The organism is Citreicoccus inhibens (assembly GCF_019039035.1).
Classification (GTDB): domain Bacteria; phylum Myxococcota; class Myxococcia; order Myxococcales; family Myxococcaceae; genus Citreicoccus; species Citreicoccus inhibens.
Genome location: NZ_JAHNZT010000022.1, coordinates 1 through 57,671, shown reverse-complemented (window position 1 = coordinate 57,671; position 57,671 = coordinate 1). Strand labels below are relative to the sequence as shown.

49 protein-coding genes and 1 riboswitch (1 of these 50 running past the window's edge) are annotated in these 57,671 nt (G+C 71.0%); of the genes, 26 read left to right on the top strand and 23 right to left on the bottom strand.

The annotated features are described in order from the left end of the window. Positions 1–426 carry the 5' end (the start) of a hypothetical protein gene (locus KRR26_RS23435; protein WP_236069093.1) on the bottom strand. The gene continues 480 nt to the left of window position 1, outside the view, so the window shows 426 of its 906 coding nt (coding positions 1–426); it begins with the start codon at positions 424–426; its stop codon lies beyond the left edge, outside the window. A gap of 181 nt (positions 427–607) precedes the next feature. Continuing rightward, positions 608–2,005, bottom strand: a complete 1,398-nt coding sequence (lpdA, locus tag KRR26_RS23430) for a dihydrolipoyl dehydrogenase (RefSeq protein WP_120204142.1) — start codon at positions 2,003–2,005, stop codon at positions 608–610. Positions 2,006–2,085: 80 nt separating this feature from the next. Between lpdA and KRR26_RS23425 the strand changes: the two genes are divergently transcribed. Further along, positions 2,086–3,207 carry a hypothetical protein gene (locus KRR26_RS23425; RefSeq protein ID WP_328707196.1) on the top strand — a complete coding sequence of 374 codons (1,122 nt, stop codon included), beginning with the start codon at positions 2,086–2,088 and terminating at the stop codon, positions 3,205–3,207. A gap of 61 nt (positions 3,208–3,268) precedes the next feature. Here KRR26_RS23425 and KRR26_RS23420 read toward each other — a convergent pair whose 3' ends face one another. From KRR26_RS23420 to hisG, 10 genes are all read right to left on the bottom strand, one after another. Further along, the gene (locus tag KRR26_RS23420; RefSeq protein ID WP_233576713.1) at positions 3,269–3,712 is read right to left on the bottom strand and encodes a DofB protein; all 444 of its coding nucleotides are present in this window, start codon (positions 3,710–3,712) and stop codon (positions 3,269–3,271) included. A 224-nt stretch (positions 3,713–3,936) separates the two neighbouring features. Then, a complete protein-coding gene (gene hisI / locus KRR26_RS23415; protein ID WP_217080877.1) occupies positions 3,937–4,542 on the bottom strand; it encodes a phosphoribosyl-AMP cyclohydrolase in 606 nt (201 codons plus the stop codon). Next, a complete protein-coding gene (gene hisN, locus KRR26_RS23410) occupies positions 4,542–5,321 on the bottom strand; it encodes a histidinol-phosphatase (protein WP_217080876.1) in 780 nt (259 codons plus the stop codon). The genes hisI and hisN overlap by 1 nt, the downstream gene beginning before the upstream one ends. Next, positions 5,318–6,079, bottom strand: a complete 762-nt coding sequence (gene hisF / locus KRR26_RS23405; RefSeq protein ID WP_120203572.1) for an imidazole glycerol phosphate synthase subunit HisF — start codon at positions 6,077–6,079, stop codon at positions 5,318–5,320. Before hisF ends, hisN begins: the two co-directional genes overlap by 4 nt. Then, positions 6,061–6,615 carry an imidazoleglycerol-phosphate dehydratase gene (locus KRR26_RS23400; protein WP_217080875.1) on the bottom strand — a complete coding sequence of 185 codons (555 nt, stop codon included), beginning with the start codon at positions 6,613–6,615 and terminating at the stop codon, positions 6,061–6,063. Before KRR26_RS23400 ends, hisF begins: the two co-directional genes overlap by 19 nt. Beyond that, the gene (locus KRR26_RS23395) at positions 6,612–7,328 is read right to left on the bottom strand and encodes a 1-(5-phosphoribosyl)-5-[(5-phosphoribosylamino)methylideneamino]imidazole-4-carboxamide isomerase (RefSeq protein WP_217080874.1); all 717 of its coding nucleotides are present in this window, start codon (positions 7,326–7,328) and stop codon (positions 6,612–6,614) included. Before KRR26_RS23395 ends, KRR26_RS23400 begins: the two co-directional genes overlap by 4 nt. Continuing rightward, positions 7,325–7,918 (bottom strand): imidazole glycerol phosphate synthase subunit HisH, encoded by a 594-nt coding sequence (gene hisH, locus KRR26_RS23390; RefSeq protein ID WP_120203568.1) that lies wholly within the window; start codon positions 7,916–7,918, stop codon positions 7,325–7,327. Before hisH ends, KRR26_RS23395 begins: the two co-directional genes overlap by 4 nt. Then, positions 7,909–8,955, bottom strand: a complete 1,047-nt coding sequence (locus KRR26_RS23385) for a pyridoxal phosphate-dependent aminotransferase (protein ID WP_217080873.1) — start codon at positions 8,953–8,955, stop codon at positions 7,909–7,911. The genes hisH and KRR26_RS23385 overlap by 10 nt, the downstream gene beginning before the upstream one ends. Further along, entirely contained in the window at positions 8,952–10,253 is a 1,302-nt protein-coding gene (gene hisD, locus KRR26_RS23380; RefSeq protein WP_120203564.1) for a histidinol dehydrogenase, read from the bottom strand. The genes KRR26_RS23385 and hisD overlap by 4 nt, the downstream gene beginning before the upstream one ends. Beyond that, positions 10,250–11,107 (bottom strand): ATP phosphoribosyltransferase, encoded by an 858-nt coding sequence (gene hisG / locus KRR26_RS23375; RefSeq protein WP_120203563.1) that lies wholly within the window; start codon positions 11,105–11,107, stop codon positions 10,250–10,252. The genes hisD and hisG overlap by 4 nt, the downstream gene beginning before the upstream one ends. A gap of 295 nt (positions 11,108–11,402) precedes the next feature. Between hisG and thiO the strand changes: the two genes are divergently transcribed. The 3 genes from thiO (at position 11,403) to moaA (ending at position 14,863) form a co-directional block, all read left to right on the top strand. After that, positions 11,403–12,521 (top strand): glycine oxidase ThiO, encoded by a 1,119-nt coding sequence (gene thiO, locus KRR26_RS23370; RefSeq protein ID WP_217080872.1) that lies wholly within the window; start codon positions 11,403–11,405, stop codon positions 12,519–12,521. Positions 12,522–12,582: 61 nt separating this feature from the next. Beyond that, positions 12,583–13,827: an HD-GYP domain-containing protein gene (locus KRR26_RS23365; protein ID WP_120203560.1), complete on the top strand. Its 1,245-nt coding sequence runs from the start codon at positions 12,583–12,585 to the stop codon at positions 13,825–13,827. Positions 13,828–13,864: 37 nt separating this feature from the next. Beyond that, entirely contained in the window at positions 13,865–14,863 is a 999-nt protein-coding gene (moaA, locus tag KRR26_RS23360) for a GTP 3',8-cyclase MoaA (protein WP_217080914.1), read from the top strand. Positions 14,864–14,932: 69 nt separating this feature from the next. On the opposite strand, the gene KRR26_RS23355 is transcribed toward moaA, so the two are convergent. Continuing rightward, positions 14,933–15,325 carry a DUF4870 domain-containing protein gene (locus KRR26_RS23355; protein WP_120203557.1) on the bottom strand — a complete coding sequence of 131 codons (393 nt, stop codon included), beginning with the start codon at positions 15,323–15,325 and terminating at the stop codon, positions 14,933–14,935. A gap of 127 nt (positions 15,326–15,452) precedes the next feature. Then, positions 15,453–17,327: a phosphomethylpyrimidine synthase ThiC gene (gene thiC, locus KRR26_RS23350; protein ID WP_120203555.1), complete on the bottom strand. Its 1,875-nt coding sequence runs from the start codon at positions 17,325–17,327 to the stop codon at positions 15,453–15,455. 38 nt (positions 17,328–17,365) lie between these two features. Further along, positions 17,366–17,477: riboswitch (TPP riboswitch) on the bottom strand. 197 nt (positions 17,478–17,674) lie between these two features. Between thiC and KRR26_RS23345 the strand changes: the two genes are divergently transcribed. The 5 genes from KRR26_RS23345 to KRR26_RS23325 all read left to right on the top strand — a co-directional run bounded on the left by KRR26_RS23345 (position 17,675) and on the right by KRR26_RS23325 (position 24,030). Then, positions 17,675–18,103 (top strand): CBS domain-containing protein, encoded by a 429-nt coding sequence (locus KRR26_RS23345; protein WP_217080871.1) that lies wholly within the window; start codon positions 17,675–17,677, stop codon positions 18,101–18,103. A gap of 46 nt (positions 18,104–18,149) precedes the next feature. Then, entirely contained in the window at positions 18,150–19,496 is a 1,347-nt protein-coding gene (locus tag KRR26_RS23340) for a universal stress protein (protein ID WP_217080870.1), read from the top strand. Positions 19,497–19,607: 111 nt separating this feature from the next. Next, positions 19,608–20,144, top strand: coding sequence for a hypothetical protein (locus tag KRR26_RS23335; protein ID WP_233576712.1), 537 nt, complete (start codon positions 19,608–19,610; stop codon positions 20,142–20,144). Between the two features lie 101 nt (positions 20,145–20,245). After that, complete coding sequence (locus tag KRR26_RS23330; RefSeq protein ID WP_217080869.1) at positions 20,246–23,590, top strand: DUF4082 domain-containing protein; 3,345 nt, start codon at positions 20,246–20,248, stop codon at positions 23,588–23,590. A 176-nt stretch (positions 23,591–23,766) separates the two neighbouring features. Then, a complete protein-coding gene (locus KRR26_RS23325) occupies positions 23,767–24,030 on the top strand; it encodes a FruA-associating protein, FapA (RefSeq protein ID WP_199723695.1) in 264 nt (87 codons plus the stop codon). Here the strand turns inward: KRR26_RS23325 and KRR26_RS23320 are convergent. Together KRR26_RS23320 and KRR26_RS23315 are read right to left on the bottom strand one after the other, a co-directional pair. After that, positions 24,027–25,115, bottom strand: coding sequence for a sensor histidine kinase (locus KRR26_RS23320; protein WP_217080868.1), 1,089 nt, complete (start codon positions 25,113–25,115; stop codon positions 24,027–24,029). The genes KRR26_RS23325 and KRR26_RS23320 overlap by 4 nt on opposite strands. 66 nt (positions 25,116–25,181) lie before the next feature. Continuing rightward, entirely contained in the window at positions 25,182–26,357 is a 1,176-nt protein-coding gene (locus KRR26_RS23315) for an SRPBCC family protein (RefSeq protein WP_217080867.1), read from the bottom strand. 206 nt (positions 26,358–26,563) lie between these two features. On the opposite strand from KRR26_RS23315, the gene KRR26_RS23310 reads away from it, so the two are divergent. The 10 genes from KRR26_RS23310 to KRR26_RS23265 all read left to right on the top strand — a co-directional run bounded on the left by KRR26_RS23310 (position 26,564) and on the right by KRR26_RS23265 (position 38,724). After that, the gene (locus KRR26_RS23310; RefSeq protein WP_217080866.1) at positions 26,564–28,684 is read left to right on the top strand and encodes a PAS domain-containing sensor histidine kinase; all 2,121 of its coding nucleotides are present in this window, start codon (positions 26,564–26,566) and stop codon (positions 28,682–28,684) included. Next, positions 28,681–30,045, top strand: coding sequence for a sigma-54-dependent transcriptional regulator (locus KRR26_RS23305; protein WP_217080865.1), 1,365 nt, complete (start codon positions 28,681–28,683; stop codon positions 30,043–30,045). Before KRR26_RS23310 ends, KRR26_RS23305 begins: the two co-directional genes overlap by 4 nt. A 110-nt stretch (positions 30,046–30,155) precedes the next feature. Then, positions 30,156–30,530 carry a response regulator gene (locus KRR26_RS23300; protein WP_120203544.1) on the top strand — a complete coding sequence of 125 codons (375 nt, stop codon included), beginning with the start codon at positions 30,156–30,158 and terminating at the stop codon, positions 30,528–30,530. 129 nt (positions 30,531–30,659) lie between these two features. Next, positions 30,660–32,393 carry an OmpA family protein gene (locus KRR26_RS23295; protein WP_328707201.1) on the top strand — a complete coding sequence of 578 codons (1,734 nt, stop codon included), beginning with the start codon at positions 30,660–30,662 and terminating at the stop codon, positions 32,391–32,393. Next, complete coding sequence (locus KRR26_RS23290) at positions 32,390–33,565, top strand: FecR family protein (protein ID WP_233576711.1); 1,176 nt, start codon at positions 32,390–32,392, stop codon at positions 33,563–33,565. The genes KRR26_RS23295 and KRR26_RS23290 overlap by 4 nt, the downstream gene beginning before the upstream one ends. Further along, a complete protein-coding gene (locus KRR26_RS23285; protein ID WP_120203542.1) occupies positions 33,562–34,983 on the top strand; it encodes a CHASE2 domain-containing protein in 1,422 nt (473 codons plus the stop codon). The genes KRR26_RS23290 and KRR26_RS23285 overlap by 4 nt, the downstream gene beginning before the upstream one ends. A gap of 79 nt (positions 34,984–35,062) precedes the next feature. Further along, positions 35,063–36,856: a diguanylate cyclase domain-containing protein gene (locus tag KRR26_RS23280; protein WP_217080863.1), complete on the top strand. Its 1,794-nt coding sequence runs from the start codon at positions 35,063–35,065 to the stop codon at positions 36,854–36,856. 80 nt (positions 36,857–36,936) lie between these two features. Further along, positions 36,937–37,536, top strand: coding sequence for an aspartyl/asparaginyl beta-hydroxylase domain-containing protein (locus KRR26_RS23275; RefSeq protein ID WP_236069085.1), 600 nt, complete (start codon positions 36,937–36,939; stop codon positions 37,534–37,536). Beyond that, a complete protein-coding gene (locus KRR26_RS23270; RefSeq protein ID WP_120203540.1) occupies positions 37,526–37,732 on the top strand; it encodes a Nif11-like leader peptide family natural product precursor in 207 nt (68 codons plus the stop codon). Before KRR26_RS23275 ends, KRR26_RS23270 begins: the two co-directional genes overlap by 11 nt. Beyond that, complete coding sequence (locus tag KRR26_RS23265; protein ID WP_217080862.1) at positions 37,729–38,724, top strand: sulfotransferase family protein; 996 nt, start codon at positions 37,729–37,731, stop codon at positions 38,722–38,724. The genes KRR26_RS23270 and KRR26_RS23265 overlap by 4 nt, the downstream gene beginning before the upstream one ends. Positions 38,725–38,734: 10 nt before the next feature. Here KRR26_RS23265 and KRR26_RS23260 read toward each other — a convergent pair whose 3' ends face one another. From KRR26_RS23260 to KRR26_RS23240, 5 genes are all read right to left on the bottom strand, one after another. After that, complete coding sequence (locus KRR26_RS23260; protein WP_217080861.1) at positions 38,735–39,229, bottom strand: DUF6232 family protein; 495 nt, start codon at positions 39,227–39,229, stop codon at positions 38,735–38,737. Beyond that, complete coding sequence (locus KRR26_RS23255; RefSeq protein WP_236069083.1) at positions 39,226–39,543, bottom strand: DNA-binding response regulator; 318 nt, start codon at positions 39,541–39,543, stop codon at positions 39,226–39,228. The genes KRR26_RS23260 and KRR26_RS23255 overlap by 4 nt, the downstream gene beginning before the upstream one ends. Positions 39,544–39,720: 177 nt before the next feature. Continuing rightward, positions 39,721–40,290, bottom strand: coding sequence for a hypothetical protein (locus KRR26_RS23250; RefSeq protein ID WP_217080860.1), 570 nt, complete (start codon positions 40,288–40,290; stop codon positions 39,721–39,723). Between the two features lie 84 nt (positions 40,291–40,374). Further along, positions 40,375–41,751, bottom strand: coding sequence for a sigma-54-dependent transcriptional regulator (locus KRR26_RS23245; protein ID WP_120203533.1), 1,377 nt, complete (start codon positions 41,749–41,751; stop codon positions 40,375–40,377). Then, positions 41,741–43,855: a two-component system sensor histidine kinase NtrB gene (locus KRR26_RS23240; RefSeq protein ID WP_217080859.1), complete on the bottom strand. Its 2,115-nt coding sequence runs from the start codon at positions 43,853–43,855 to the stop codon at positions 41,741–41,743. The genes KRR26_RS23245 and KRR26_RS23240 overlap by 11 nt, the downstream gene beginning before the upstream one ends. 176 nt (positions 43,856–44,031) lie before the next feature. On the opposite strand from KRR26_RS23240, the gene KRR26_RS23235 reads away from it, so the two are divergent. The 6 genes from KRR26_RS23235 (at position 44,032) to KRR26_RS23210 (ending at position 49,465) form a co-directional block, all read left to right on the top strand. Beyond that, a complete protein-coding gene (locus KRR26_RS23235) occupies positions 44,032–44,706 on the top strand; it encodes a TetR/AcrR family transcriptional regulator (RefSeq protein WP_120203529.1) in 675 nt (224 codons plus the stop codon). Continuing rightward, on the top strand, positions 44,703–45,503 hold the full coding sequence (locus KRR26_RS23230; RefSeq protein ID WP_120203528.1) for a CoA transferase subunit A: 801 nt from the start codon (positions 44,703–44,705) through the stop codon (positions 45,501–45,503). Before KRR26_RS23235 ends, KRR26_RS23230 begins: the two co-directional genes overlap by 4 nt. Then, positions 45,500–46,243: a CoA-transferase subunit beta gene (locus KRR26_RS23225; RefSeq protein WP_120203526.1), complete on the top strand. Its 744-nt coding sequence runs from the start codon at positions 45,500–45,502 to the stop codon at positions 46,241–46,243. The genes KRR26_RS23230 and KRR26_RS23225 overlap by 4 nt, the downstream gene beginning before the upstream one ends. A 39-nt stretch (positions 46,244–46,282) precedes the next feature. Continuing rightward, on the top strand, positions 46,283–47,320 hold the full coding sequence (locus KRR26_RS23220) for an alcohol dehydrogenase catalytic domain-containing protein (protein ID WP_217080858.1): 1,038 nt from the start codon (positions 46,283–46,285) through the stop codon (positions 47,318–47,320). 31 nt (positions 47,321–47,351) lie between these two features. Continuing rightward, the gene (locus KRR26_RS23215) at positions 47,352–48,614 is read left to right on the top strand and encodes a hydroxymethylglutaryl-CoA synthase family protein (protein WP_217080857.1); all 1,263 of its coding nucleotides are present in this window, start codon (positions 47,352–47,354) and stop codon (positions 48,612–48,614) included. Between the two features lie 158 nt (positions 48,615–48,772). Further along, the gene (locus KRR26_RS23210) at positions 48,773–49,465 is read left to right on the top strand and encodes a GNAT family N-acetyltransferase (protein ID WP_120203521.1); all 693 of its coding nucleotides are present in this window, start codon (positions 48,773–48,775) and stop codon (positions 49,463–49,465) included. Here the strand turns inward: KRR26_RS23210 and KRR26_RS23205 are convergent. Then, entirely contained in the window at positions 49,360–51,186 is a 1,827-nt protein-coding gene (locus KRR26_RS23205) for a DUF885 domain-containing protein (RefSeq protein WP_217080856.1), read from the bottom strand. The genes KRR26_RS23210 and KRR26_RS23205 overlap by 106 nt on opposite strands. Positions 51,187–51,259: 73 nt before the next feature. Continuing rightward, a complete protein-coding gene (locus KRR26_RS23200) occupies positions 51,260–53,458 on the bottom strand; it encodes a sensor histidine kinase (protein WP_233576752.1) in 2,199 nt (732 codons plus the stop codon). Positions 53,459–53,782: 324 nt separating this feature from the next. Here KRR26_RS23200 and KRR26_RS23195 point away from each other — a divergent pair. Beyond that, on the top strand, positions 53,783–57,671 hold a 3,889-nt coding region (locus KRR26_RS23195), incomplete at its 3' end, for an amino acid adenylation domain-containing protein (protein WP_236069081.1).

Below are 57,671 nucleotides of genomic sequence, written 5' to 3'. Positions count from 1 at the left end.
GAGCAGCGCCGAGTGGGTCGCGAACATCGTCCGGAACGCGGGCTCGTCTTCGCCCGGAGCGCCCCCGGGACCTTGCAGCGGCGACAGCACGGGCGCGCCCGCGTTCCGACTCGGGCCGGGCAGTCCCACCTCCAGCGGCGCCATGCGTGTGACGGGAACAGGCGTGCTCCCGCGCGTGCCCCCCGCCACCGGAGGACGAGGCGGTGCGCGCAGGGGCGAAGGCGGCGGTGGCGCGCGCGGTGGTGGCGGAGCAGCCGACGCGCGCATCGGCGAGGGCGGCGGTGGCGCGCGCATCGGCGAGGGCGGCGGTGGCGCGGCTGGCGCGCCAGACTTCGGCCGCACCTCGGTGGGAATCAGGAGCTGGAGCTCCTCGGTCCGCATGTCGGGCCCGTCCTCCGGAATCTCATCCGGGGCCGGTGGCGCCATCCGAGTCTCCTCCGGGCGACTCGATGCTCCCGCTTTCCTGTATCCACTCGACATGCGCGCATCCTCGTGAAGACCGGCGAGGATAGCGCCTGTTGCTCCAAACGTGGAAAAGCCGCCCACGACAAGGCGAATGGCCTTGTCGGGACGGCTTGTCCGAAAGCCGCGCGAGCGCGGGGCGCGACTAGAAGTGCAGCGGGTGGCCCAGGGTGGCCTCGGCGCCCTCGTGCATGATCTCGGAGAGCGTCGGGTGGGCGTGGATGGTGTGCGCCAGCTCCTCGGTGGTGATCTCCAGCTTCATCGCCACGCAGGCCTCGGCGAGCAGCTCCGTGGCGTGCGGCCCGATGATGTGGATGCCGAGGACCTCGTCGTACTTCTTGTCCGCGACGATCTTGATGAGGCCGATGGACTCATTGGAGATGGCCGACTTGGTGACGGCGCCGAACGGGGCGGTGGACGCCTTGACGTCGTAGCCGCGCTCCTTGGCCTTCTTCTCCGTGAGGCCCACGGACGCCACCTCGGGGTAGCAGTACGTGGCGGACGGGGTGAGGTCGTAGTTGATGGGCGCCGGGTTCTTGCCCGCGATGTGCTCCACGGCCAGGACGCACTCGGCGCTGGCCATGTGCGCCAGCATCGGCGTGGGGATGACGTCGCCGATGGCGTAGACGTTGGGCTCGCTGGTGCGGTTCATCGAGTCGACCTTGATGAAGCCGCGGTCGGTCTGGATGTTCGTCTTGTTGAGCCCGATGTCCTCGGTCACCGGCGCGCGGCCCACGGCCGACAGGAGCAGCTCGGCCTCGAGCGTCTTCGTCTCGGAGCCCACCGACATGGTGACGCGCACGCCGTCCGCGGTGTGCTCGACCTTCTCCACCTTGGCGCCCGTGTGCACGTCGATGCCGCGGCGCTTGTAGATCTTCTCCAGCTCCTTGGAGACGTCCACGTCCTCGATGGGCAGCAGGTTGGGCAGGTACTCCACGATGGCCGTCTTGCTGCCGACGTGGTTGAACACGGAGGCGAACTCGCAGCCCACCGCGCCCGCGCCCAGGACGATGATGCTCTTGGGGATGCGGTCGATGCCCAGGATGGAGTCACTGTTCATCACGCGCTTGTGGTCCACCGTCACGTTCGGCAGCGACTTGGGAACCGAGCCCGTGGCGATGATGATGTTCTTGGCGTCCAGCGTCTGCTTGGAGCCGTCCTCGGCCGTGACCTCGACCTTGCCCTTCCCGGAGATCCGGCCATGGCCCTTGATGACCGTGACCTTGTTCTTCTTCATCAGGAAGTCGATGCCGTTGGCACCCTTGGTGACGACCTTGTCCTTGTGCTTCTGGGCGTTGGCCCAGTTGACGGTCGGGTTCGCCACATCGATACCGAAGTCCGAGGACTCCTTGATGTGGTGGAACAGCTCGGCCGTCCACAGGAGGGACTTGGTGGGAATGCAGCCTCGGTGGAGGCACGTGCCACCCAGGCGCTTGTCCTTCTCGATGATGGCCGTCTTCAGCCCGAGCTGCGCCGCGCGGATGGCCCCCACGTAGCCGCCAGGCCCCGAGCCGATGATCACCACGTCGAAAGTCTCAGCCACACACGCCTCCGTCATTTTTGCGGATGGAACTCGCGGGCGCTGATAACCCCCGCTACCGGTCGGAATCAAGGAGTTTGCTCGTGCGCCGCTTCCCTCTTCACCGCATCGCCCTGATGCTCGCAGCGCTGCTTGCCTTCGCGCGCTTCTGGTACGTGTCCCATCAGAGCCCCGCTTCCCCGCCCAGCGGGCAGCCCGCCCCCCCCGTGGCCCCGGTCCCCAGCGCCCCAGTGGCCACCGAGTGTCGGACACTCGACCGCGCCCTGGAGTCCGCGCTGCGAGCGCCCGAAGACGCGCGCGCCGTCTCCGACGCACGGCGGCAACTGGAGGCGTGCCCGCACCCACCCTCACGGGCCTGCGAGTTGGGCACGGCCCTGGCCGCTCGCGCGCCCCTCGCCGCCGGTGCGTCACCGCTGCGTGAACTGCTGGGGGACCTGTGCGGGCGCTGCGGCGAGGGCCAGAACACCTGCGCGGACGCGGTGGGCCGGGGGCTGTTGGAGTCCGCCGCCGGACGGGCCCCGGATCTGGCGGAGCTGCGCTGGAGCCTGGAGCACGCGGGGCCGGCCACCGCGACCACGTGCGAGCGCGTCATCGGTTCGACGCTGGGCGCCGCCGCGGTGTCGGACGGGACGGTCTCCCGCGACGTGCTCGACATCCTCCAGGACCTCGCCCCCCTGTGCGCGAAGGGCCATCACCTCCCGGACGCGGTGCTCAACGCCGCCGCTGTCCAACAGGGACGACAGGCGCCCGTGCTGGCGACCTTGGCGGTCCATCCCACGGGCGACACCCAGCCACTGAAACCCGACCACCTCACGGGGGCCCTCAACGGGGCGCTCGCCTTCGATGGTGACGCGGCCACGGGGGTCCCGCTCAAGGACGCCGCGCGCACGGTGCGCTGGGATGCGGACGGCGCGCTGCGAGCCGAGTACGCCCCGCCGCTGAAGCAGGTGTCATCGCTGCGGGTCCGGGCGAAGGGACCCGGGTCGGTGCGCGCCATCGTGCGCACGCCTCGCAGCGCGGGGATGATGGAGGATCCCGAGCGAGGCTTCGCGTTCGTCAACCCGACAGTGTGCCGTTTCCAGGGCACAGGCGCATGGGAGGCCTGCCCGCTGGCGGCCCCGCTGCTCGACGTGGACAGCCTCAGCGTGTTCCCAGCGAGCTCGGAGCTGGTGCTCAACGAACTCGAAGTGGTGGGTGCCCGCTAGGACGCCGGGCCACCGGCCTCGCATGGCAGGGCACCCGGGCGGGGCCCTGCCGTGTGGGCGCTCAGGCGATCAGGCCGCGCTCTCGGGCGACCTTGAAGATGGGGCTCGCGTCCTTCTTCAGCGCGGTGCCCACATCCTTCACGATGGCGTCCGCGGACTTCGCGACGGACAGGTAGTTGTCGAAGGTGCGCGTGAGGATGAGCACGCCCGAGATGATGACGCGCTGAAGGTTGTGCTGGAGATCGGTGCCTTCGTAGACGAGCCAGGACTGCTCACAGAAGCGGCGTCCCTCGGCGACCATCTGGTTGAGGTACGCGCGCTCCTGCGCGTCCGGAACCTTCGCCTTCGGGCTGATGGACGCGATGTAGAGCAGGTTCTGCCCGAGCCGCCGAGCCGCCTCTTCCATCTGCGCCATCATCGCCGCCACATCGTCCTTCGTCGGCGGGTTGTGCCAGCGGGAGAAGATGATGCGGTCGATGACTTCGGACTGGTACGTGGGAGTCACGATGCCTCCGGTGAAACGGTCGCGTTGGACTGGGGGCACTCCATCAGCATGCCCCCGTGCCCCCGTGGTCGGACTCTGTAGCAGGATCACTGTGAGCGTTGAAGAGGAGGAGACACACATCCCCCAAGTGAGGGTTGGCGTAACCAATTGGACTGTCCAGGTACAACGGGACTGGACAATCCCGCCGGGGTCACAAATGACACATCCGCCCTTGGGAGGATGGATCAGCGCCGAGCGCGGGCGGCAAGGGCTGCCTTCACGTCGTTCGCGGTGCGGCCCAGCGGAAGCAGCGCGACGAGGACGTGGTACAGCACATCGGCCGCCTCCTCGACCGCGCGGGTCGAATCACCATCCGCGCAGGCCGTGACGAGTTCCGCGGCTTCTTCTCCCAGCTTCTTCAGGCGAAGGTTCCGATCCCCCAGCAGACGCCGGGTGTAGCCCGGGGGCGCGCCCTCCTCCGCGGGTCTGGTGGCGCGCGATGCGAGCAAGGCGTCCAGGTGCGCGAGCGGATCATCGAGCCCAGGGCCGAAGCACGTCTCGGTCTGGGTGTGGCACGCGGGCCCGGCCTTCTCCACCCGCGCGAGCACCGCATCCCCGTCACAGTCGGCGCGCAGGGACACCACCCGCTGCGTGTTCCCACTCGTGGCGCCCTTGTGCCACAGCCCTCGGGTCCGAGACCGATAGTGCATCTCGCCCGTGCGCAGCGTCGCTTCGAGCGCCTCGCGATCCGCGTGCGCGACCATGAGGACGTCGCCCGTGCGCGCGTCCTGGGTCACGACCGTCACCACGCCTTGTCCCTTGCTGAAGTCGAGCGTCGCGAGGTCGAGCATCAGGGGCTCCCCATCGCGCCCAGCCGGGCCCGGACGTCCTGGGCCAGCACCGCGTTGGTGGCGATGCCACTGCCGCCGAAGGACGTGCGCGCACCCGTCCAGTCGGTGAACACGCCCCCCGCCTCCTCGATGATGGGCTGCAACGCGGCCGCGTCCCACGGCGACAGCATCTCGTCCACCATCACCTCGGCGCGCCCAGTGGCCACGAGCAGATAGCCGTAGCAGTCGCCCCACGTGCGCGAGAGGGCCGCGCGCTGCGTCAGCTCACGCCACGCCGCGCCTCGCTCGGGGTAGCGGAAGAAGCGCTCGTCCGTGGCGAGCACCACGGCCTTCGACACGTCGGACTCCGTGGACACGCGGGCTCGCTGATCATTCCAGAAGCAGCCCTGCCCCGGTGCCGCCACGATCAACTCCCCCACGGCGGGGAAGTACGCGGCGCCCGCGACCACGCGCTCGCCCTCCGCCACCGCGACCAGCGTGCCCCACAACGGGACGCCCCGGATGAAGGTCTTCGTGCCATCGATGGGGTCGAGGATCCACCTGCGCGGCGCACCCGGCCGCGTCTCGCCGAACTCCTCACCCAGGATTCCATCTTGGGGGAAGCGCGCCTCGAGCCACTGGCGCGCCACCTGCTCCGCCTCGCGATCCGCCGCCGTTACGGGCGTTCCATCACGCTTGGTGTCCACCGCGGTGCCTCCGCGAAAGTACCCCAGCGCCACGTCCCCGGCCTTGCGAGCCACCTCGGCGGCGGCACGCATCAACGACTGTCCATCACTCATCCCTGGCTCCGAATCTCGATGCCGTTGTCGCGCAACGTCGCCTTGAGCGCGCTCACCGTGGTGACGCCTTCGTGAAGGATGCCCGCGACCAATGCGGCATCCGCCCCACCCTCGCGGAGTGCGTCACGGACGTGCTCGCCCGAGCCCGCGCCCCCCGAGGCGATCACTGGAACATCGACCGAGGAGGAGACCGCGCGCGTCAGCGCCACGTCATAGCCCTGCCGTAGGCCGTCGCGGTCCACGCTGGTGAGCAGGACTTCGCCCGCGCCGCGACGCACGCACTCGCGCGCCCAGGCCACTGCGTCCCAGTCAGTCCGCCGTCTGCCACCGTGCGTGTAGACACGCCAGCCGTGCGCCTCGCGCTTCGCGTCGATGCTCGCCACCACGGCCTGCGAGCCGAAGCGCTCGGCGCAGGCGGTGAGCACCGCGGGGTTCGCCACCGCCGCCGAGTTGAGGCACACCTTGTCCGCGCCCGCGCGCAGCGCCCGGCCCGCGTCCTCCACGGTGCGCACGCCGCCCCCCACGGTGAGCGGGATGAACAGCCGCTCGGCGGTGCGTTGGACCAGGGCCCACAGCGTGGCGCGCGACTCCTCGGTGGCGGAGATGTCGAGGAACGTCACTTCGTCGGCCCCCTCCGCCTCGTAGCGCCGGGCGAGCGACACCGGGTCCCCCATGTCGCGCAAGCCCTCGAAGCGGACGCCCTTCACGACCCGCCCGTCCTTCACGTCCAGACAGACAATCAGTCGCCGCGCGAGCACTCGCTCACCTCCATCACGACCGAGCCCTTCAGGCTGAACACGGCCCCTGAGTCCACCATCGCGTCCCGCAGCGCCAGTCCGAGCGCCTTGAACGCCGCCTCCGTCACGTGGTGACGATCCGTTCCTCGCAGCACGCGCAGGTGCAGCGTGAGCCCGGCGTGCTCGCTGAACGAGCGCATCCAGTGCTCGTAGAGCGGACTCTTCAAGGGGCCACGGTAGAAGAACCGCCCCCCTGCATCCAGGCACGCCTGTACGAGCGCATCGTCCATGGGCACGGTGCGCTCGCCGTAACGCGCGGCTGTCGCGGGAATCACCTGGCGCACCGCCGCGCCCAGCGTGATGGCCACGTCCTCCATCACGTGGTGCATGAGGTCGCCGCGCGCCTCCAGCGACAGCGCCCATCCCGCATACCGCGCCAGCGTGGCCAGCATGTGGTCCAGGAACTTCAGCCCCGTGTCCACCCGCGCCATGCCGTCACCGCGTGCGAGCACCACGCGCACCCGCGTCTCCTGCGTCTCTCGGACCACCGTGCTCATTCCGCGAACTCCCGAGCCACCGCGCTCGCATCCAGCCGCCCCGTGTACAGCGCCATGCCGATGACCGCGCCCTGCACGCCCGCTGCGTCCAACGCGCGAAGGTCCTCGAGCGTGGTGACTCCCCCCGATGCCACGACCGGGTGAGGACTCGCGTCCACGACCTCTCGCATCAACGCGAGGTCCACACCGCCCATCCGGCCTTCCTTGTGCACCGCCGTCACCAGCAACCCCGCCAGGGGAAGCCGCGCGAACATCGCGAGCACTGGCGCGATGTCCTGGCCACTGCCCTCCGTCCAGCCGCGCGTCACCACCTCGCGGCCCTTCACGTCGGCGGCCACCAACACCCGCCCCGGAAATCGCGACGCGACGTCCTCCAGCCACGCGAGGTCCTCCACGGCGCGCGTGCCGACCACGACCGTCGAGGCGCCGCCTTCGATCAGCGTCGCCACGCGCTCGCTGTCCCGCACGCCTCCGCCCACCGAGAACACGAGCCCCGGCGCTGCCGCCACGAGCCGGGCGATCACCGATGCGTTCGTGCCTCGCCCCAGCGCCGCGTCGAGGTCCACCACATGGAAAGACGTGAAGCCGTGGGCTCGCCAGCGGGCCAGCGCCTCCAGCGGATCCTTCACGCGAACCCGCTCCTCCGCGTACGAACCCCCGACGAGTTGGACACAGGCGCCCTCGCGCAGATCAATCGCGGGAATGGCCCTCATGACCCCCACTCCGCGAGGGTGGTCCTCAAGAAGTTCACGCCCGCCAGCGACGACTTCTCCGGGTGGAACTGGACGCCCAGCACCCGACCTCGGCGCACCGAGGCGGGGAACGTGTCCCCCTCATGCGTCGTCCATCCCACGACTTCGCTCGGCTCGCTGGCGCGGCACGCGTAGCTGTTCGCGTAATACACGTGGCGCAACCCCGCGGCTTCCACGGACGGAGCATCGCGGACGGTGTTCCAACCCATCTGGGGCACCTGGCGCGCTGCCAATCGCGTCACTCGGCCTCGGAAGTAGCCGAGCCCGGCGCCCGGCCCTTCCTCGCTCTGCTCGAACAAGAGCTGCATCCCCAGGCAGATGCCCAGACAGGGCAAGCCATCATCGAGCGCTCGGCGCATCCGTTCGCGGCCCGGTTCGAGCCGCGCCGCCGCCGCACCAAAGGCGCCCACCCCTGGCAACACGAGCACGTCGGTGTCGAGGGCACGCCGAGCATCCTCCTGAACACACACGTGCGCGCCAGCCACGAGCGCGAGCGCCTTGGTGAGCGAGTGAAGATTGCCTGCGCCATAGTCGAAGACCGTCACTCGCATGGCAGGGCCTCGCGCAGCGCGGCCAGCGCCTCTTCGAGCAACGGCCAGGGCCCCACGCTCACGCGCAGCGCGTCTCCCAGCCCCGCCAGCCCCTGAAAGGCCCGGACGTTCACGCCCATGTCGCGCATCCGCTCCGCCACCCTCATGGCACCGCGCAGGGGCACGAGGAGGAAGTTGGCGTCCGAGTCCAGTGCGCGCAGCCCCATTCCCTGGAGTGCCTCACGAAACCGCTCACGGTTCGCGATGGCCGTTTCTGCCTGCGCTCGCATCCATGGCACGTCTTCCGAGAGCGCCGCGATGCTCATCGCCTCGGCCATCGCGGCGTGCTTGTAGGGGCCGCGCGCCTTCTCCACTTCCGCCACCAACTCGGCGCTCCCCACGGCCCATCCAACTCGCATGCCCGCGAGCCCAAAGGCCTTCGACATCGTCCGCGTCACGAGCACGTTGTGGCAGGAGCGCGCGAGGTCCAAGAAGCCACCGCTCGACGAGAACTCCGCGTAGGCCTCGTCGATCAACACGACGCCCGGGGCCTGCGCCACGAGCGCCTCCAGGGAGGCCCGCGAGACAGCCGTACCCGTGGGGTTGTTCGGCGCGCACACGTAGATGACTCGCGCGCCCGTCGCGAGCAGGCCCGTCACGTCGAGCGAGCAGTCCGCGCGAAGAGGCACGGGGGCGGGCCGCAAGCCGTTCACTCGCGCGAACACAGGCACCATGACGAAAGTAGGGTCCGAGAACGCGACCGCCTCACCTGGGGCGCTCAACGCGCGCAGCACCGAGTCGATCACATCGTCAGAGCCACAGCCCGTCGTCACGTTCTCCGGCGCCACGCCCGCGTAGGTCGCCACCGCGCGCTTCAGGCCCGGGGCGTAGCTCTCGGGGTAGCGCGCCACGCTGTCGACTCCGGCCTCGCGCAGCACGCGCTCCGCGCTGGGCGGCATGCCGAAGAGGTTGGTGTTGTCTCCCAGGTTCACGCGGCAGATGCGCGTCGTGGGCCGGTAGGGCGTCAGGTCTCGCCACTCCGCCTTCGCGGCCGTCATCCCAACCTCCAGGCCCGCGCCGCGTCGCCGTGCGCATAGAGCCCCTCGGCATCGGCCATGGCGCCCGCGTCTCCGGCCAGTGACACCGCGGCGGAGCGCTCCACGCGCTGGTAGGTCGTCCACCGGAAGAAGTCGAGCGCGCTCAAGCCCGAGTACACCCGCGCCAAGCCCGCGGTGGGCAGTACATGGTTCGCGCCGGTGAGGTAGTCGCCGAAGGCCACGGACGAGCGCTCGCCCAGGAAGACCGTCCCTGCGTTGCGCACCCTCGCGAGGTCGGCCTGGGGCGCCGCCGTGGCGATGAGCAAGTGCTCGGGCGCGAAGTCCGCCACGAAGGGCCAGACTTCATCCAGCGTGGCCACGCTCAACACCGCGCCCTGCCCGGCCAGCGCGGCGGCGACGATGGCATCCCGCTTCGCCTCCCCCGCCACACGGTCCACCGCGTCGGCGATCGCTCGCGCCAACTCCTCCCCCAGCGCCAGCGCGACGCAGCACGCATCCGGGTCGTGCTCCGCCTGCGCCACCATCTCCCGCGCGACGGCCTCGGGGCTCGCGGTGGCGTCGGCGACCACCAGCAGCTCACTCGGCCCGGCGGGGGCATCAATGCCCACCGCGTCCACCACCTGGAGCTTCGCCGCCGCGACGTAGGCATTGCCCGGCCCCACGATGCGATCCACGCGGGGCACCGTTGGGGTGCCGTAGGCCATGGCCGCCACCGCGCCCGCGCCGCCCAAGGAGAAGACGCGATCCGCGCCCGCCAAGGCCGCTGCCGCGAGGACCCCGGGGCTCGGCAACCCATTCGGTCCGGGCGGCGAGCAGACGATGATCTCCCCCACGCCCGCGACCTTCGCGGGCACCACGCCCATGAGCACGCTGCTCGGATACGCGGCGCGACCGCCGGGCGCGTAGACGCCCACGCGCCCCAATGGGTCCGGTCTGCGGCCCACCAACACGCCCGGCTCGGTCTCCACCTCCACGGTGCGCGGACGCTGGGCGGCGTGGGCTCGGGCGATGTTGCCCGCGGCGCGGGAGAGCGCGGCGCGCAGGGGCTGCGACAGGTTCGCGAGCGCCGCGTCCCACCGCACGCGAGGAACTTCCAAGGCCGCCAACTCCACCCGGTCGAACTGGCGCGCCAGCGCGAAGAGGGCCGCGTCGCCCTCCGCGCGCACTCGGGCGATGACCGTGCGGACCTGCTCCGTCACGTGCGTGTCCGTCGAGGAGGCGCGCTGCAACAAGGACCGGCGCGACTCGGGGTCAAGCTCCGCGAGGGCACCGCGATACTTCAGGAGGGAGGTGCTCATGCCATCAACCTCTCGATGCGGGTCACAAGGATGCCTTCACAACCGAGTGCCTTCAGCGCGCGGATGGTGGCGTCGAGCGTCCGCGCCAACACGACGGCGTGCACCGCCACGAAGCGCCCCCCATCCAGGACGTCCACCACCGTGGGTCCGTTGAGTCCAGGGAGCACCTCGCGCACGCGCCCCAGTTCCAGCTTGGGCACGTTCGCCATGAGGTAGCGCCGGCCGCGCGCGGCGATGACCGAGCCCAGCGCTCGCGACATCTCGTCCAACGCGAGCCGCGCGTCCGCGTCGTTGCCGTGGCAGGCGACGAGCCGCGCACTCGACTCCAGCACGGTGGACACCTCGCGCAGGCCGTTCATCCGCAGGGTCGAGCCCGTGGACGTGAGATCCACCACGAGATCCGCGATTCCCAGGCGCGGCGAGATCTCCGCCGCGCCCGACACCGGCACCACCGTCACGTTGCGCCCGACCTTCTCGAAGTGCGCCTGGGTGAGTCGGGGAAAGCAGCTCGCCACCCGCATGCCGTCCGCCACGTCCGCCTCGGTCGCGATGCCGCTGTCCTCTCGGGCTGCCACCACCAGACGACAGCGACCGAACTCGAGGTCGCGCAGCAGCTCCACCGGACGTCCCGCCTCACTCACGAGGTCCCACCCCGTGACACCGGCGTGCGCCGCGCCATCCGCGACGAACTCGGGGATGTCCTGGGCTCGCACGAAGAGGGCCTCGAACTGGCCGCCCAGCGAGGCAGACAGCGCGCGCGCTCCCCTCGCGCGTACCTCCAATCCGGCGTCATGGAACAGCTCGCGGATCTCCTCGGACAGGCGGCCTTTGTTGGGCAGGGCGATCTTCAGCATCGATGGGCTCTGGGGCTGCGAGGGGAAAACGAAAAAAGGCCCGTCCTGGGGGGACGGGCCTTCGGTCATCGCGGCAGGTGCCGGAACGAGGGTGTGCGAGCTAGCGGATCACCCCGGCATGCGCGTGGCCAACGGTCCCGTCGAGGGCCGGCCGATGATGCGCATGGGGATGATGCACGGAAGCGAAACGCACGGACTCATGGGTAGCGCCAAAGCCTCGCGTCGTCAACCGGACCCCGGTGCACCTTCGCCATCTCGCTTGCAAAGCCCCGCTGAGGCGAGCACAAGCGCACACATGCAAGACACGGAAGTCATCGTGGTGGGTGGCGGCGTCATGGGCTGCGGCATCGCGCTGCGGCTGCGACAAGGGGGCGCGCGCGTCACCGTGCTCGAGCGCTCCATTCCCGGCGCCGAGGCATCGAGCGCCGCGGCCGGAATCCTCGCGCCGCAGTGGGAGTCCGAGGGCCCCGGCCCCTTCATGGATTTGTGCCTGCGCAGTCGCGCGCTCTATGGGAGCTTCGCCGCGGAGCTGCGCGAGCTGACTGGCGTGGACGTGGGCTATCGCCCGTGCGGCCTGCTCAAGGCGGTGTTCGACGAGGCCGGCGTGCACCACCTGGAGGCCACCGTGAGCTGGCAGCGCGGGCTGGGCTTGCGCGCCGAGCGACTCGATGGCGCGGAGGCTCGGGCCCTGGAGCCTCAGCTGTCACCCCGCGCCGTGGCCGCCGCGCACTTCCCGGATGATCACCACGTGGACAACCGGCTGCTCGTGCGCGCGCTCACCATGGCCGCGGCGCGGGTGGGCGCCCGGTTCCAGAGCGGCCACGTGCGCGGCGTGGTGCACGAGAACGGGCGCGCGGTGGGCGTGGACCTGGATGGTCAGGTGTTGCGCGCGGACGCGGTGGTGCTCGCGGCCGGCTCGTGGTCCGCCCTGGTCCCCGGGGCGGGCGTGGCCGCGCAGGCGGTGCGCCCGGCGCGCGGGCAGATGGTGCAGTTCCAGACACGGCTTCCGTTGCTGGAGCGCATCGTCACGTCGGAGAAGGGTTACCTGGTGCCCCGCGTGGATGGGCGTGTCATCGCCGGGAGCACCATGGAGCTGGTTGGCTTCGACAAGCAGGTGACGGCCGCCGGCGTGGCCCGCATCCTCGACATGGCCCTGGAGCTGTGCCCCGAGCTGGCCGAGGCCCCCATCACCGAGACCTGGGCGGGCTTCCGCCCCTGGACCGAGGACCGCCTGCCCTACCTGGGAGGGGGGCCCACCCCCGGCCTCTTCCTGGCCACCGGACACTTCCGCAACGGCATCCTCCTGGCCCCCATCACCGCGAAACTGGTCGCCGAGGCGGTGCTCGGACAACGTCCTTCCGTGGACCTGGCGCCGTTCCGGTATGATCGGCCGCCCGCCCGCCTGCCCGCGTGAAGGTGGTAATTTCTCTTACTCGTTCGCCTTTGAAAGCGGGAAACCTCTAGAATCCCCCCCCGTGGAAGCCATCCCTCCTGCCCCGCCTCGAATCCTGATCGTCGACGATGACGACTCCGTCCGGGACGTCATCTCCGTCCTCCTCCGGGAGGAGGGCTACAACTGTGTCGTGGCCAGCGGCGCCGAGATGGCGCTGGACGTCGCGGGCGAAGAGGACACACCGCTCGTCATCAGCGACATGAAGATGCCGGGCCGGGATGGCCTCTGGCTGCTGGAGAATCTGCGGGAGCGACTGCCGGACACGTCCGTCATCATGCTCACCGGCTACGGCGACACCGAGTCCGCGGTGGACTGTCTTCGCCGTGGCGCCGTGGACTACCTGCTCAAGCCACCCAAGCTGACCGACCTCATCCGCGCCATCGAGCGCGCGTTGGCCAAGCGGCGCATCGAGATGGCGCGCAAGCGCTACCAGAAGAAGCTCGAGCGCAAGGTGCGCGACCGCACCGCCGAGCTGCGCACCGCGCTGCGCGACATCGCGAACACGTACCAGAACACCCTGCTGGCCCTGGTGGCGGCGCTGGACGCGCGCGAGCACGAGACGAGCGACCACTCGCTGCGCGTGGTGAGCTACACGAGCGCCATCGCGCATCGCATGGGCATCCACGGCAAGGAGCTGGATGAGATTGGCCGCGGCGCCCTCTTGCACGACATCGGGAAGATTGGCGTTCCCGACGCGGTGCTGCTCAAGCCTGGCAAGCTGACTCCCGATGAGTGGCTGGAGATGCGGAAGCATCCGGAGATCGGCTTCCAGATGATCCAGAACATCCCCTTCCTCTCCACGCCAGCGCAGATCGTCCTGTCTCACCAGGAGCGGTATGACGGCGCGGGCTACCCTCGCAATCTCCAGCGTCAGGAGATCCACGTGGGCGCGCGCATCTTCGCCGTGGCGGACACCCTGGACGCGATGACCAGCGATCGCCCCTATCGCAAGGGGACGTCGTTCGCCAACGCCATCCAGGAGATCAAGCGCTGCGCGAACACGCAGTTCGATCCGGACGTGGTGCGCGCGTTCCTCGACATCGGCGAAGAGGGCCTCATCCGCATCAAGGAGGAGATGGCGCAGCGCAAGCTCCAGCCCCTCCAGGTGGAGGCGGAGGCCCTGGAGGCCGAGGCGGAGCTGGCGCGGCTGACGGACGCGGAGGACGACTCGGAGACGACCGCTCCGGGGAACCGCCCGCCCGCGAGCACCTCGGCGGAGGAGCAGCTCCAGGTGGCCGTGCGTTCGGCCACGGGAACCAAGGGCTGAGCACTCAAGCGGCTGGCACGGTGGACGAGCGCCCGTGATGACCGAACTCCAGACGACTCCGCTCGCCCCTCCCCTGCGTGACGCGCAGGGGCGCGTCATGACGTACCTGCGGCTGAGCGTCACGGACCGCTGCAACTTCCGCTGCGCCTACTGCTCACCGGCCTCGTGGGGCGGACGCAAGGATCTGCTCACCGCGGAGGAGTTCGCGCGCATCGCCTCCGTCTTCGCGCGCCTGGGCATCCGTCGCGTGCGCCTCACTGGCGGCGAGCCCCTCATCCGCCCCGACATCCTCGACATCGCCCAGCGGCTCGCGGCGCTGCCCGGCGTGGCGCACCTGGCGATCACGAGCAACGCCAGCCGATTGGAGACGCTCGCCCTGCCCTTGCGCGAGGCGGGCGTCAGCCAGCTCAACCTGAGCCTCGACACGCTCGAGACCTCGACGTTCCGGAGCATCTCCCGTCAGGGGGACCTCGACGCCGTGCTGAGGGGAATCGACGCGGCGGCGCACATGGGGTTCGCGTCGCTCAAGCTCAACGTCGTCGTGATGCGCGGCGTGAACGACAGCGAGGTCCCCGCGCTCGTGGCCTATGCGCACGCGCGCGGCATCACCCCGCGCTTCATCGAGCTGATGCCCTTTGGCCAGGGCACGCCCGTGCCCACCGCCGAGCTGTTGGAGCGACTCCAGGAGGCGGGGCTGTCCCTCACGCCCGAGCCCGAGGAGCCCGGCACGTCCGACACCGCCGGCCCCGCTCGCTACTGGCGCACCGACGCGGGGCGCGTGGGCTTCATCTCCCCGCTGACGCGCAACTTCTGCGGCGGGTGCAACCGCGTGCGGGTGGCGTCGAACGGGGACCTGCGAAGCTGCCTGGGAGGCCGCGCGCAAGCGCCGCTGCATCAGCTCATCCGCGGCGGAGCCAGCGACGAGGAGCTGGCGCTGGCCGTGCGGCGCGCGCTGGGCGACAAGCCCGAGGGCCATCGGTTCACCGACGCCGGCAACGGCGCCACCCTGCTGCCCATGATGGGCATTGGCGGCTGAACTCCAGACGCGACTCGGGCGGGCCATCGCCTTGAGGAGTGCGATGGACCCGCCCGGATTGCCGCGTGCTTACTTCACCAGTCGCAGCGCGACGGGGTACTTGTAGAGCTGCCCCTCGTTGGCCTTCAGGCCGCCGATGATGCCGAAGACGACCGCCGCGATGAACACCACGGCCAGCAGCACCAGCCCCACGCCCAGACACGCCGTGGCGCCGCCCACCAGACCGGCGATGAGGCAGGTGATCTGGAAGTTGAGCGACTCGACCGCATGCGCCCGGATGTAGGACGAGTCCTTGCCCTTGGTCATCATCAGGAACAGTGGCACCAGGAAGCCAAAGCCCATGAAGAGGTTGGCGACCACGGTGCCGATGTGCGCCAGCATCGCCATCGTCTTCTCATCCTGCGTGGGCACCGGGGTCCCCGTGATGAACGACCCCATCATCTCCTGCTGCTGAGACTCCATCGTCCTTCCTCCTGCGTTCCGCGGGCGCGAACCACGCCCTTGACGGGCCACACCATGGCACGCGCCCGCGTCCACTGTCACCAGGAGGACAGAGGATGCAGCAGGTCGTCACGACCTGCTTGGGGCCTCAACGGTAGAGCTGGCCGCCCGCCTTCTTGAATTCCTCGCTCTTCTCCTCCATCCCGCTCTGGAGGACCGAGGTCTCCGCCACGCCCGTCTGCTGGGCGTAGTCGCGGACCTCCTGGGTGATCTTCATCGAGCAGAACTGAGGACCGCACATGGAGCAGAAGTGCGCGACCTTGGCCCCTTCCGCGGGGAGGGTCTCGTCGTGGAAGGCGCGGGCCCGCTCGGGGTCCAGCGAGAGGTTGAACTGATCCTCCCAGCGGAACTCGAAGCGCGCCTTGGAGAGCGCGTTGTCGCGGGCCTGAGCGCCTGGATGCCCCTTGGCCAGGTCCGCGGCGTGGGCGGCGATCTTGTACGTAATCACGCCCTCCTTCACGTCGTCGCGATCCGGCAGGCCCAGGTGCTCCTTGGGCGTGACGTAGCAGAGCATCGCGGTGCCGAACCAACCGATCATCGCGGCGCCGATGCCGCTGGTGAAGTGGTCGTAGCCCGGCGCGATGTCCGTGGTGAGGGGCCCCAGCGTGTAGAAGGGCGCCTCGCCGCAGACCGCGAGCTGCTTGGTCATGTTCTCCTGGATGAGGTGCATGGGCACGTGGCCCGGGCCCTCGATCATCACCTGCACGTCGTGCTTCCAGGCCACCTGGGTCAGCTCACCCAGGGTCTCCAGCTCACCGAACTGCGCGGCGTCGTTCGCGTCGGCGATGGAGCCCGGCCGCAGCCCGTCTCCCAGGCTGAAGCTGACGTCGTACGCCTTCATGATCTCGCAGATCTCCTCGAAGTGCGTGTAGAGGAAGTTCTCGCGATGGTGCGCGAGGCACCACTTGGCCAGGATGGAGCCGCCGCGGCTGACGATGCCCGTGAGGCGACGCGCGGTGAGCGGGACGTACTGGAGCCGCACGCCCGCGTGGATGGTGAAGTAGTCCACGCCCTGCTCCGCCTGCTCGATGAGCGTGTCGCGGAACAGCTCCCACGTGAGGTCCTCGGCCTTGCCGCCCACCTTCTCCAGCGCCTGATAGATCGGCACCGTGCCGATGGGCACCGGGGCGTTGCGGAGGATCCACTCGCGCGTCTCGTGGATGTTGCGGCCGGTGGACAGGTCCATCACGGTGTCCGCGCCCCAGCGGATGGACCAGACCATCTTCTCCACTTCCTCCTCGATGGAGGACGTCACCGCGGAGTTGCCGATGTTGGCGTTGATCTTCACCAGGAAGTTACGGCCGATGATCATCGGCTCCAGCTCCGGGTGATTGATGTTGGCGGGGATGATGGCGCGCCCCCGGGCCACCTCGTCCCGCACGAACTCGGGGGTGATGACGCGGGGGATGGCCGCGCCCCAGGAGTGCCCCGGGTGCTGCGCGGCGAGCGACGCGTCCAGGCGCTGGTTCTCGCGCACGGCCACGTACTCCATCTCTGGCGTGATGATGCCCTTGCGCGCGTAGTGCATCTGGCTGACGTTGGCGCCGGCCTTGGCCACGCGGGGCTTGCGGCGGTGGGCGAAGCGCAGCCCGTCCAGGCGCGCGTCGGACTCGCGCTGGCGGCCGTACTCGGAGGTGATCCCGGTCAGCTCGCGCGTGTCGCCCCGGGCGTGGATCCACGCCTCGCGCGGCGCGGCCAGGCCCTTGCGCAGATCGATCTCCGCGGCGGGGTCCGTATACGGCCCGCTGGAGTCGTAGACGAACACGGCGGGGTTGGGCGTCACCTGCGCGTTCGGCCCGTGCCCCAGGTGCGTGGGGGTCTGGGCAATCTCGCGCAGGGGCACGCGCAGGTCAGGGTGCAGCACGCCCGGGACGTACACCTTGCGAGAGGCCGGCAGCGGCCCCCGGGTGATGCCCTCGAGCGCCTTTCCGTCGACCTTCAGGCTCTTGGATGCTCCGCTCATCTGCTTCTCCTCTCGGCACGAGAGAAGACAGGCGGGGCGTGGAGCGCCCGCCGCTTCCCTCCGCCGGAATGACCCGGTTCAGGTTCAAAGGGTTGGCCGCCCGCTCGCGGCCGTCTCAGCCCCCATGGTGGGGCACCCCTAGCGACGCGCGCCGGTCTAGCGCACGCCATCGCCGCCTTCAACCCACCGTTCGGGCGAGGTCGCGTTCGGTGGACACCACTCGGCTGGGCGCGGGCGTACGAGCGGTGCGCCCGGCCCGCCGGCTTGCACGTGCCGGATGGGGGAATGACCGTCCCAGGCAGCACCTCCGGGGATGGCTCCGGCGGCGCGCCCGAGCGGAGGGCCCCATGCAGATCGTTGGCGAGCTGATGACACGGCCCGTGGTCACCCTCACGGAGACCCAGAACCTGGTCAAGGCGGACGAGCTCTTGCGCCTGCACCGCATCCGGCACCTGCCGGTGGTGCGCCAGGGGCGGCTGGTGGGGCTCGTCACGCACCGCGACCTGCTGCGCGCCGCGGCGCACCACGGGCCGCCCCCCGAGCGCCCCATCTGGGCCGCGGACATCATGACGCGCGAAGTGGCCACGGTGCGGCCGGACACACCGCTGCGCGACGCGGTGCGGCTGATGCTCGCGCAGAAGTACGGCTGCCTCCCCGTGGTGGACGAGGACGACGCATTGCTCGGCATCCTCACCGAGGCGGACCTCGTGAAGTACGCGCAGCACCTCATCGACATCCAGGATCGCCGGGAGATGGCGGCCTCCTACGACGCGTGAGCCCTCCACGGCGCGCGAACGGGCGGCAGACACGAACGGGGGAACCATGGCCATCGTCTTCGGAACCGACTTCTCCTCGCAGGCGATGGAGGCGGCGGAGACCGCGACGGCGCTCGCGCACCGGATGGGCGAATCGCTCCATCTGGTGCACGTGACGGAGTACGGCAGCGGTGGGCGCTCCAAGTCCTCGGACGAGGCGCTGCAACAGGGCGCCCGGGCCCGCCTGGATGAACAAGCGGATGCGCTGCGCGCGCGCGGGGTCGCCGTCGAGGCGCACTTGCTGGAGGGCGTCCCCGACGAGGTGTTGGTGGACCTGGCCACGAGCCGCCATGCCGCCCTCATCGTCTTGTCGCGGCATGGGCAGCGGGCACCGCGCTGGCGCATGGGCAGCGTGGCCGAGCGCGTGGTGGAGAGCGCGCACTGTCCGGTGCTCGTGCTCCAGAACGCCCGCGCGTTGGAGGCCTGGGCCAGCGGCGTGGGCTCGCTGCGGGTGCTGCTGGGGCTGTCGTTCTCTCCGCCGTCGGACGCCGCGGTGGCGTGGGTGAAGCAGATGCGCTCACTGGGGCCGTGTGAGGTCATCGCGGCGCACCACTACTGGGGCGTGGACGCGCACGCGCGTTACGGACTGCCGCTCACGCCGGGGGCCGAGGCCACGCCCGAAGCGGAGCAGGCCCTGCGTCGCGATCTGCTCGCGCGCCTGGGTGACATGCCCGGCACGGGCGCCGTCTGGGTGCAGCTCCAGTCCGGCCTGGGCCGCCCCTCCGAGGCGCTGGTGTCGCTGGCGGGGCGCGAGTCCGTGGACCTCATCGTCGTGGGCACGCATCAGCGCACCGGCGCGCGGCGGTGGTGGTACGGCTCGGTGTCTCAACACGTGCTCCAGAACTCGAGCACCAACGTGCTGTGCGTTCCGGTCAGCGCGCTCCAGCCGCGGCCCCTCCCCTCGGTGCGGCGCGTGCTCGTGCCCACGGACCTGTCCGACTGGGGCTCGGCCGCCGCGCGGTATGCCTACGCGCTCATCCCCGAGGGCGGCACGGTGTGTCTGCTGCACGTGGCCGAGCCTGAGTCCGGCGAGACGTTCGATCCGCGCCGCTTCGTCGAGCCCATGACGCCCGAGGCGCGCGCGCAGCGTGAGCGCATCGAAGTGGCCCTGCGCGCCTTGATTCCCGAGGAGGCATCGGCCCGACGCATCACCACCGAGGTGGAGATCGTCGCCAACCGACGCGTCGCCGAGGCCGTTGGACAGGCGGCGGAGCGGCTCGACTGCGACTTCATCTGCATGGCCAGTCATGGCCGCACGGGCTTGTCGCGCGCCCTGGCGGGCTCGGTGGCGCAGGAGGTCATCATGCACGGCGTTCGCCCTGTCTTCGTCGTCCGGCCGCCCCGCGATGAATGAGCGCGCGTGCGGGTGTCCCTCCCGCGAGGACGACGTGAGGTCCGCTGGCCGCCATCCGCGCGGCACGGGCATTGAAGAGGCGCCCTCTCAGCGCCACCTGGGAGGCGTCTCATGACATCGATTTCCATCACCGAGTACGAAACGCGCCTCTTCTGGCAGGGGGCCCACAGCGCGGTGCTCACCAGTGATCACGCGCCGCCCGTGCCCATTGGCCGGCAGCTTGGGTTCACCGCGGACCCTTCCGAGGGACGCTGGGAGCCCGAGGCGCTGCTGGTGGGCGCCGTGGAAGGACGCACGCTCCTGGCCTTCCTGGAGCACGTGCGCACCGCGGACATCTCCGTGCTCTTCTACCAAAGCTCCGCGCTCGGCCGAGTGATTGGCGGGCCGGGACGGATGCCTCACTTCACCGACCTCATCGTGCGACCGCACGTCGCCGTGCCCACCGACGCCGAAGCCGAGGCCGTCCGCGACATCTTCACCCGACTGCCCGGCTGCTGCTTCCCCGGCTCGGTGCTCCACCTGGCGCCACGCATCGAGGCGGTGGTCGAGACCTGGAGTCACGCGCGCCCCACGCAGGGCCGCGCCACACAAAGATGCCGCGTCGATGAAACGCTGCGCGTCGCCATGGCACCCACGCCGGAACGTTGAATTCACGACATAAGCAACAATTCTGTTTCATTCTGGATTCTTTGAGAGCGTCGGACCTCCTCTGGATGATGCGCCCGCATCCCTCCGAGGAGAGACATCTCATGACTGGCATGAAGTGCCGCGCGGCCCTGATCTGGGCGGCCGCGTGGCTGGCTTTCAGTGCAGGCCGTGCGCAAGCGCAGACCTATTCGCTGTTCCTTCCGACGGACGTCCCCACCGTCGCGTCTGTCACCAATGACTCCGCCTCCGTGGAGCTGGGCGTGAAGTTCACGTCGGACGTCGCGGGCGACATCACCGGCATCCGCTTCTACAAAGGCGCGAACAACACCGGCACCCACGTGGGCAGTCTGTGGACCCGCACGGGCACGCAACTCGCCACCGCGACGTTCACCGCGGAAACCGCCACGGGCTGGCAGCAGGTGGACTTCGCCACGCCGGTGCGCATCACCCCGGGGACGACGTACGTGGCCTCGTACCACGCACCCGTGGGCGCGTATGGCTTCACCGACGCGGGGCTGACGACGGGGCTGGACAATCCGCCCCTGCACGCGCCCTCCGGTCCCTCCTCGGGCGGCAACGGCTTGTTCCAGTACGGCGCCAGCTCGGTGTTCCCCACGAGCAGCTACCGCAACTCGAACTATTGGGTGGACGTGGTGTTCCGCCCCGTCGAGCCCGTCACGCTCTGGCCCTCCACCGCCACGCCCTCCGTCGCCTCGGTGACGAACGACGCGCAGGCCGTGGAGGTGGGCGTGAAGTTCCAGGCGGACGTGAGCGGCAACGTGCTCGGCGTGCGGTTCTACAAGGGCACGGCCAACACCGGCACGCACGTGGGCAACCTGTGGAGCAGCTCGGGCACGCTGCTGGCCACCGCGACGTTCAGCGCCGAGACGGCGACGGGCTGGCAGGAGGTGCGCTTCTCCGCGCCGGTGGCCATCGCCGCGAACACGCAATACGTGGCCTCGTACTTCGCGCCCGTGGGCGCGTATGCCTTCAACGACGGCGCGCTCGCCACGGGCCTGGACACGCCTCCGCTGCACGCGCTCCCCGGCAATGCCAACGGCGGCAACGGTGTGTATGCCTATGGCGCCAGCACGCGATTCCCCACGCAGAGCTTCAACAATTCGAATTACTGGGTGGACGTCGTCTTCCAGGCCACGGGCGCGCCTCCGCCCACGCAGCCTCCCGTCCCGGGGCTCAGCCTCTGGAGCGCATCAGCGACGCCCGCCGTCGCCACCGCGCCCGAGACACAGGCCATCGAGCTGGGGGTGAAGTTCACGTCCGACCTGGACGGCAAGGTGAAGGGCATCCGCTTCTTCAAGGGCGGCGGCAACACCGGCGCCCACGTGGGCAATCTGTGGAGCAGCACAGGCACGCTCTTGGCCAGCGCCACGTTCACGTCCGAGACGGCCTCGGGCTGGCAGCTCGTGGAGTTCGCCACGCCCGTGGACATCGCCGCGGGCACGACCTACGTCGCCTCGTACTTCGCGCCGATGGGCGGCTATTCGTATGACTCGGATGGCCTCGCGGCGGGAATGAACACCCCGCCCCTGCGCGCGCTGCCCGGCGCGACCACGGCCGGTGGCAACGGCGTGTATGCGTATGCGAGCACCTCCACCTTCCCCTCGCAGAGCTACCGCTCGACCAACTACTGGGTGGATGTCCTCTTCCAGTCCAATGGTCCGCCGCCTCGCCCGGGTGTCACCGGCTCGGGCCCGGTGCTCGTCGCCACGGCGCCGGGCAATCCGTTCACGGACTACATGAAGGAGATCCTCAAGGCCGAGGGCATCACCACGTTCGCAGCCACGGACACCGGCAACCTGGGGTCGACCGTGTCGCTCAACGACTACAAGGTCGTGATCCTGGGCGAGCAGGCGCTTTCCGCCGCGCAGGTGGCGCTGCTCACCCCCTGGGTGAACGCGGGCGGCACGCTCATCGCCATGCGGCCGGGCGCGAACCTGGACAGCCTGATGGGCCTCAACGCGACCACGGGCACGCTGGCCAACGGCTATCTGCGCGCGGACACCTCGCAGGCGCCCGGCCAGGGCATCACCGTGGAGACGGTGCAGTACCACGGCGTGGCGGACCTCCACACGGTGGTGTCCGGCACGCGCGTGGTCGCCCCGCTCTACAGCGATGCGATCACGCCCTCCACCGCCGCCGCCATCAGCCTGCGCTCCGTAGGAGCCGGCACCGCCATCGCGTTCGCGTACGACCTGGCGAAGTCCGTGGTCTACACGCGGCAGGGCAATCCCGCGTGGCAGGGCCAGAACCGAGACGGCTCCAGCATCGGACCGCGCGCCCGCTCCGACGACATGTTCTACGGCAACGCCTTGTACGATCCGCAGCCGGACTGGGTGAACCTGAGCAAGGTCCAGATTCCGCAGGCGGATGAGCAGCAGCGGCTGCTCGTGAACATGCTCCACCTGACGAGCCCCATCCCCCTGCCGCGCCTGTGGTACTTCCCGCGCGCGAAGAAGGCGGTGGTGGTGATGACGGGCGATGGACACCCGGGCAACGCCACCGTGGCGCGCCTCAACCAGTACCTCGCGGCGAGCCCCACCGGGTGCAGCGTGGCGGATTGGGAGTGCGTCCGCTCCACCGTCTACAACTACATCGGTGGAATCGACGCGGCGACGGCGGCGGCCTACGTGGCGCAGGGCTTCGAGTACGCCATCCACCTGGACACGGGCTGCACGGACTTCACCGCGACGAACCTGGATCCGGCCACGTACACGCCGCAGCTCGCGAGCTTCGCGGCCACCTACCCGACCCTGCCCGCGCCCGTCACCAACCGCACGCACTGCATCGTGTGGAGCGACTGGTCCACGCAGCCCAAGGTGGCGCTGCGCCACGGCATCCGGCTGGACACCAACTACTACTTCTGGCCGCCCGAGTGGGTACAGGACCGTCCGGGCCTCTTCACGGGCTCGGGCATTCCCATGCGCTTCGCGGATGAGGACGGCACGCCGATTGACGTCTATCAGGCCACCACGCAGATGACCGACGAGTCCGGCCAGTCCTTCCCGCTGCACATCGACACGCTGCTGGCCAACGCCGTGGGCCCGCTGGGCTACTACGGCGCCTTCACCGCCAACATGCACGTGGACGCGCAGCCGTCGTCGGGCTCGGACGCCATCATCGCGTCCGCGCAGCGCGAGGGCGTGCCCGTCATCAGCGCCAAGCAGCTGCTCGAGTGGCTCGATGCGCGCGAAGGGACACACGTGAACGCGCTGGCCTTTACCGGCACGGCGCTCTCCTTCACCGTCACCACCCCGGCGCGCAACCTGTCCCTGATGGTGCCGGTGCACTCGTTCAATGGGCGCGCACTCGTCTCGGTGAGTGTCAATGGCTCAGCAGTCAGCGCCCCTCAGCAAACCATCAAGGGTGTCGCCTACGCGTTCGTGAACGCGGCGCAGGCCGGCACCTACGTCGCGACGTACCAGTGAGCCCTACCCGCTCCCTCTGAAAACGGGCCGCAGCCGAGCCCGGTGCGCGACGCTGGCACCGGGCTCGTCCGTCCCTCCCCTGGAGGACAGGCGAGTGTTCGCAATGCCAAGGATTCATCTTCTCATTGCCCGAGAGTCCAGGTGTCACGCCTTTGGTGCATGGCGACCATCCGGGCATGAACAGACACGACAAGCATGCAAGCGCCCTGGATGAGTCGCGGGATGCCGTCGCGGATGACATGGCTTCGTTGGACGCGGCCCGGCTGTGGCTCCAAGCGAGCATCCGCCTGACGCGTTCGCAGGCGGATCTCCACGCCGCCATCTTCTCGAATGATGGCTCCGAGGAGAGTCTCGAGCGCTACGCGAGCGCTCGCGCGGAGCTCGACTCAGCCGAGGCGTGGGCCCTGCGCGTCGCCAAGGCCCTGCCGAAGAGTTCCTAGCTCGCGCCGCGCCAGACGGGGAGGCGGAGCACGAACCGCGCGCCTGCTCCCGAGCGCGGGGCGTAGCGCACGTGTCCGCCGTGGCGTTCGACCAGGCGTCGGACCAATGCGAGCCCCAGGCCCGTGCCCCGGGCCTTGTTCGTCACCAGGGGCTCGAACAGGCGATGCCGCAGCGCCGCGTCCACGCCGGGGCCCGAGTCCTCCAGCGCGATCTCGATCATCGCGCCATCGCGGGACGCGGAGAGGGCCACCGTGCCGCGCGTGCCCACGGCGGCCACCGCGTTCTCCAGCAGGTTCACGAACACCTGTCGCAGGAGCACCGCGTCGCCCGCGACGGGCGCGAGCCCATCGAGGCCTTGCGCGTGGAGGCCCACGCCCTCGGGACGCGGCACGGCCTCCAGGGACTCCGCCCAGAGGTCCGTCAGCGCCACCGCGTGCCATGCGATGGGCGCGTCGCGCACCAGCCCGAGCAGCCCCGACACGATGCGACCCGCGAGCCTCAACTGCTCGCCCATCCCCGAAAGAATCCGACGCACCCGCTCGTCACGCGCCAGCTCCGGGCGGGCCTCCAGCACGGTGACAGAGGTCCCCAGCACGGCCAGCGGATTGCGCAGCTCATGCCCGATGGCGCCGACCAGCTCGCCCACCGATGCCAACCGCGCCTCACGCGCGCGCTGCGCCTGTCGAAGCTGGAGGATGCTCGCGACCTCCACGTCCAACCGGCGGCGCAGCGCCGCGCGCGCGGACTCCGGCACCGTGCCCAGGTGCGCCTCGAGCGCCTCGCGCACCTGACGGGCGGCGCCCAGCACCACGGTGGGCGACAGCCCGGAGGCCGCGTCCCACCACGGCGCGGGCGAGGGCGAGGCGAGCAGGGCCGCCAAGCCGTCGAGGAGCCCCGATTCCAAGGCGGGCACCTCCCGTGCCGACGCGCCCAGGACCGCGTGCGCGCGCAGGCGCGAGGCCAGGGTCTGCGCGATCCGCGGCAGCTCGGCCTGGAGCGCGGCGCGCACCTCGGTCAGGGCCCGCGCGTCCTCGGGGCCAAGGTCCAGGTCGCGCGGCGCCTCGTCGTGGGGGATGTCGCTCATCGTCACCGCGGCGCAGGGTAGCGCCTGCGCGGGCCCGAAGGTGAGGGCTCGCGCGGACAGCGCGTTTCAATGCGTGGTGCGCGAGGGGCGACGCCCCCCGAGGAGCTGCTCCCGCGTCACCGTCTCGCGGCCGGTGGCCTTGCCCCGCTCCAGCAGCGACTTGAAGCGCAGCAGATCATCATCCATCTGCTTCTTCGGATCCGCGCCCAGCAGCTTCGCGAAGGCATGCCCCAGTGCGCCGGCGGGCGGCAGGTACGACAGCCGGATGTCCACGCGCGTCTTGCCCGACGCCATGGACTCGAAGCGGACGACGCCTTCGTTGCGCACCGTGGCGTTGCGCTCGCTGCGCCAGGCCAGGAGCCGGTTCGGCACGCTGCGCACCGTCACCGCCTCCCACTCGAAGTGGGTCCCCGCCGGCCCCTTCACCCTCCAGCGCGAGCGGTCCTTCGCGATGAGCCGCACGTCATCCACATGGGTCATGAAGCGCGGGAAGTTGTGCATGGCCTCCCAGAACGCGAACACCTCCTCCACGGGCGCGTCCACCGTCACGTCCTTGTGCAGGACGATTCCTCGGCCTCGCGCATCAATGCCCGTGAGCATCCGCAGGTCCTGGTTCGTCACCGCACGCACGCCCAGCAGCGCGCCCCCGAGGCCCGCCGCCACGCCGAGAGCACCGCCCCGTCGCGCGCCCCACGACAGGAGCCCCAGCCCGCCCATGGCGCAGAGGAACCGCGCCGAGGGTGACCAATGGATGCGCAGCCGCGCCCCCGCACGCATCGCGCCGCCTTGCAAGGCGGGGTGGCGGCCGGGCTCGTCGTGAACGAGCAGCTTGTCGTCCACGTCCTTGACGCCTCGCACGGCGCGCAGGCGTGCCACCAGGCGGCGGGACTCTGGCGCGAGCACGTCCCCCTCCAGCACCACGTGGCCATTCAGGGCCGTCACCCGCACCGCGCCGGGATGGGAGCACACGCGCCCCAGCGCCGCGCGCAACCGCTGCTCCAGGGTCGCGTCGGGCACGGGCTCGCCCGTTCGCAGGCGCGCCAGGGCCTCTCGCAGGAGGCCCCGCGTGCGGTGGGACAGGTCGCGCGAGACGATGCCCACCGCATCGCTCGCCTCATGGCCAGCGTGCACCGCGCGGCCCTGGAGATGCGCGCGGCGCCAGCGGCCGTTGCGTGGATCCGTCCAGTACATCAGGCCCAGTCCCAGCCCCAGGCCCCCAAGTCCCCACCAGCCAGCTCTCATGGTTCGGCCTCCTGTGTCGGCATCCGCGTGCGCTCCCATCCCGGGAACGTGACGGCGGAGCTCGCATGGGACAGCCACCTCGCGCCGCGGCGAGGACAGGGGCTCGGCACGCCGCTCGGGTGGATGGCGCCGGGACGCGCGCCCGCCCTCCCCGCCGGACGCGCTCATCGCGGCACGGAAACCGGGTACGCTGCCCGGCTGCCCTCATGCAACGACTGGACGTCTCCCGCTCCCTGCCGCTGGACCTCGCCACGCTCGCGTCGCTGGCCGCGACCGCCGTGGGCGGTGCATGCCTCATCGGCCTCGTGTCCGTGCCCGACTCCGCCGCGTGGCTCGCGGGGTTCGTCATGATGGCGGGCGCGGGTTGCTTCGTCGCCGTGACCGAGCTGAGGCGGGCACGCAAGGAGCGGGACGCCGCGCTGGGCAACCTGCGCGACTCGCGCACGCTGCGCGACGGCTTCATGGACATCGCCTCCCTGGGCTTCGCCTTCTACGATCGGGAGCTGCGCTACGTGCACGTCAACGCCGCGCTCGCCGCCATGCACGGCCTGCCCGTCACGGAGCACCTGGGCCGCCATGTGACCGAGGTGCTGCCCGCGCTCGGGACCGTCCTGGAGATGCGCCTGCTGCGGGCGTTGGAGTCGGACGGCCCGGTGCAGGACGCGGGCTTGCGCGTGGAGACCCCCGCGGCCCCCGGGGAGTCTCGCTATTGGTTCGGGACGTTCTCACGCGTGCGCGGCGCCCAGGGCCAGGTGCTGGGCGTCATCGCCGCGCTCTCCGAGGTCACCGAGCGCATGCGCGCGGAGCAGTCCCTCCAAGAGCACGAAGGCCGATTGGACGTCCTCACCCGCTCGCTGCCGGACTACCTGTGGGGCGGCAAGCTGCGCGGCGGACTGCTGCGCGACTTCTACTGCACGCCGGTCATCGAGCGCACCACCGGCTACCCCGCGAGCGCCTTCGCCCAGCCCGGACCGGATGGCTCGCCGCCTCCGCTGTGGGCGGACATGGTTCACCCCGGCGACCGAGCCCGCTACCGCGCCTGCATCGAGGGCTTGGCGCCCGGCGCCGAGGTGGAGATTGAACACCGGCTGGTCTGCGCGGATGGCCGCATGCGCTGGGTGCGCAGCCGCGCGGCGGCCTCCACCACGGACGCCCACGGCGAGCTGCACGTGGGCTGCGTCGTCACCGACATCACCGATCGCCGCCTCGCGGACGAGCTGCGCCAGCGGCTGAGCGAGAGCTTCCGCCGCTCGGCCCAGGAGTGGCGCCGCACGTTCGACGCGGTCAGCTCGCCGCTGGTGGTGCTGGGCGCGGACGGCAGCATCCAGCGCCTCAACGCCGCGGCCTGCATCCTCTTCGGCGGGTTGGATCCTTCCGGCCAACCGCTGTCCACCGTGGCCGACGTGGAGCCCTGGACGAGCGCGCTGCCCATGGTGGACGAGCTGCTCCAGACGCACGGCAACACCGCGCGACAGGTGCAGGATCCTCGCTCGCGACGCACGTGGGAGCTGTCCGCCGCGTGGGTGGATGAGGCCGGCAGCGAGGATGCGCGCATCATCTTCGTCGTCACGGAGGTGACGCGCGTGTTGGAGCTGCAAGCGAACCTGCGGCGCAACGAAACGATGGCCGCCATGGGCGCGATCGTCGGCGGCGTGGCCCATGAGGTGCGCAATCCCCTCTTCTCCATCTCCGCCGTGGTGGACGCCATCGAGGCCACCTTCGGCACCCGCGCCGAGCTTCAACCGTACCTCGACGTGCTCCGGGGCGAGGTGAAGCGGCTCAACCACCTCACCCAGGAGTTGTTCGAGTACGGCCGCCCCAGCCAGGGCGAGTGGATGGACGGCTCCGTGGAGCCCGTGGTGTCCGAGGCCGTGTCCGCCTGCGCGCTCGTCAGTGAGAAGTCGGGCGTCGCGCTCGCCCGCGAGCTGGCCCCGGACCTCCCGCCCGTGCGCATGGACTCGCGACGACTCTTCCATGTGTTCCGAAATGTCGTGGAGAACGCGGTGCAACACTCTCCCTCGGGAGCCACGGTCTGGGTGGCCCTGGAGAGCGCGGAGGAGGCCGGGCGGGCGTGGGTGCGCTGCACGGTGCACGACGGCGGGCCGGGCTTCCGCGAGGAGGACCTGCCCCACGTCTTCGAGCCATTCTTCAGCAAGCGCCGAGGGGGCACGGGCCTGGGGTTGGCCATCGTTCAGCGCATCCTGGAGGAGCACCAGGGGCAGATCCGCCTGCGCAACCATCCGGCGGGCGGCGCGGAGGTGACCCTGCTCCTGCCCGCTGTTTCCTCGCATCCCGCGGCGCAGCCCCTAGACTCCCTGGCCTCATGACGCGCACCCGCATCCTTCTCGTGGACGACGAGCCCGGTGTCCGGCTGGGCATGCGGGGCTACCTCACCGCGCACGGCTTCGACGTGGACGAGGCCACCAGCCTCGCCGAGGCGCAGGAGGCCTTCCGCACCCATCGCCCCGATGCCGCGGTGGTGGACTACCGCCTTCCAGATGGCACCGCGCTGGAGTTGCTGCCGCGCTTGAAGGAGATCGACGCGGCGGTGCCGCTGGTGGTCCTCACCGGCCATGGCTCCATCGAGCTGGCCGTGCAGGCCGTGAAGGAAGGCGCTGAGCAGTTCCTCACCAAGCCGGTGGAGCTGGCGGTGCTGCGCGTCGTGCTGGAGCGGCTGGTGACGCAGCGCCGGGAGCGCCAGCGGCAGGCCGCGGATCGCTCGCGCAGCGAGCGCGCCACGGTGGAGCCCTTCCTGGGAACGAGCGCCGCCATCCAGGCCCTGCGCACACAGGCCGAGCGCGTGGTGAACAGCGACAGCCCGGTGCTCGTCACGGGCGAGACGGGCAGCGGCAAGAGCGTGCTCGCGCGCTGGTTGCACGAAGGCGGTCCTCGAGGGGACGCGCCCTTCGTGGACCTCAACTGCGCGGCGCTCTCCAAGGAGCTGCTGGACTCGGAGCTGTTCGGTCACGAGAAGGGCGCCTTCACGGGCGCCGTGGCGGCCAAGCAGGGCCTCCTGGAGGTGGCGGACCGCGGCACCCTGTTCCTGGACGAGATTGGCGACATGGACGTCGCCGTCCAACCCAAGCTGCTCAAGGTGCTGGAGGAGAAGCGCTTCCGCCGGCTGGGGGACGTGAGGGATCGCCGCGTGGACGTGCGCCTCATCGCGGCCACGCACCAGGACCTGTCCGCCGCCGCGCGCGAGAAGCGCTTCCGCAGCGACCTGTACTTCCGCATCAGCACGCTCATCCTCCACGTGCCGCCCCTGCGCGAGCGCCCCGAGGACGTCGCGGTGCTCGCGCGCCACTTCCTCGCGGAGATGGGCGCCCCCCGAGGACGCCGCGAGGTGGGGCTCCAGCCGGACGCCGAGGCCGCCCTCATCCGCTATCCGTGGCCGGGCAACATCCGCGAGCTGCGCAACGTGCTGGAGCGCGCGGTGCTGCTGTCCGGCGGCGGGGCCCTGTCGCGCGGAGACCTGAGGTTCGAGCCCCAGTCCGAGGACGACACCTCCGCCGAGGACGACCTCACCCTGGAGGAGCTGGAGCGCCGACACATCGAGCGCGTGCTGCGCCGGGAGAACGGCCACGTCGAGCGCGCGGCCGCCCGGCTTGGAATCCCCCGCTCCTCCCTCTACGAGCGGCTCAAACGCCTGGGCATCAATCGGTCCGGATTCCAGAAATCGGATCCATGATCCGGACAGCCCCCAGGACGGGGGCGTGTCCTTACGTGTAAGTATTTGGATCTCCTGGGAGGGCGTGGAAGATACCGCGCTGGCCCTGGCCTTGCTGGTGCGCCCGCCCCGTGTCCCTCAACCTCCTGATTGTCGATGATGAGACGTCACTGCGATGGGTGCTGGGGCGCTTCTTCGCCGGGGCGGGCTATCAAGTCGATTCGGCGGAGGGCTTGGACGAGGCGCTAGGGCTGATGACGCGCGGACAGTACGACCTCATCATCAGTGATTTGCGGCTGAGCGGGACTCAATCCGAGGAGGGGCTGGCCATCGCGGAGTTCGCGCGCAAGTCCGCCCCTCGCACCCGGGTGGTGCTCCTGACCGCCTTCACCACGCCGGAGTTGGGGGTGCGGGCGCGAGCCTCGGGGGTGGATCTGGTATTGCCCAAGCCCCAGCCGCTGCCGGCACTGGCGCAGCACGTCTCGGCGCTGCTCGCGCCGCGATGAGCGCGGGGGCGAAGTGACATGGAACGGACGCCTCGCGTGGGGAACGCCGACGTTGCAGGCCTTTTGGATGGGACCGAGGACATGAACGGTTACGGCTCACTGGACAAGCGAGGGCGCGCACGGGGGTGGGTGCTCCTGTCTCTGGCGGCGGCGCTCGGGGTGGCGGCTCCCGCCTCGGCGCAGGTCACGGCGTCCCAGGCCATTGACGTGCAGCAGTACAAACCCGGCCCGGGTGCCTATGACGTGCTGAGCCTCCATGGCGCGCGCGTGCGGGAGCACCTCGGCTGGAACGTGGGCGCGTCGCTCAACTACGCGTCCCATCCGCTCAACGTGTTGGATCCGCGCAAGGACGCCTTCACGTACCGCATCGTGAAGAGCCAGCTCTCGCTGGACCTCCTGGGCTCCGTCTCGCTGTTCGGCCGGGTGGAGTTGGGCCTGTCCTTGCCGGTGAGCACCACCTCGTCACAGCCCTCCGGGGCCGTGTCGCCCGACTTCGCGAGCGGCGTGGGCACCACGGGCGTGGGCGATCTGCGCGTGGTGCCCAAGGTGGCGCTGCTGTCCACCGACAGCGGCCTGCACCTGGGCCTGGCGCTCCCCTTCACGCTGCCCACCGCGGGCGGCTCGAACTTCCTGGGCTCGGACGGCCCGTCCTTCCAGCCCCGCGTCGCGGCGGAGTGGCTGGGCGAGTCCGTGCGGCTGCTGGCCAACGTGGGCGTCAACCTGCGCAAGGAGGCCCAGCTGCGCAACCTGCACGTGGGCAACGAGTTCGCCTACGGCCTGGGCGCGGAGGTGCCGCTCACCCCAGCGCTGACCGCGGCGGCCACGGTCGCCGGCTCGCTGGGTTTCCAGGAGACGGACACCGAGGAGCGCCCGCTGGAGGTGCTGGGCGCGCTCAAGTACCGATTCGCCAACGGGCTGGCCGCGCACCTGGGCGCGGGCCCGGGCCTGACGCGCGGCTATGGCACGCCGGGCTTCCGCGTCCTCGCGGGCCTGGGCTGGTCGCCCGCGGCGCCCCCAGCGCGCTCCGCCCCCGCCTGCGCGCTGGGCCCCGAGGACTACGACGGGTTCCAGGACGATGACGGCTGCCTGGATCCGGATGACGACGGCGACGGCATCCCCGACACCGAGGACATCTGCCCCACCGAGCCCGAGACGCGCAACGGCTACCGCGACGAGGATGGCTGCCCGGACGAGCTGCCCCCCGAGGCGACGGCCTCGACGAGCGCCCCGCCGCCGATGGCGCTGCCGCCCGCGCCGGTGGACTCCGACGGAGACGGCCTGGTGGACTCGGAGGACCGCTGCCCGAACGTGCCCGAGGACATGGACGGCTTCGAGGACTCGGACGGCTGCCCGGAGCCGGACAACGATCGCGACGGCATCCCCGACGCCCAGGACAAGTGCCCGCTGGAGGCGGAGACCATCAACGGCGTCGCCGACGACGACGGGTGCCCGGACAAGGGTCAGTCGAAGGTGAAGCTCGAGGGCTCGCGCATCGTCATCCTCGACAAGGTGTACTTCGCCACCAACAAGGACGTCATCCTGCCGCGCTCCTACGGGTTGCTCTCGCAGGTCGCGTCCGTCCTCAAGGCGCACCCGGAGCTGGAGAGGGTGCGCGTCGAGGGCCACACGGACAGCCAGGGCGATGACGCGAAGAACCTCAACCTGTCGCAGCGGCGCGCCAACAACGTGCGGGCGCACCTGCTGAAGACGGGCATCGCGCCGGAGCGCCTGGAGGCGGTGGGCTTTGGCGAGTCGAAGCCGGTGGACACCAATGCGACGGCGCGCGGACGTGAGAACAACCGCCGCGTCGAGTTCAACATCGTGAAGACCGCCGAGCCCTCGGCGGAGGGAGGCACCCCGTGAAGACGACGCTCCTGGTGGGAGCCGGGTTGGCCCTGGGCCTGTTCGCCGAGCCCGCGCTGGCCGCGCCAGCCCCGGGCGCATGCGGTGGGCTGCGCTTCGAGAACGGACGGCTGGAGACCGGCAGCGTGCTCGCCCCTCGCGGCGCGCAGACCGAGGCGTGTCTGCGGGAGATCGCCGAGGCGGTGAAGGCGCGCCCCGCCATCCGCTCCATCACGGTGGCCGCCCGCCTCCCGGACGCCGAGCGCCTGGAAGGACAAGGACTCGCCGTGGCCCGAGCGGCGGCGGACGTGTTGGTGAGCGCGGGCGTGCCGCGCACGCGCGTGTCCGTGGTGGCGCCGCCGTCCGCGCCCGATGCGCCGGGGCAGCTCCAGCTCGCGTACATCGAGCGGGCGCCGCTGCCGGCCGTGGCGCGGCTGCGCGCGGCCAGCGGTGACGTATCGGTGGGCCCCAATCCCGCCGAGCTGCGTCCGCGCGTCGCCGGAGATGCCCTCTACACGGGCGAGCTGGTGAACACCGCGAAGGGCGCGCAGGCGGAGCTGGCGCTCGCGGACGGCAGCGTGGTGCGCGTGGCGCAGGAGAGCCTCGTGCGCCTGGGCACGCTGGAGCTGACGGCGCAGATGCAGCGCAAGGTGCAGCTGGAGCTGCTGCACGGCACCGTGGAGACAGAGGCCGCCAAGGGCGGCGTGGGCTCTGTGTTCGAGGTGCGCACGCGCGGCGCGGTGGCCGGGGTGCGCGGCACGCGCTTCCGCGTCTCGGCGCAGGGGGATGGCACCAGCCGCCTGGAGACGCTGGAGGGCAAGGTGGCCCTGTCGGCGGAGCGTGGCGAGGTGGACGTCAACGGAGGCTTTGGCTCGCGCGCGAAGCCGGACCAGGCCCCCGAGGCGCCTCGCGCGCTGTTGCCCGCACCGCTGCTGGGGGCTCCGCGCGGGGGCACCTTCCCCACCGCGCCGAAGCTGACGTGGAAGGCCGTCGAGGGCGCGAGCAGCTACCGCGTGGAGCTGGCGCGCGCCGCGGACTTCGCGTCGGGGACCGAGGTCCAGACGGCCCCGGGCCTGGAGTTGGCGGTGCCGCCCGCGCTCATGGGCAAGTGGTTCTGGCGGGTGCTCGCCGTGGACGCGGATGGGTTCATCGGCTACCCCTCGAAGATCTACACTTTCGACGTCCATCCATGAGCGTGTCCCCGTCCCCTCGCGCCGGCCTCGCGCGTCCGTCCCCCGCCCTGCTGCGGTGGCTGGGCGCGCTGGTGGGCGTGGGGCTGGCGGCGGTGACGTGGGCGACCGGGGGCGCGCCGGGGCTGGGAGAGCGCGCGCTGTATGACCTCGCCGCGAGCCGGCTGTTGCCCTCGGTGCCGCCCACGGCGGACCTGGTGCTGGTGGAGGTCGATGACCGGGCGCTCGCGGCCCTGGGCGAGCGCTGGCCGCTGTCCCGCTCGACGTGGGCCCGCGTGTTCCAGGCGCTGGCCGCCCGTCACCCCTCCGCGGTGGTGGTGGACATCCTGTTCGATCAGCCCGGCCCGCGTGATGCGCTGGAGCTGGGCGACGACATCCTGGAGCGCCTGCGCGCGACGGGGTTGGACCAGACGCCCGCCGGGGCCGCGCTGGTGACGGAGCTGGAGACCCGGCTGCGCGCCCAGGACGGAGACGCGCGGCTGGGCGAGGCGCTCTCCGAGGCGGGAGTCGTCATCCTCGGCGCCATCGGCCTCCAGGAGCCCTCACCACCGTCCGCCTCCGGCGACGCGCCTCCGGGCCCGCCCCTGCCGCTCTCGTCGCAGGGGTTGCGGCTTCAGTTCCAGGGCATGGCCACGAGCATCGCGCCGTTGCGCATGGCCGCGGCCAGCGGCGGCACCCTGAACATGCTGGTGGATCCCGACGGCGTCATCCGCCGGTATCCGTACCTCCAGGGCGCGAAGGACCGGGCGTGGCCCTCGCTGGCACTCGCCACCGCGTTGCATCTGTATCCCGAGCGCACCGAGGCGTTGCTGCGCGCGGCCTCCATCGACTCCGGCGCGCCGCTGATGCGGCTGCCCACGGTGGACTGGCTGCCGCGGGTGAGCCTGTCCGACGTGCTCCAGGCGGATCCGAAGTCGGTGGGGTTGGACCTCGCCCTGCGTGGCAAGACGCTCTTCCTGGGCGTCACCGCCACGGGCCTGCACGGACAGAGCACGCTGCCGGGGCAGATCGCCGTGCCGGGCGTGGAGATTCATGCCTTCGCCCTGGACAACCTGCGCGCGGGCCGGGTGATGCGCTCCGCTGGCGCCATCGCCGCGGCGGGATTGCTGGAGACAGCGGCGCTGCTGGGGCTCTTCTTGTGGCGGGGCCGCCGCGCCAGGACGCTGGCGGGCGCGCTGGGATGGGCGGGCTTGGGGCTGGTGCTGCACACGGCGCTGGTGGGGTGGCTCGCAGCGGACCTGGGCTGGGTCCTCCCGTTCGTTCCGGCGTGCGTGGGGCTGGCGTGGGTGTCGTGCACCGAGGCGGTGGCGCGGGGCGAGGACCTGAAGCGCCAGCGCGGCGCCCTCAAGCGGCTGTTCGTCCGCTACCCGCAAGCGGCACCGGAGACGGCCGTGCCTCCGGCGCGGGAGGACGTCCGCTAGTCGAGCCCCCCACCGCTCGTCGCGAGCGGCGGGGAAGTCGCGAAGCAGTCCGATGTCCGTGGAAGCAGGACAGGAGCCCATGGCGCGCTACGCCCTCATCGCCGAACCGGATCCTCATCGCGCCGCCAGCCTCCTCTCGCTCGTCACCGCCGAGGGCTTGGAGGGCCACGTGGCGCGCGACGGCGAGGAGGCCCGCGAGGCCATCCAGCAGCGCGGCGCCCCGACCCTGTTGGTGACGGACCTCGCCCTGCCCCGCCTGGATGGCTTCGCGCTGCTGACGTGGCTGCGGGAGCGCTCGGACGCGATGGACACCGCCGCGGTGGTCGTCACCGCCTTCGACGAGCTGCGCGTGCGTGCGTGGCAGCTCAAGGACTCGCTCGGAATCCACGGGCTGCTCGGGCGCCGGGCGCCGCTGGACTCCGTGCGGGAGGCAGTGCGCCACGCCTTGACGGGAGGGCCCCGCTCCACCGAGCCGCCCTCACCCGAAGGTGCGTCCGAGGACCTCACCGGACAGCGCGCCCGCCTCGAGGCCCTGCGGATGGAGGATGACCTGCCTCCGGAGGAGCACCTCCAGGAGCTGGTCACCGAGGTGGCCCACGCCTTCGGTGTTCCCGTGGCGCTGCTGACGCTCGTGCTGGGCAAGCACCAGTGGTTCAAGGCGCACGTGGACCTGCCCGCGAGTCTGTCGCGGGAACGCGGCGCGCCGCGCGACTGGTCCGTCTGTCATCAAGCGGTGCAGGGCCGCGAGGCCATGGTGGTCTCGGACGCGCCCCGCCACCCCGTGTTCCGCGACCAGCCCCTGGTGCGCGAGGGGGTCCTCGGCAGCTTCGCGGGCGCGCCCCTCGTCACCGCGCAAGGCGTGGTGCTGGGCACGCTGTGCGTCCTGGACACGCGCCCGCTGACGCTCGGACCGGAGGACCTCGCGGCGCTGCGCGAGCTGGCGGCGCGCGTGGCGGGGGACTTGGAGTCTCGGAGCACGCGCTCACGCCCCACCGACGCGGCCCCCGCGCGCGCGGATCCACCGCTCACCCAGGCCACGGCGCTCGCGCTGGTGCGCGGCGCGGTGCAGGCGCTGGACGTGCCCGCGCTCCTCGTGGGGCCGGGACGCAAGCCCTACGCGGCCAACTCGGCGCTGGCCGAGCTGCTGGGGCTGCCGGCGGAGCGCCTGGTGGGCATGGGCTTCGAGGCGCTGTGCCGTCACGTGGCGGACCTCACCTCGGATCCCAGCGCGACGGTGCGACAGCTCGACCTGGCGTCCGAGTCCTCGCGCGGCCTGCACCTGACGCTGGCCCTGGAGCGCCCCCAACCGCGCGTGGTGCGCTGGGTGGCGCGGCCCTTCCTCGTCCCGGGCGGCGTGGCGCAGCTGTTGTCGCTGGTGGACGCGGCGGCGCCTCACGGGCTGCGCGAGGAGCGCGAGCGCCTGCTCCGGGTGGATGCGCTGACAGGGCTGGCGCAACGCCGCGCCGGCGAAGAGCGCCTGCTCAAGGAGATGGGCCGGTGCCGTCGCGAGGGCCTCCCCATCAGCGTGGTGCTCGTGGACCTCGCGGGCCTGGGCCGGCTGAACGCGGCGCGAGGCTTCGATGCGGGAGACGCGGCGCTGCGAGACGTCGCGCGGCGCGCGGAGGCGCTGTGTCAGGCGCCCGCCTTCGGCGTGCGCTGGGAGGGAGGCACGCTGCTGCTCGCCCTGCCCGGCGTGGACGCGGTGGGCACCGAGGCGGTGCGGCAACAGCTCCACGATGCGCCCGGAGGGCCTGGGCTCGTGTCGGCCGCGGTGAGCCTCAACGGCGAGGAGGATCCGCAAGGCACGCTGGCGCGCGCGCAGACGGCGCTGGCCAAGGCGAAGGCGGAGCGGCGCGGGCGCTCGGCGGACTGAGCACCCGCCCATGGCCCGCGCGGGCCGGCCCGGTGTAGAACGCGAGGACGCCGGGCACGCCCGGGAAGGAGCGCCGCCTCATGTCGTCGTCGCGCACGATGCCGGACCGCTTGCGCTTGCCGTTCCAGTTCGACGTGGCTCGGCTCCAGGCGGACCTCGCGAGCCTCCCCGCGGGGACCTGGGTTCGCCACTTCAACACGATGAACTACGAGGGAGAGTGGAGCGGCGTGCCCCTGCGCGCGGTGGCGGGCTCCGCCCAGGCCCTCTACCCGGATCCCACCGGCCTGGAGCGCTACGAAGACACGCCGCTGCTGGCCAGCTGTCCGGCGTTCCAGGACGTCCTCGCCGCGTTCTCCTGCCCCATTGGTTCGGCGCGGCTGCTCAAGCTCGCGGCGGGCGCGCACATCCGCGAGCACACCGACTACAACCTCGGCTTCGATGATGGCGAGGTGCGCCTGCACGTCCCCATCGTCACGCACCCGGACGTGGCCTTCTTCGTCGCGGGGCAGCGCGTGCGCCTGCTCCCCGGTGAGTGCTGGTACCTGGATCTCAACCTCCCCCATCGCGTGGACAACCCGAGCGACACGGACCGCGTGCATCTGGTGCTCGACTGCGTCGTGGATGACTGGCTGCGAGGCATCTTCGAGCAGGCCCGCGCCGAGAGCCTCCGTGTCGCGTGAGGCCTTCGAGCGCTTTCGCGCGCGCGTCCTGGAAGACCCCACGCTTCAGAGCGCCCTGCAAGCCACGCCAGACCTCGCCACGTTCCTCGTGCTCGCCCAACGCCTGAGCGCGGAGCAGGGCTGTGCGCTCACCGAGTCGGACCTGAGAGACGCCCTGGACGCCGCGCGCCGCACCTGGCGAGAGCGGTGGATATGAGCCCGGAGGCCACCGCGCCACCGCTCGACGAGTCCTGGGTCCCCATCCGCGTCCACGGGGACGCGGGAGGACTCGAGGTGGACTGGTGCCACCTGGGCCCGGAGCGCTTCACGGCGCCGTTCTTCGACCAGACCGTCGAGGACCGGCTGCGCCATCCCTTCGCCCTGCTCTTCCAACACCGGACGTCCATCGACGCGCTGGTCGAGCGTCAACGCATCCGCCCCGGCCTGCCAGTGCGCGGGCTCGTGTTCCACATGTCCCGATGTGGCTCGACGCTCCTCGCCCAGCTCCTCGCGGCGCTGCCCCGCCATGTCGTCCTCTCCGAGGCGGGGCCGGTGGACACCGTGCTGCGCGCGCACCGCGAGCTGCCCGGCCTCACGGACGCGCAGCGAATCACCTGGCTCCAGGCAGTGGTCGCGGCGCTCGGGCAGCGGCGCCATCCCGACGAGGAGGCGGTGTTCCTCAAGCTGGATGCGTGGCATGCGCTGGAGCTGCCGCTGTTCCAGCGAGCGTTCCCCGGCGTGCCTTGGGTGTTCCTCTATCGGGAGCCGCTGGAGGTGATGGCCTCGCACGCGAGGCATCGAGGCGCGCACATGCTGCCCGGCGCGCTGGGGCTTGCACCGCGCGAAGCCGCGGGAATGCCCACGACGTCCCTGGACGAGTACGGCGCGCGGATGCTGGCCCGCATCTGCGAAGCAGGGCTCCGCGCCTTCCAGCACCGTCGCGACGCCCCCGCCCGGCTGGTCGACTTCACTCAACTTCACGCGTCCGCGGCGGACCTCCTGCCGGAGCTGTTCGACTTGAAGCTCACCGCCGACGAGCGCCAGCACCTGCGCGAGGTCGCGGGACGGGACGCGAAGAACCCCGTGCTCCCCTTCGAGGAGAACCGCGACGAGAAGGCACGGGGCCTCACGCCCGAAGCGCGAGCGCAGACCGAGCGCCACCTGCGCTCCGCCTACGAGCGACTGGAAGCCGAGCGCCAGGGCCGCTGAGCCTCACGCCTCAGTGGTGACCGCGGTTCGCCAGGGCCTCGTCCACCGCGGCGGCCAGGCGCGTGACGAGCTGCGAGTCCCGACTGCTGAACACCGAGCGCGCGCCTCCCGGCAGCGTGAGCACCAGCGAATAGGTGTCCTCCGCGAGCAACAGGCGCGCGAGCGACGAGAAGAACGTCAGCGCGACGAGGACTCGCGCGGCGTCCAGCGTGCTGGCCGCCACCCACTCCCAGCGCCCCAGCATCACGACCAGGGGGAGCGCCACCGTGCCGCAGAAGATCATCGCCACCAGCAGGGGCCACATGCGCGGCGAGCGGCGCACGGCCTCCACCCGGCAGACCTCCCCCAGCATCCAGGCACGGCCCTGCACCACGAGCCGCTCCGAGGTCACGCGCAGTTCCAGGGCCTGGAACAGCGGGACCTCGGCGCGCTCCGCGACGGGCGCGACACGACGCTCGGGAGATGGCAGGGCGGGAAACACGGGAACGGCGGTGTGTTCAATCACGGTGCGCCTCCGGATGGGGACGGAGTGAGGACGGGAAGTTCTGCGCGCAACATGTCGCGCAGCTCCTGCAAGGGGCTCCCCAGCGCGAAGCACCCTCGCGCCCCGAGCCGGAGCGCGAGCTGCACGAGCCGCTCATCCGAGAAGGGCACGAGGATGAGCACCGGGGCCTGGGCCGCCTGGGCGCGCGCTCGCTGCAGGACGGGGAGGATGGCCGCCCCCCTCTCCACATGCGCGAGCACCACGTCCCACCCGCCCCCAGCCGGCTCCTCGCTCGGGGCCAGGGCGATGCCCAGGTCCGCGAGGACATCCGACATCAGGGCTGCAAGTGAGTCATCCGCGCCCAGCAAGAGGGCGCGGGCGCTGCGGGCGGGCTCCACGGGCCGGGGTACAGCAACCCTCGTGCCCGGAGCCTCGCCGTCGGACCAACAGGCTCAGGCCCCCGCCCACCCTGGCATTCCGCCAGGGCAGGCGTGGTGCTTTGCCAGGGTGACCTACTCGAACGCCTCGAAGACGAAGGTGAGCTGGAGGTCCGCGACCGCCGAGCTGTTGGACGAGAAGCCCGCGGTGGCCGGGCCGCGGATGACCGTCTTGAAGCTTCCGTTGAGCAGCTTGGCGCGGTCGTCGGTGCCCATGCTGTCCGAGTCGAAGGTAACGGTGAGGGGCACGGGGCCGCTTCCCGTGGGGGCCTGGATGCTGCCCACCGGGAAGCTGTGGTTCGTGTCGTTCATCACGAAGAGGACCTCGACCTTGCCCGAGAACACCTGCTCCAGGGTCGTGACGCCGGAGGACTGGGCCCCCAGCAGCAGCGTCAGCGAGGACACCGTGATGCGCGAGGGGTCGTGCCCATCCAGCTTCGCGCGCGCGTCATTGACGAACGCGCCATAGGGATTGCTCGACTCCGAGGTGATGCTCTTGTCCTGCTCGATGGTGCCGCTGTTGATGTCGCTGGCCTTCGACTTCAGGTTGATGCCCACCGAGGAGGACGTCCCCACGGGGTCCTTTCCACAGCCAACCGCCAACACCGCCCCCACGACGAGGACCGCGAGCGAACGAAAACGCATGACAGGTCTGCCTTCCGCCACGACGGGACGTGGCTGCATGAGATTGCACCCTCATCGACCCGCCCGGACGAGCGGCGGCCACGCCTACCGGCCCCCCACGCCCTCCCCTTTTTCCCGCTCTCGGCGGTGGATGGTGGAGACATCGATGCCGAGCACCTCGGCGGCGCGCGTCTTGTTCCCGCCGCAGCGCGCCACCATCCAAGCGATGTACTCCCCCTCCAGGCGGCGCAGGGGCCACAGCTCGTCCTGGGCGACAGCGAGGGGATGGGACTCGGGCCCCGCCGAGGGGGCGTGCAGGCGCAGCGTGTCCACGTCCACCGTGTCCTGAGGCACGAGCACCACCAGCCGCTCCACCAGGTTCTCCAGCTCGCGCACGTTGCCGGGCCAGGACTGGGCGCCCAGCAGCGCCACGACCTCGGGTGAGAAGGTCGCCACGCGAGAGCGCGGGTTGCGGGCGCGCGAGCGCGCGATGAAGTGCTCCACCAGGAGCGGGATGTCCTCCTTGCGCTCCCGCAGCGGGGGAACGCGCAGCGTGACGACGTTGAGCCGGTAGAACAGGTCGGCGCGGAAGCGACCTTCGCGCACCCGCGTCTCCAGGTCCTGGTGCGTGGCGGCGACGATGCGCACGTCCACGGTGCGGCTGGTGTCGGAGCCCACCGCGCGCACCTCGCCGTTCTCCAGGACGCGCAAGAGACGGGCCTGCAGCTCGGTGGGCATGTCGCCAATCTCGTCCAGGAACAGCGTGCCGCTGTCGGCCTCCACGAAGAGGCCGCGCCGCGCCGCGGTGGCCCCGGTGAAGGCGCCCTTGAGGTGGCCGAACAGCTCGCTTTCCAGGAGCTGCGCCGGCAGCGCCGTGCAGTTGACTGCCACGAAGGGGCCCGCCGCGCGCTCACCTTCCGAATGGAGCGCCCGGGCGACCAGTTCCTTGCCGCTGCCGCTCTCGCCCCGCAGCAGCACTGGCGCGCTCGCGTGCGCCACGCGGTCCAGGAGCGCGTACAGCCCCCGCATCGCGGCCCCCTTGCCCACCAGCGCGCCCACGCCCCGGCGCTCGGTGGAGGCCTGCTTCAGGGCCCGGTGCTCCGCGCGCAGCTGGCGGTCCTCCAGCGCGCGCCGCAGGTACAGCAGCACCTCGTCCAACCGGAAGGGCTTGGTGAAGTAGTGGTAGGCCCCGCGACGCATGGCCTCGACCGCGCTCTCCACGCCGCCAAAGGCCGTCATCAGCAGCACGGGCAGCTCGGGGTCCACCGCGTGCGCGCCATCCAGCACATCCAGGCCGTCCACCTGGGCCATGCGCAGGTCGGACAGCACGGCGTCATAGGGACGCGAGCGCAGCAGCTTGAGCGCCTCGGCGCCGCCGGTCGCCAGCTCCACGCGGTAGCCCGCGTCCTGGAGCGGCTCCTGGAGCATGCGACCCATTTCCACGTGGTCGTCCACGACCAGGATGCGCTGTTCAGACGGCATGTCGTTCCTCGGTATCAGGCGGCCGCGCGGCGGGCCAGAAGACGCTGACCTGCGTGCCCCGGCCCGGCTCGCTCTCCAGCTCCACGCGGCCCCCATGGTTTCTCACGACGTGGGCCACCATGGTGAGCCCCAGCCCCGTGCCCTGTCCGCGCTTCTTCGTCGTGAAGAAGGGATCGAACACCTGGTTGAGGCTCTCCCGGGGGATGCCACAGCCGTTGTCATTCACGCGCAGCGCCACCAGCCCCCACGGCCCCGCATCCGCGCCATCCGGCACGGACGCGGACACCCGCACCGTCCCGCCCGCCGCGCAGGCGTCACAGGCGTTGAGCGCCAGGTTCACCAGCACCTGCTGGAGTTGATCCGGATCCGCGGCCAGGGCGGGCAGCGCCTCGGGCACCTCCAGCTCCAGGTGCAGCTGGCGGCGCTCGGCCTCCACGCGGAGCAGCTCGTGGACATCGCGCGCGATGGGCCCCAGCGCCACGGGGCGGAGCATCGCGGGCCGCAGCCGCGAGAAGTCCAGGAGCTGGCGCAGCGTGCGGCTCACGCGATCAATCTGCTCGATGATGACCGCCACCCCCGGGGACTGGGGGTGCTCCGCGCCCAGCTTGCCCAACACGTACTCGGCCCGGCCGCGCACCACGCCCAGCGGGGTGCCAATCTCATGCGCGATGCCCGCGGCGAGCACGCCCACGGTCGCGAGCTTCTCGGCGCGCAGCAGCTGCGTCTCCAGCGCGCGCACGTCGCTCAGGTCCTCCACCACCAACAGCACGCGCACCTCGGGGTCGCTCACCTCCAGCGGCACCGCGTGCACGTTGTACGGCGCCTCCTCGCCAAAGAGCGACAGCGGCTCGCCCAACAGGCTGCGGGGCCGGGACTCGCCCGTGGCGGCTCGCACGAGCGCGCGCAGCCGCTCCAGCATGGGCTCGGGCGCCTGGGGGAATGCCGCCTCCAGCGGAGAGCCCGTGGCGATGGGAGGCATGCGCGAGCGCAGCGCCTGATTGACGGTGCTGATGCGGCCATCGGCTGACAGCGCCAGGACTCCGGTGGGGATGTTGTCGAGGATCTTCTGCGTCTTGTCGTGCAGGTGCGCGAGCTGCGCCGCGTGTCGGCGGCTCTCGCGCAAGGCGGCGGAGCGGCGCTGCGCGCGCACCACGTAGACCGCGAAGGCCACCAGGAAGAGCGAGACGAGCGCCGCCGCCAACGCCAGGCGCAGCACGAGTCCTCGCTCATGCGTGCGCAACGTCGCGGTGGACACGAGCATGGCCGCGGTCCAGGTGGTGCCGCCCCGCATGCGGATGGGCGTGAAGACGGCGACGGCGTCCGCGCGGCCCAGGCCCAGCTTCTCCGCCTCTCGCTCGCTGAGCTGCACCGTGCCGCGCTCACCCGCGCGCAGGCGCGTCACCAGCGCCGCGAAGGCAGGCACACCTGCGTCTCCCTCCACCACCCGGCGGAACCCATCCGCCAGCGAGGGATCGCTCGACGACGTGGGCAGGCCATGCGTGCCCACCAGCAGCAGGCGCGCGTCCGGATCCGACGAGACGAGGCGCAGCGGCGCGAAGAACGCCGCGGTGTCCACCAGCACGGCCACCGCGCCCTGGGGCCTTCCCTCGGGGGCGGGCAGCGCCGTGGCGAGCACCCGCAGGCGCCCCGCGTCCCCTTCCAGCGACGCGGACGTGGTGACATCGCCCGGAGGCCGCTGGAGGGCGCGCCGCGCCGTGTCCGCCATGCCGGCGAAGTAGGCCCCCCGGCTCACCAGCGCATCCGCGCGCCGATCCACCAGCCGCAGCTTCTCCGTGCCGGCCCCGTCATACGTCGCGATGGCCCGGTACTGGCCCACGGCCTCCAGGAGCGCCCGCAGCTCGCGCTTGTGCTCGGCGGCACTTCCCGGCTGGGACATCAACTCCCCAGCGAAGCGCAGCTTGTCGCCCACGTCCTCCAGCGCCTCGGCCACCCCGCGCGTCGCCTCCTCGAGCTGGGTGCGCCGCTCCACCGCGAGCTGGTGCACCAGCGCGGCCCGGTTGCGCTGCAAGACGGTGAACACTCCCGCCCCCACGCTGGTGAGCGCCACGCACAACAGCAACACGGGAATCAGCGCCGACCGCATGGAACGCGCAGCCTATCCGCACCACCCCGCTCGCCTGCCCTCCCGTTTCCAGGGCGACAGGTCACCGGATTGGGACGTTGACGGCCCGCGTCAGCCAGTGCTACCTACCGGTCGGTAACCTACCGGTCGGTTGGTCACCACGGGGCAAGCGCCCGGTGGGAGTGGAGGACACGCACATGACGCAGTCGGGGCGCAGGCCAGATGAGGGGGAGCGGTACCGGGCCATCCTGGAGACGGCGGCGCGCCTCATCTGCGAACGCGGGTACGAGGGCACGTCGATGCAGGAGATCGCCGCCGCGTGCCGGATGACCAAGGCGGGGCTCTACCACCACATCCAGAACAAGGAGCAGCTGCTCTTCGCCATCATGAACTACGGGATGGACGTGTTCGAGGAGCAGGTCCTCGCGCACGTGCAGGACGTGGCGGACCCGCTGGAGCGCCTGCGCGGGTGCATGCGCCACAACATCCACCTGGTGACGCGCGGGTGCAGCAAGGAGGTCATCATCATCCTCCACGAGCACGCCACCCTCACCGGCGAGCCCCGCGAGTTCATCGACCGGCGCAAGAAGCGCTACGTGCGGTTCCTGGAGGAGGCCTTCGCCGAGGCCACGCGCCAGGGCCTCATCCGCCCGGTGGACCCCACGGTGGCGGCGTTCTCGTTCCTGGGGATGATTCTCTGGGTCTACAAGTGGTTCAAGCCGGACGGCCGGCTGACGGACGACCAGATCGCCGACGGGATGGTGGACCTGCTGCTGCCCGGGCTCTTCGCGCAGGCCTCCGCCCCCGCTCCGGACTCCGGGGTCGCGCCGCTTCGCGTGGTGCCGCGCACCGCCACGGGGGACGCGTCGTGAAGTCGCCTCGCTGGTGCTCGCTGACGGAGGCCGTGGCCTCCATCCCGGACGGCGCTTCGCTCGCCACCGGAGGCTTCATGTTGGGCCGTGCGCCCATGGCGCTGGTGATGGAGCTCATCGCCCAGGGCAAGCGCGGCCTGAGCCTCATCTCGCTTCCCAACCCCCTGCCCGCCGAGTTCCTCATGGCCGGCGGATGTCTGGCGCGCGTGGAGCTGCCCTTCGGCGCGCTGAGCCTCGCGGGCCGCGTGCGCCCCATGCCGTGCCTGAAGCGCGCCATCGAACAGGGCACCGTCGCGTGGCGCGAGCATGACGGTTACCGCATCGTGCAGCGGCTGCGCGCGGCGTCCATGGGCGTGCCGTTCCTGCCCGCGCCGGACTCGGATGTGTCCGCGCTCGCGGACGCGGAGCCGCCGCTGCGCGTGGTGGATCCGTTCACCGGCGAGAGTGTCCCGGTGGAGCCCGCGTACTACCCGGACGTGGCGCTCATCCACGCCCGCGCGGCGGATGAGCGCGGCAACCTCTTCATCGAGGACCCCACCACGGACCTGCTGGTGGCGGGCGCGGCTCGGAGAGTCATCGCCACCGCGGAGGAGCGCGTGGAGCGCCTGCCCCGCGTGACGATCCCCGGCTTCCAGGTGGAGCGCGTGGCGCTCGCCCAAGGCGGCGCGCTGCCCACCGGGTGCACGGGCCTGTACCCGCACGACGACGAGGCCCTCGCGCGCTACCTGGCGCTCGCCGAGCACGGCCAGGAGCAGGAGTTCCTCCAAGCGATGCGGACCACCCGGAGCGCGGCATGACGGCCTTGATGATGGATGCGACGCCTGCGGAGACGGTCGTCTCGTTGCTGGCGCGGGAGATTGAAGAGGACGCGGTGGTCGCCACGGGCGTGGCCTCCCCCCTGCCCATCCTCGCCATCGCGGTGGCGAAGGCGACGCACGCGCCGGGGCTCACGTACATCGCCTGTGTGGGCTCGTTGGATCCCGACCTGCCCTCGCTGTTCCCCTCGTCCGAGGACCTGGGCTACCTGGATGGCCGCTCGGCGGAGGTGTCCATTCCGGACCTCTTCGACCATGCGCGGCGCGGGCGCGTGGACACCGTCTTCTTCGGCGCGGCCGAGGTGGATGCCGCGGGCCGCACCAACATGACGGCCTCCGGCAGCCTGGAGCGTCCGCGCAGCAAGTTCCCGGGCGTGGCGGGCGCGGCGACGCTGCGGCAGTGGGTGCGCCGGCCGGTGCTGCTCATCCCTCGGCAGTCGCGACGCAACCTGGTGCCCGAGGTGCAGGTGGCCACCACGCGGGATCCGCGCCGGCCCGTGCGGCTCATCTCCGACCTGGGCGTGTTCGAGCTGGGCGGCGACGGCGCGAAGCTGCTGGCCCGCCACCCGTGGGCGCAGGTGGAGACCATCGCCGAGCGCACCGGCTTCGAGTTCACCGTGCCGGACGCGCTGCCCGTCACCCCGCTCCCCGACTCGCGCACCCTGTCGGCCATCCGCGCGTTGGATCCGCGCAACCTCCGCGACTCGCTCGTGGGGGCCTGAAGCGCCCGCATACCCGTTACTCACCAGAGAGGCACGAAGATGGAAGCCGTTGTCCTTCGCCAGTTCGGCGATGCAGGAAACCTGCGCCTTGAGAACGTCCCGGTCCCCAGCCCGGGACGCGGTGAAGTGCTGCTGCGGGTGCACGCGTGCGGCGTCTGCTACCACGACGTCATCAACCGCCGAGGCAACCTGCCGCGCACGCACGTCCCCGCCATCCTCGGCCACGAGGCCGCGGGCGAGGTCGTGGACGTCGGCCCCGACACGCCGGGATGGAAGGTGGGCGATCGCGCCGCCACGCTCCAGCGCCTGTCCTGTGGCGAGTGCGCGCTCTGCCGCGCCGGCCGCAACAGCCTCTGCAAGCGCGACAACCGCTTCTTCGGCGAAGAGCTTCAGGGTGGCTACGCGCAGTTCATGGTCGCGCCGGTGGCGGGCCTGGGCCGCGTGCCGGAAGGCCTGCCCTGGGCCGAGGCCGCCACGGTGTGCTGCACCACCGGCACGGCGGTGCACACGCTGCGCACGCGCGCGCGCATCCAGGCAGGCGAGACGGTGCTCATCACCGGCGCCAGCGGCGGCGTGGGCCTGTCCTCGGTGCAACTCGCCAAGGTGGACGGCGCGCGCGTCATCGCCATCACCTCTGGCGAGGCCAAGGTGCAGGCGCTGCGCGAAGCGGGCGCCGACGAGGTCATCGTCTCGCGCGGGCTGGACTTCGCGTCCGAGGTCCGCAAGCGCACGCAGGGCAACGGCGTGGACGTGGCGATTGAAATCGTGGGCAGCGCCACCTTCGACCAGACGATGAAGGCCATGGCGCCGGGCGGTCGCGTGGCGGTGGTGGGAAACCTGGAGTCGGGCGTGGTGAACCTCAACCCCGGACTCGTCATCGTGAAGGAGCTGGAGATCCTCGGCGCCTACGCGACCACGCGCGACGAGTTGGACGAGGCGCTGCGGCTGACGGCGGCGGGGAAGATTCGTCCGTTCGTGTCGGAGACGGTGCCGCTGGCGGATGCCTCTCGCGCGCACTTCCGGTTGGAGAACCGCGAGGTCGCGGGCCGGCTGGTGCTGGTGCCGCCCCAGGCGTGAAGCAACACAGGACTTTCTACGGAGTTCACCTATGAAGAAGCGGGTTGGAATCGAGGCGCTGGCCATCGCGGTCCCGCGCCGGTACGTGGACATCGAGGACCTGGCGCGAGCGCGCGGCGTGGATCCCGCCAAGTACACCGCGGGCCTTGGCGCACGTGAGATGGCCGTGAACGATCCGGGCGAGGACGCGGTGGCGCTGGCCGCCACGGCGGCGGCCCGGCTGCTCAAGCAGCAGGACGTGGACCCCGCGAAGCTGGGCATGCTCGTGGTGGGCACCGAGACGGGCGTGGACCACTCGAAGCCCATCGCCTCGCACGTGCACGGCCTGCTCAAGCTGCCGCGCGCCATGCGCAGCTTCGACGCGCAGCACGCCTGCTACGGCGGCACGGCGGGCCTGATGGCCGCGGTGGAGTGGATCGCCTCGGGCGCGGGCGCGGGCCGCTCGGCGCTGGTGGTGTGCACGGACATCGCGCGCTACGGCATCAAGACCGCGGGCGAGCCCACCCAGGGCGGCGGCGCGGTGGCGCTGCTCGTCTCCGAGCAGCCGGACCTGCTCGCGATGGACGTGGGGCTCAACGGCGCGTGCACCGTGGACGTGTATGACTTCTGGCGCCCGGTGGGTCGGCGCGAGGCCCTGGTGGACGGGCACTACTCCATCAACTGCTACCTGGACGCGCTCTCGGGCGCGTACCGGGGCTGGCGCGAGCGCGCGCTGGCGCAGGGGCTGGTGCGGTGGGGCGGCACGATGCCGAGCGAGCAGCTCGCGCGCATCGCGTACCACGTGCCCTTCTGCAAGATGGCCCGCAAGGCCCACACCCAGGTGCGGCTGTGCGACTTGGAGGACGCGGTCGGCCCCGGGCCGAACACGCCCGAGGCACGCGAGGCGGTGGCCAAGTCCGCCGCCAGCTTCGACGCCCAGGTGGCGCGCTCGCTGAACGTCAACGCGCGCGTGGGCAACGTCTACACCGCCTCGCTGTACCTCGCCCTGACGGGTCTGCTGGACGCCGAGGCGGCCACGCTCGCGGGCCAGCGGATCGGCCTGCTGTCCTACGGCAGCGGCTGCTGTGCGGAGTTCTACTCCGGCGTCGTGGGCGAGAAGGCCGCGGAGCGCATGGCGCGCGCCGGCGTGGAGGACGTGCTCGCCCGACGCGAGCGCGTCAGCGTGGAGGAGTACGAGCGACTCATGGGGTTGGCGCCCGACGCGCCCGAGGCCCTGACGCCCGAGCCCGGCACGTTCCGCCTCGCGGAGATCCGCGAGCACCGCCGCCTCTACGCGGGTGGAACCGTCGCCTGAGGGGCCGCCCTCGCCGGGAGCGCGCCAACCCCCAGCGCACTGCGATGACGCCAGAGGCCCGAGCCCGCCGGTGAACATTCGCCGGCGCTCCGGGGCACATCTCGAAGCGGGCAAGCCAGCGGCCGGCGCGAGCCCTCATGCGTATTTAATGAGGCATCATGAACGTGATGCTCCAGGAGCTCGCACCGGAGTTCATCGACCAGGTCGGCCCCCTGTGCGCACGGGCCTTCGGTGATTATCCGCTGCTCGCCGAGCTGTTCCCCAGCGACGCCCAGAAGCGCGCGGTGGTGACCTCGCGCGTCTATCACTCCACCATCGTGGATTGCCTCGAGCACGGCGTGGTTCACGCGCTCGTCGAGGGCGAGCGCCTGTTGGGACTCGCCGCATGGCTGCGCCCGGGCGCCTATCCCCAGTCCCTCCGTCGGCAAGCGGGAATGTTCTCCACCGCCACCGCGGCGCTGCGCTACTTCCCGCGGCGCGCGGGGCTGGGGCTCCAGGCGCTCATCCGGCTCGACCGCTACCATCCGCACACGCCCAAGCACTGGTACCTGGCCACCATCGCCATCGACTCGGGCGCGCAGGGCAAGGGCCTGGGGGCCCGGCTGATGAACCGGGGCCTCCAGATGGTGGATGCGCAAGGCGAGCCCTGCTTCCTCGAAACGGCTCGGCCCACGAATCGGAGCTGGTACGAGGGCTTCGGTTTCGAGGTGCAGCGCAGCGAGCCCTGCTTCGACGGAGGTCCGCCTCAGTGGTTCATGTGGCGGCCACCGGCGGACGCGGCGATCCACGCCTCCACCTTGCGCTCCAGCACGTCGAGCGGCAGCGAGCCATCGAGCAACACCACGTCGTGAAACGCGCGCACGTCGAACGCGGGGCCCAGCGCCTTCTCCGCGCGCGTGCGCAGCTCACGAATCTTGAGCTGCCCCACCTTGTAGGCCAGCGCCTGGCCCGGCCAGACGATGTACCGATCAATCTCGTTGGTGATGTCGAGCATCGGGCGCGGTGAGTTCTCCAGGAAGTAGTCGATGGCCTGCTGGCGGGTCCACCGCTTGGCGTGCATGCCCGTGTCCACCACCAGCCGGACCGCGCGCCACATGTCGTAGGCCAGCTGCCCGAACTTGTCGTACGGGTCCTCGTACAACCCCAGCTCATCACCGAGCGTCTCGCAGTACAGCGCCCAGCCCTCGCCGTACGCGACGTAGTAGCCGAAGCGGCGGAACTCGGGCAGCGACGCCTGCTCCGCGGCCAGCGAGGTCTGGAAGTGGTGGCCGGGCACGGCCTCGTGCAGCGTGAGGGGGACCATCTCCCAGCGCGGGCGCGTCTCCGGGCGGTAGAGGTTCACCAGGTACGTGCCGGGGCGCGAGCCATCCGACGCGGCGGGATAGTAGAAGCCCGTCGTCGTATCGGGGGCCATCTCGTCCGGCGTGGCCTCGACGCCGTAGGGCAGGCGCGGAAATGTCTTGAACAGCTTCACGAGCAGCGGGTCGATTCGCTTGGAGAGCGCCCGGTAGCGCATCAGCAGGTCCTCGCCCGTCGTCGAGTAGAAGCGCGGATCATCGCGCAGGAAGCGGAAGAACTCCGGCAGCGTGCCCTGGAAGCCGGCCTTCACCTTCACCACCTCCATCTCCGCGCGCAGCCGCTGCACCTCCGAGAGCCCCAGCGCGTGGATCTCCTCGGGTGTCAGGCGCGTGGTGGTGAACGTGCGCGCCATGAACGCATAGAGCTGCGCGCCCTCGGGGAGTTGCCACGCCCCCACCTGCTCGGGCGCGGCGGCGATGTACTCTTGCGTGAGGAACGCGTGGAAGCGGCGGAGCGCGGGCAGGACCGTGGTCGCGATGGCGGCCTTCCCCGCGGTGGCGAGCCGCGCCTGCTCCGAGGCGGAGATGCTGGCCGGGAAGCGCGTGAAGGGGCCGTAGAAGCCGCTGCGCGTCGGCTCGTCCACGAGCTGCTTCTCCAGCTGCGGAGGGATGCGCTGGAGCGCGACCTTCGGATGCACGCGGTGCTCGCGCATGCCCTCGCGCATCAGCGCCGTCACCTGCTCCGCGTAGGTCCCGAAGGAGCCGAGCCGGGCGATCCAGTCCTCGTAGTCCTTCACCGTGTCGAAGCGCAGCGTGTCCGCGAACTGGTACGCGGTCTGGATGCCCGGCGGCTGGCGGATGCCCTCGGGAAGCCCTCCCATTTGATTCGTGGGCAGCAGGTACCACTTGAAGCGGTGCTCCTCCACCCACGTCTCGTAGTCGCGGCGGAACAGCTCATAGTCGAGCAGCTCGCGCGCGCTCAGCTGCTTGCGGTCCACCGCGTCGAGCTTCGCCAACACCTTGAGGCTGTGCTGATGGTCGGCCTCGATTCCGCCGAGGCTGCGGTCGTCCCAGCGATCATTCCAGCGACGGTCACCCAGCACCGAGGCATACGTGGGGCTGCGCTCCAACTGGTACTGCCACTCGCTCTGGATGAGCGCGTTCAGGGTCGCCCCCGCGCTGGACTTCGCCTTCACCGTGGGCGCCGCGACCGCGGTGCCCAACGGCAGCGACGCGATGACGCCCAACATCCACCCTCGCACTGCTCGAAGCATGACCCGTCCTCTCGCCATGCCGGCAGTCTAGCGACTCGGGCTCAGGCCAGCAGGCCCGTCCCGCGCGGGACGCCTACCCCACGAGCAAGGTGCGGGGATCCGCGAGCTGCGCCGCGGCGGGCAGCGTCACGGTGAGCAAAGTGCCGCGACCCTCGCGGCTCTCCGCGCGCAGCGTGCCACCCAGCCCCGTGGCGATGGCGTGGCTCACCGACAGTCCCAGTCCCGTGCTGTTGGGCCGCGCCGTGGCGAAGGGCTCGAAGATGCGCGAGAGCAGCTCGGGCGACAGGCCCTTGCCGGAGTCCTGCACCTCCACCACCACCTCGCCGTCCGGGCCGGTATAGGCGGCGACGCGCAGCACGTTGGTCGCCGCGTCGGCGGGGTCCATCGCGTGGATGGCGTTGAGCAGCAGGTTGAGGAAGAGCTGGCTCAGGCGGGCCTCGTCCGCGTCCACGGCGGACAGCTCGTGGAAGTCGCGCTCCAAGCGCGCGCGGTGCTGGAGCTCACCCCGGATGAGCTTGAGCGCGTGCTCCAGCACGGGCTGAACCTCCACGCGCGCCTGATGCTCGGGCGGCTTGCGCGAGAGCGTCCGCAGGTCCTGCACGATGTGCTTGAGCCGCGTGGCGCCCTCCAGCGTGTCCGACAGGGCCTCCATCACGCCATCCAGCTCCGTCGCCCGCGCGCCGCCCCCGTCGCGCAGCGAGCCCTTCAGGCGGTCCAACTCCTCGCGCATGTATGAGAGGTTCGCCAGCACGAAGGCCAGCGGGTTGTTCATCTCATGGCCCACCGCCGCGGCCAGCGACCCCAGCGCGGACAGGCGGTCCGACTGGATGAGCCGCGCCTCCAGTTGCTTGCGCAGCGTCACATCGCGTGAGAACACGCGCAGGCCCGGTGGATCCCACAGCTGCGCCACCGACAGCTCCCAGTACCGCCCGTCCAGATGCACCGTGGGGGCGGGCTCTCCCGCGGGCGCGCCGCGCCAGATCCACATCAGCGCCGCGTAGACGAGCGGGTGCTTGTCACCGCGCGCCACCAGGTCCGGGAAGGCCGTGAAGGCGGCGGGGTTGGCGTAGCGCAGCTCCCCATCCGTTCCCAGCTCCAGCAGGGGCTCGGGGTGCAGCAACGGAAAGGACGCCAGGCGATACAGCGGATCCTCCAGCGAGCGGAGGCCCGAGACGTCCCGCACGAGCAGCCCCAGGCGCGGGCCCTGCCCTTCATCGGCCGCGGCCTCATGCGGAGTGACCTCCGCGACGTATGAGCGCGTCTCGCCCGCCACCTCCAGCCGATAGTCCTGACGGCCGCCCGCGCTCCCGCGCAGCACCGCGTGGATGAGCGGCAACAAGGGCCCGGCCGCCTCATCCCCCAGCGCGTCCACGAGCAACGAACCCTCGGCGCCACTCAGCGCACGGCCGAACGCGTGCCCCGTGGGAGACCAGAGCCTCCGACAGCGCGTGTCCGCATCCAGCTCGGCCACCAGGTACTCGCCACTCCGGGTCGTGCTGCGCGGCGGCGCCACCACGCGCCCGTCCTCGGAGCGCACGAAGCCCTCGACACGGAAGGGCCCCATCAACATCTCCAGACCCGCCCCATCCGTGTTCATCCGCGTGAGGATGGACTCCAGCGCGGCCGCGTCCGTGGCGGACAGGCGCCGCGTCAGGATGATGCCGTCCGACAGCGTGGCGCCCGTGAAGGAGAACGGCAGCAGCCGCCGCTCGTCGCGCCCCACGTAGGTGGCCAGCGTGGCCCGCATCGCATGCTCGTCCGGGTGATTGCTGAACGTGGCGGCCACATCCGCCTCGCCGTCGAGCACGGCGTTGAGCGCGCGTCGGTACGTCCCCACGAAGCGCTGCTCGGCGAAGAGCGTGTCCGGCTCCAGCCCCTGCGCGCGCAGATGCGCGACCGCCAGGAGGTGGCCTCCCGTGGACCGAGGCGCCACCCACGCGGCGCGCTTGCCCTTCAGCGACGCCAGGGTGAGCGGCTCGTCCGCTCGGCACACCAGCGACGAGTGGTAGCTCCAGCTCCCCGAGCGCACCGCGCGCAGCACGGCGCGGCCACGGGACTCGAACGCGGTGCACTGCTCGGCGGTGGCCCACGCCATGTCCACGCGGCCCGCCACCAGCTCGGACTCCAGCAACTCGTAGGTGGGGGCGAACTCCACCACCACCTTGCGCCCCAGCCGCTCCGACAGGGCGCGGCCAAACAGGTCGACCCGAACGTGCTCACGCACCTCGCCCAGCGAGGGAAACAGCACGAAGCGGATGGGAGTGGCTGACACCTTCAAGGGCTGAGACCTCCGGCAATCCCCCCTTCTTCGCGACCTCGGGAATGCCCCCGGTCACTGGCGAGGCACCATACCCGAATCTTGAGCTATTTGCACATTATTCCAGACTCACTTGAATTTACCAGATGTCAGAGAGTGGGGTCGGAGGTCGGGAATCGACGGCGTCAAGGCCCAGAGGTGGGGACTCACCCCACGAACCGGCGGGGGAAGGTGTCCTATTCTGGGATCGCTGGATACTGAACATTTCCCCATCGAGCCATCCAGAGCCGTTTTCCAGGCGAAAGGTGCGTTCGCGTGGCGTGAAGGAGCTGTCTTCCCATGGCCCTGACCCCTGCCCAGAAGCGCGCGCGCTTGACCGAGCTGCTGCGCGAGAAGAACGCCGCCGTCCGTCAGGTTCCTCCCGCCTTCGCGCAGGAGCGCATGTGGTTCCAGGAGCGACTGGCGCCCGGCAACGCGGCGCTCCACATGCCGGTCGCCGTGCGCCTCACCGGGCCGTTCGACGCGGCGGCGCTGCGTCACGGGCTTCAGGAGCTGGTGCGACGGCACGAGCCCTTGCGGACCACCTTCATCGAGGTGGACGGGAAGCCGCTCCAGCGCATCGCGGCATCCGCCGAGGTGGAGCTGCCCGTGGTGGACCTGTCGGCGCTGCCCGAAGCCGCGCGCGAGGCCGAGGCGTGGCGGCACATCCACGCCGAAGCGCGCCGACCGTTCGACCTGGAGCGAGGCCCGCTGCTGCGCACGGTGCTCTTCCGCGCCTCGGACACCGAGCACCTGCTGCTCGTGTGCCTCCATCACATCATCACGGACGCGTGGTCCATGGGCGTGCTGGTCCAAGAGCTGGGGGCGCTCTACGCGGCGGGCCGCACCGCGCTCGCGGCCGAGACCTTGCCGCCGCTGCCCCTCTCCTTCTCCGACTACACGGCCTGGCAGCGGCAGTGGCTCCAGGGAGATGTCCTCCAGGCGCAGCTCGCCTACTGGCGGGCCCAGTTGGATCCGCACGCGGTGCTGGAGCTGCCCACGGACCTGACGCGCCCCCCGCTGCTCTCCACGCGGGGCGCGCGTGAGAGTCGAGCGTTGTCGCCAGCCCTCACGCAGGCGCTCAAGGCGCTCGCCACGAGCGAGGGCCGCACCCTCTTCTCCGTGTTGCTGGCCGGCTTCGGCGTGTTGCTGCACCGCTATGCGGGGCGAGACGACCTCACCGTCGGCACGCCCATCGCGGGCCGCGCGCGCGCCGAGACGGAGCCTTTGATCGGCCTCTTCGTCAACACGCTGGCCCTGCGCGCCTCCATTGCGGGCACCCCCTCGTTCCGGGAGTGGATGGAGCGGGTGCACACCTCCGCGCTCGGGGCGTTCGCGCACCAGGACATCCCCTTCGAGAAGCTGGTGGAGGAGCTGCAACCCACGCGGCACCTGAACCTCACGCCGCTCGTGCAGGTGATGTTCGTGCTGCAGAACGCGCCGCTACCGTCGCTCCAGCTCCCTTCGCTTCGCATGGAGACGCAGCCGGTGGACGGGGGCGCCGCGCGCTTTGACCTCACGCTGATCGCCGCCGAGAACGACGGCGCCCTGCGCCTCACCGCCGAGTACAGCACCGACCTGTTCCACGCAGCCACCATCCGCCGCCTGCTCGGACACCTCGCCACGCTCCTGGAGGCCGCCAGCCATCAGCCTGAACGGAGCGTCGCCGAGCTGCCGCTCCTCGATGACGCCGAGCGCCGACAGATCCTGCTCGCCTGGAACGGAGCCGCGTCGGACTTCCCTCGGGACGTGCTCCTGCATCAGTGCATCGAAGCCCAGGTGGCGCGTACGCCAGATGGGGTGGCGCTCGTCTTCGAGGGGACCCGGCTCACGTACAGCGAGCTGGACATGCGCGCCAACCAGCTCGCGTGGCACCTGCGTTCGCTCGGGGTGGGACCGGAGGTGCGCGTCGGCCTCTTCCTCGAGCGCTCGCTGGAGATGGGGGTGGCCTTGCTGGCCACGCTGAAAGCGGGAGGCGCGTACGTGCCGCTCGATCCCGAGTATCCCGCGCAGCGCCTGACGTGGATGCTCGAGGATGCGACCCCTCCGGTCATCCTCACGCAGGAGCGGCTGCTGTCGCGCCTGCCTCCGCATGCAGCGCGGGTGGTGTGTCTGGATACTGGCTGGGAGGAGATTGCCGCGAGGCCGCATGACGCGCCCGCCCCCCTCGCCTCCGCGCATTCGCTGGCGTACGTCATCTTCACCTCGGGCTCCACGGGCCGGCCCAAGGGCGCGATGAACACGCATGAGGCCGTGGTCAACCGCCTGCTGTGGATGCAGGACACATATCGATTGAGAGAGGACGACGTCGTCCTCCAGAAGACCCCGTTCAGCTTCGATGTCTCTGTCTGGGAGTTCTTCTGGCCCTTGATGACTGGAGCGGTGTTGGTGATCGCGAAGCCCGGCGGCCATCAAGAGCCTGGCTATCTCGCGCGGCTCATCGCGCGCGAGGTCGTCACCACGGTGCACTTCGTGCCCTCCATGCTCCAGGTGTTCCTGGAGGAGCCCACGGTGGAGCGCTGCAAGGCGCTGCGACGCGTGGTGTGCAGCGGCGAGGCGCTCCCATTGGAGCTCGCGGAGCGGTGCTTCCAGGAACTGTCCTGGGTGGACCTGCACAACCTCTACGGCCCCACCGAGGCCGCCGTGGACGTCACGGCGTTCACGTATGGCTCGGTCCAGGCGCGTCGCTCCGTGCCCATCGGGCGGCCCGTGGCCAACACGCAGATCCGCCTGCTGGATGCGAACCTGCGTCCCGTGCCCGTGGGCGTCCCGGGAGAGCTGTTCATTGGCGGCGTGCAGGTGGGCCGGGGCTATCTCGGCCGGCCTGAGCTGACCGCCGAGCGCTTCGTGCCCGACGCCTTCAGCGAGACACCGGGAGCCCGCCTGTATCGCACGGGCGACGTGGCCCGCTGGCTGCCAGATGGCAACGTCGAGTACGTGGGCCGCGCCGACTTCCAGGTCAAGGTGCGCGGCCTGCGCATCGAGCTGGGAGAGATTGAGAATGCGCTGGAGCAGCACCCCGCCGTGAAGCAGGCGGTGGTGGTCGCGCGCGAGGACCGTGCGGGAGACAAGCGCCTGGTGGCCTATGTCGCCGTGCGCGGAGCCGATGCCGTGGACAGCGCCATGCTGCGCGAGCGACTGCACGAGAAGCTCCCCGAATACATGGTGCCATCGACCATCGTCCTGATGGACGCCCTGCCGCTGACGCCGAGTGGAAAGGTGGATCGCAAGGCGCTTCCCGCGCCCGTGGCCGCTCCCACGGCCGTCCACGTCGCACCGGGGACACCTACCGAAGTGGCGCTCGCAACCCTCTGGGCCGAGGTGTTGCACGTGGATCAGGTCGGCGCGATGGACCACTTCTTCGAGCTGGGAGGCCATTCGCTCCTGGCCACGCAGCTCGTGTCGCGCATCGTAGGAGCGATGGGGGTCGAGCTGTCGTTGCGCTCGGTCTTCGAGGCGCCCGTTCTCTCCACGCTCGCGCGACGCATTGATGAGGCTCGGCGGGCGCTGGTGCCGCGCGCCCCGGCGCTCGTGGCCGTTCCGCGTGAGGGGGCGCTGCCGCTGTCGTTCGCGCAGCAGCGCCTGTGGCTCATCGATCAGCTCGAGCCGGGCAACGCCGCGTACAACGTCCCAGCGGCCCTGCGCGTCCTCGGAGAGCTGGATGTCCAGGCACTGGAGCGAGCCTTCCGCGCGCTCGTGGCTCGACACGAGAGCCTGCGCACCGCGTTCATCGTCCAGCAGGGCGAGCCCGTTCAGCACATCGCGACCACCGTGGGCGTGTCTCTGGAGTGCCATGATCTGAGCCGGCTGTCCGTGGACACGCGTCAGGCGGAAGCCCAGCGCCTCGCCACCGAAGAGGCGATGCGGCCCTTCAATCTCGCTGTGAGTCCGCTGGTCCGCGCCTCATTGCTGCGACTGGAGGAGCAAGAGCACGTGCTGCTCGTGACGATGCACCACATCGTCTCCGACGGTTGGTCCATGGGCGTGCTCGTCCGCGAATGGGTTGCGCTCTACGAAGCGTTCCATGAGCAGCGCGAGCCTCGCTTGGATCCGTTGCCGATCCAGTACGCGGACTACGCGGTGTGGCAGCGGCAGTGGCTGCGCGACGGCGTCCTCGACGCTCAGCTCGCCTACTGGAAGCAGCAGCTCGCTGACGCTCCCGCCCTCCTTGAGTTGCCCACCGACAGGC

Bases quoted from the DNA above. Each gene is read 5' to 3' on its own strand.
- KRR26_RS23355 (WP_120203557.1), bottom strand. From the start codon at position 15,325: ATGGAGTCTCAGCAGCAGGAGATGATGGGGTCGTTCATCACGGGGACC.
- KRR26_RS23325 (WP_199723695.1), top strand. From the start codon at position 23,767: ATGAACAGACACGACAAGCATGCAAGCGCCCTGGATGAGTCGCGGGAT.
- KRR26_RS23315 (WP_217080867.1), bottom strand. From the start codon at position 26,357: ATGAGAGCTGGCTGGTGGGGACTTGGGGGCCTGGGGCTGGGACTGGGC.
- hisD (WP_120203564.1), bottom strand. From the start codon at position 10,253: ATGAGCACCTCCCTCCTGAAGTATCGCGGTGCCCTCGCGGAGCTTGAC.
- KRR26_RS23320 (WP_217080868.1), bottom strand. From the start codon at position 25,115: ATGAGCGACATCCCCCACGACGAGGCGCCGCGCGACCTGGACCTTGGC.
- KRR26_RS23220 (WP_217080858.1), top strand. From the start codon at position 46,283: ATGGAAGCCGTTGTCCTTCGCCAGTTCGGCGATGCAGGAAACCTGCGC.
- KRR26_RS23235 (WP_120203529.1), top strand. From the start codon at position 44,032: ATGACGCAGTCGGGGCGCAGGCCAGATGAGGGGGAGCGGTACCGGGCC.
- KRR26_RS23400 (WP_217080875.1), bottom strand. From the start codon at position 6,615: ATGAGCACGGTGGTCCGAGAGACGCAGGAGACGCGGGTGCGCGTGGTG.
- KRR26_RS23335 (WP_233576712.1), top strand. From the start codon at position 19,608: ATGACATCGATTTCCATCACCGAGTACGAAACGCGCCTCTTCTGGCAG.
- hisI (WP_217080877.1), bottom strand. From the start codon at position 4,542: ATGCTCGACCTCGCGACGCTCGACTTCAGCAAGGGACAAGGCGTGGTG.
- KRR26_RS23265 (WP_217080862.1), top strand. From the start codon at position 37,729: ATGAGCCCGGAGGCCACCGCGCCACCGCTCGACGAGTCCTGGGTCCCC.
- KRR26_RS23275 (WP_236069085.1), top strand. From the start codon at position 36,937: ATGTCGTCGTCGCGCACGATGCCGGACCGCTTGCGCTTGCCGTTCCAG.
- KRR26_RS23280 (WP_217080863.1), top strand. From the start codon at position 35,063: ATGGCGCGCTACGCCCTCATCGCCGAACCGGATCCTCATCGCGCCGCC.
- KRR26_RS23330 (WP_217080869.1), top strand. From the start codon at position 20,246: ATGACTGGCATGAAGTGCCGCGCGGCCCTGATCTGGGCGGCCGCGTGG.
- KRR26_RS23245 (WP_120203533.1), bottom strand. From the start codon at position 41,751: ATGCCGTCTGAACAGCGCATCCTGGTCGTGGACGACCACGTGGAAATG.
- KRR26_RS23310 (WP_217080866.1), top strand. From the start codon at position 26,564: ATGCAACGACTGGACGTCTCCCGCTCCCTGCCGCTGGACCTCGCCACG.
- KRR26_RS23225 (WP_120203526.1), top strand. From the start codon at position 45,500: ATGACGGCCTTGATGATGGATGCGACGCCTGCGGAGACGGTCGTCTCG.
- KRR26_RS23240 (WP_217080859.1), bottom strand. From the start codon at position 43,855: ATGCGGTCGGCGCTGATTCCCGTGTTGCTGTTGTGCGTGGCGCTCACC.
- hisN (WP_217080876.1), bottom strand. From the start codon at position 5,321: ATGAGTGATGGACAGTCGTTGATGCGTGCCGCCGCCGAGGTGGCTCGC.
- KRR26_RS23385 (WP_217080873.1), bottom strand. From the start codon at position 8,955: ATGACGGCCGCGAAGGCGGAGTGGCGAGACCTGACGCCCTACCGGCCC.
- KRR26_RS23285 (WP_120203542.1), top strand. From the start codon at position 33,562: ATGAGCGTGTCCCCGTCCCCTCGCGCCGGCCTCGCGCGTCCGTCCCCC.
- thiC (WP_120203555.1), bottom strand. From the start codon at position 17,327: ATGAGCGGAGCATCCAAGAGCCTGAAGGTCGACGGAAAGGCGCTCGAG.
- KRR26_RS23395 (WP_217080874.1), bottom strand. From the start codon at position 7,328: ATGAGGGCCATTCCCGCGATTGATCTGCGCGAGGGCGCCTGTGTCCAA.
- hisH (WP_120203568.1), bottom strand. From the start codon at position 7,918: ATGCGAGTGACGGTCTTCGACTATGGCGCAGGCAATCTTCACTCGCTC.
- hisG (WP_120203563.1), bottom strand. From the start codon at position 11,107: ATGCTGAAGATCGCCCTGCCCAACAAAGGCCGCCTGTCCGAGGAGATC.
- thiO (WP_217080872.1), top strand. From the start codon at position 11,403: ATGCAAGACACGGAAGTCATCGTGGTGGGTGGCGGCGTCATGGGCTGC.
- KRR26_RS23340 (WP_217080870.1), top strand. From the start codon at position 18,150: ATGGCCATCGTCTTCGGAACCGACTTCTCCTCGCAGGCGATGGAGGCG.
- KRR26_RS23305 (WP_217080865.1), top strand. From the start codon at position 28,681: ATGACGCGCACCCGCATCCTTCTCGTGGACGACGAGCCCGGTGTCCGG.
- KRR26_RS23250 (WP_217080860.1), bottom strand. From the start codon at position 40,290: ATGCGTTTTCGTTCGCTCGCGGTCCTCGTCGTGGGGGCGGTGTTGGCG.
- KRR26_RS23205 (WP_217080856.1), bottom strand. From the start codon at position 51,186: ATGCTTCGAGCAGTGCGAGGGTGGATGTTGGGCGTCATCGCGTCGCTG.
- KRR26_RS23255 (WP_236069083.1), bottom strand. From the start codon at position 39,543: ATGTCGGATGTCCTCGCGGACCTGGGCATCGCCCTGGCCCCGAGCGAG.
- KRR26_RS23210 (WP_120203521.1), top strand. From the start codon at position 48,773: ATGAACGTGATGCTCCAGGAGCTCGCACCGGAGTTCATCGACCAGGTC.
- KRR26_RS23345 (WP_217080871.1), top strand. From the start codon at position 17,675: ATGCAGATCGTTGGCGAGCTGATGACACGGCCCGTGGTCACCCTCACG.
- moaA (WP_217080914.1), top strand. From the start codon at position 13,865: ATGACCGAACTCCAGACGACTCCGCTCGCCCCTCCCCTGCGTGACGCG.
- KRR26_RS23215 (WP_217080857.1), top strand. From the start codon at position 47,352: ATGAAGAAGCGGGTTGGAATCGAGGCGCTGGCCATCGCGGTCCCGCGC.